The following is a 57671-nucleotide window of genomic DNA, read 5'->3' as shown; positions in this document are numbered from 1 at the left end:
CCAATTTTCAGTTTTAAGTGGTTGCACGACACGCATAAAGAACGGCCATTTTTCTTCAGACTCTGCCCAGAATGCTAACTCACTCATACTAGTGACGCTTTGTTCCGGTTGATTGAGGAGTTTTTTCACCCATTCGACAGACATGTTGTAGTAAAAAGCATTGCGGCCTGGGCTTTTAACGGTGATGATTCCCACTAGATTACCCGCTTCGTCAAACATGCCGCCGCCACTATCGCCTAGCCTGAAAGCGTTGCTGGCTCTGATAACCACACTGTCATCCATTGGATAGAGCCCTTTGACAAAGCCAAAAGTACCATTTGGACGTGGTGAAAAACTGGCAAAACCGACCGTATAAACGGGTTGCTCGTATTTAAGGTTTTCGCTAGACCCAATATTAGTTGCTGGTGCGATTAAACCTTCCGTTTTTAATATGCATAAATCGTGGTGCCAGTCTGACTTAAGTGCGCTGGCGCTATAGTTTTCATTATTGGTATTCACGCTGACAGACACTGCATTAGCGATAACATGGCAATTGGTGACTACTTGGTCTTTTGCCACCACCACGCCAGAACCCAATCCGTATGCACCATTGGCAAGAGCCACTTGCACTTTGACGACATGCGTACTAATCTTTTGTACTAATTCATCTGTTGGTTCAGCATAGATAGGCGTTGCTGTTAGTAAAGACAAGCCTAAAAGTAAGCCAGTGGAAAAAAATAATGCAGGAGCAAGCGTAGGAACAAACATGGTCATGATAATCCCCAATCGTTAGTCATCAAGCAAAAATGCGCGCTTAATAATACTTAGCAATAGTCGTACCAGTTTGATCAGACAAAATTACAGGGGATTTGGATGGATTTACATCCATTAAGCTGCAGAAGTAGCAGGTTAATGGATGATTTTTAAGAATTTCGCACTAAAACAGTGCGATTTTTTGCTGCAGTTGGACTAAAGTAATAAGCGACGTACGTCAGATAACATCATGCGCATATGACTAGTAAAGCGCGCGCCATCGGCACCATCAACCACGCGATGGTCGTAGGAAAGTGACATCGGCAAGATTAAGCGCGGTTCAAAAGCTTTGGTCTTCGCATCGTAAACTGGCTGCATTGATGAGCGTGAAACGCCTAAAATCGCTACTTCTGGGCAGTTAATGATTGGCGTAAACATTGTGCCGCCAATGCCGCCAAGGCTGGAAATGGTAAAGCAACCGCCTTGCATTTCTTCTACTTTTAACTTGCGCTCGCGCGCTTTGGTGGATAACTCACCCAAATCGCGCGCGATATCCAGCACATCTTTTTGCTGCACATCTTTCACTACTGGCACGACTAAACCGTCTGGCGTGTCGCAGGCAAAGCCGATATTGAAGTAATTCTTTAAGATCAAACTATCGCCATCAGGTGAAAGCGACGAATTGAAATTTGGATAAGCTTTTAATGCATTTACAGAAGCTTTAATTAAAAATGCCAACATGGTGAGCTTAACGCCACGTTTTTCAGCATCCGCTTGCATGGACTTTCTAAAGTCTTCTAAATCCGTGATATCTGCTTCGTCAAACTGCGTGACGTGTGGTGCAGTAACCCAGTTTCTATGTAAGTTTGCGCCAGATATTTTTTTAATACGTGACAGCGGTTTGTTTTCAATATTGCCAAACTGGCTGAAATCAATCACTGGCATTGGAAGCGTAGCCAAGCTGCCTAATCCTGCACCCATATTTTCAGTGCGCGGTTTGGCTAGTTCGCCTTTTACGAATGCTTGTATATCGGCTTGTGTGATGCGATCCTTTGCTGCGCTACCCTTAACAAACGCCAAGTTAACACCTAATTCACGTGCAAATTTACGCACAGAAGGGCTAGCGTGTGAAGTTTTGCCGCCATTAATCACAACGCTTTCACCTACTGGCAAAGGCTGGTGTGCCGGTTGTACTTGTTTTGCTGGTTCTGGGGCAGGGCGTGACGCTTCTGGAATAGCTGCTGCAATCTCTGCTTTTGGTGCGCTAGCTGGCGCTACTTTTGCCTCTGTAGGCGCAACCGCTGGTTTACTTTCGGCTGCAGCATCCGCTTCTATAGTTAATATCAAATGGCCTTGTGCGATTTTATCGCCCACTTTTAATTTGACCTCTTTCACCACACCAGCAAATGGCGCAGGAATATCCATTGACGCTTTGTCAGATTCCACTGTAAGGAGTGAATCGTCTTTGGCAATCGTGTCGCCTGCTTTTACCAGTACTTCAATCACATCAACGCTATCGAAGTTGCCAATATCAGGCACTAAAACATCTTGTAAACTCATTATTAACTCCAGCCAGCAGGCCTTAATTTAAGCATTAAACCGTTGTTGGATTTGGTTTATTTGCATCCAATTTATATTTTTTAACCGCTTCCGCTACTTTAGCGGCTGGCAATTTTCCTTCATCGCTCAGCGCTTTTAAAGCGGCGACTGTGATGTAACGGGAATCCACTTCAAAGAAATCACGCAATGCTTCGCGGCTGTCAGAACGGCCATAGCCATCAGTACCCAATGCGACGAATTTGTTCGGCACAAAGCGTTGAATCTGTTCAGCAAAACTTTTCATGTAATCAGTTGAAGCGATCACTGGGCCTTTTGCGTCTTTTAAGCTCTCTGCCACATAATTCAAGCGTTGTGGTTTTTCAGGGTTCAGCATATTCCAACGCTCGCAATCCAAGCCTTCGCGGCGTAACTCGGTGAAGCTGGTTGCACTCCATACATCGGCTGACACGCCCCAGTCTTTTTCTAGCAACTCGGCTGCCGCGATGACTTCGCGCAAGATAACGCCGCTACCCATCAATTGTACTTTCTCACCTTTAGCTTTTGATTTACTAAAGCTGTATAGGCCTTTCAAAATGCCTTGTTCCGCGCCTGCAGGTAGTGCAGGGTGGCTATAGTTTTCATTCATCAAGGTGATGTAGTAATACACATCTTCTTGATTCTGTACCATGCGACGCAAGCCTTCTTGAATAATCACGGCTAATTCATAAGCAAATGTCGGGTCGTAAGAAACACAATTTGGAATCGTGGCAGACATTAAATGGCTATGACCATCTTCATGCTGTAAGCCTTCACCATTTAGCGTGGTTCTACCAGCTGTTGCGCCTAGCAAGAAGCCGCGTGCACGGCTATCGCCGGCTGCCCAAGCCAAGTCACCAATACGTTGGAAACCGAACATGGAGTAGAAGATGTAGAACGGAATCATCTGCACACCTGTGACGCTGTACGATGTTGCTGCCGCGATCCAGCTTGAGAATGAACCAGCTTCGTTAATGCCTTCTTCTAAAATCTGACCGTCTTTAGACTCTTTGTAATACATCACTTGATCAGAATCCATTGGCTCATACAGCTGACCCAAATGCGAGTAAATGCCCAACTGACGGAACATGCCTTCCATGCCGAATGTACGGGCTTCATCTGGCACGATTGGCACTACAAATTTGCCCAGCGTTTTATCGCGTAGTAGTGTCGATAAAATACGCACAAAAGCCATCGTGGTCGATATTTCGCGTTCACCCGTGGCAGTTAACATGTTTTCGAAAGCAGAAAGTGCTGGCACAGTTAACTCGTTACCCTTGCGGCGACGTTGCGGCACAAAACCACCCATCGCAGCACGGCGTTCCGCCATGTATTTCACTTCTGGCGAATCTTCCGCTGGCTTGTAGAAACTTAAGTTTTCAACTTGCTCATCAGTAAGCGGTAAATCAAAACGATCACGGAATTTTTTCAGTGATTCAATATCCATACTCTTTTGTTGATGCGTGGTATTTTGGCCTTCGCCTGCATCGCCCATACCATAGCCTTTTACAGTTTTGGCTAAAATGACGGTTGGTTGACCTTTATGATTAACCGCTGAATGGTATGCGGCATACACTTTATGCGGATCGTGACCGCCACGGTTCAAGCGCCAAATGTCTTGGTCGCTCATTGCGGCAACCATTTCTTTTAATTCTGGATATTTACCAAAGAAATTTTCACGCGTATAAGCGCCACCTTTGGCTTTAAAGTTCTGGTATTCACCATCCACGCATTCTTCCATGCGTTTTTTTAGAATGCCGTCTTTGTCCATCGCTAGTAACGGATCCCAATACGAACCCCACACCACTTTTAATACATTCCAGCCAGAACCGCGGAAATCAGATTCTAATTCTTGAATGATCTTGCCGTTGCCGCGAACCGGGCCGTCTAAGCGCTGCAAGTTACAGTTAATCACAAAAATCAAATTATCTAATTTTTCGCGTGAAGCCAATGAAATAGCGCCCAATGATTCAGGCTCGTCCATTTCGCCATCGCCGCAGAATACCCACACTTTACGGTCGCTAGTGTCAGCGATGCCGCGGTCATGCATATATTTTAGAAAGCGTGCTTGGTAAATGCCTTGAATTGGACCTAAGCCCATTGAAACTGTTGGAAATTGCCAGAAATCAGGCATTAACCATGGATGTGGATAACTAGATAAACCATTGCCGCCAGTCTCTTGACGGAAGTTATCCATTTTATCTTCAGGAATTAGCCCCTCTATAAAGGCGCGTGCATAAACACCTGGCGATGAATGGCCTTGGAAGTAAACACAGTCACCACCGAAGTTTTCATTCGGCGCACGGAAGAAATAGTTAAAGCCCGTATCATATAAAGTCGCGGCTGATTGAAAGCTCGCAATATGACCACCAACCCCCGGCGATTTTTCATTGCCGCGTAGTACGGTCATAATCGCATTCCAGCGCACCAATGCACGAACACGACGTTCCATTTCTGGATCGCCTGGCAAACGTTGCTGTAAGTGGGTTGGGATTGTATTTACATAAGCGGTTGTGGCGTTGTAAGGCAAGTTGCTGCCTGAGCGGCGCGCCTTGTCAATCATGGCCTCTAGCAAAAAGTGCGCACGTTCCGTGCCTTCATTTTCTATAACGGCGGTAAGTGCATCTAACCATTCCTGTGTCTCTAATGGATCGGTTTCTACTAATTTGTTTTGCGTGTTCGAGGTCATGCAGGGATAGTCTCCGTTGAGAGTGCTTGAGTTGGTATAATACAAGCAACTAGTTAAATGCAAGCAGGCTTCTAGATTTATATAATTTAAGTTTATATAAACGGGATGAACTGGCTTGATTTAATGCAATCAATTAAAGACGCTAGTGTGGCTTTTTTAGGCTTTTTGGTCAAGTTAAACGCGTGTGTTAGCCAGTGTTTTTAAAAGATTTGCTAGGTTTGTCTTACATTATATATAAGAGTTAAGGAAGTTTAAATGTCGGTAAAATTAAGTCAATTTGCAGAAATAAGCGATGAAAAGACGTTATCTTCGCAGAAACACAGCCTTTTTGTATTGGATGAAGCGGCTGAAAACAAGCACGTTTTTAGCGATTTACTGCAAAGTAAGCTCAAACGCAGCCAGGCAGAATATAAAAGTTTAAACAAAACGCCGGTTACTTTAGATTTACCTAACGGCGGCGTGGCTAGTTTTGTAGTGTTAACTCAAAATTTAACTGTGTTCCAAAAACACACTTTATTGCGCAAAGCGGTTAAGCCTTTGTTGGATGAAAATCCTGAAAGTTTGGCTATTAATGTTTATGGCGATGAGGTTGCGCGCGAAACCAATGCCTGTGCCGCTTATTATGTGACGGCAGTGAATGCTGCAGAATTGCCTAGTCGCAAAAACGCTAAAAATAAGCAAGGTAATAAACATACGCCATTAAAAGAGATCAGTATTTATGGCTACAAAGCAGCGAATGATTATGCCGAAGTGAATGTGCGTGTTGCGGCTAATACATTGTGCCGCAGCTTAACAATATTGCCGCCAAATGAGTTAACACCTGCGATCTATCGTGAAAAAGTAAGCGTATTAGCAAAACAATATGGCTGGCAGCATGAAGAGTTTGATATGCCTGCGTTAAAGAAAATGGGCGCGGGCGCTTTTTATGCGGTTGGGCAAGGCAGTGAGCCAATGGATGCAGCGATTGTGCATCTCACTTACAGCCACGTAAATCCTAAAAAGCATATTGCGCTGGTGGGTAAAGGTATTTGTTTTGATACGGGCGGACATAACCTTAAACCTGCGAAATATATGCAAGGTATGCACGAAGATATGAACGGCAGTGCAGTTGCGCTGAGCGTTTTGCAAGCAGCAACTGAAATGAAGCTAGAAGTGAAAATCGACTGCTGGTTGGCAATTGCGCAAAACCATATTGGACCGTTGGCTTATAAACAAAATGACGTGGTGACTGCATTAAATGGTATGAGTATTGAGATTGTGCATACCGATGCGGAAGGTCGCATGGTGTTGGCGGATACATTAACGCTTGCTAGCAGACAAAAACCGGATGTGATTTTAGATTACGCCACTTTAACTGGCAGCATGGCGGCTGCGTTAAGCGATCGCATGAGTGGGATTCTGGCCAATCGTCCGGAATTATCTCAACTGGCAGTTGCAGCAGGTGCAGCGGCGGGTGAGCGCATTGTGGCTTTTCCAAATGAAGAAGATTTTGACAGTGACTTGGAAAGTGATATTGCAGATATTAAGCAATGCACTTTAGAAGGCGGCGGCGACCATATTCATGCCACACGTTTTATGGGTAATTTTATTGAAAATGATGTGGCGTGGTGTCATGCTGATTTGTCCAGTACCAATCGCAAAGGCGGTTTGGGCGCGGTGCAAAGTGATGTGAATGGTTTTGGTGTTGGGTTCGCGCTGGAGATGATTAAGGCATTAATTCGCCAATAAGGTTTGTGTTAACTAAGATAGCTTGAAAATTAAACAGCAAGAGCTTTAATATTTAAGTGTTTTTTAAAAGTTAGCGAGGAGATGTATGGAAAATTTGGATTGGCTGGCAAGCTTTCCAGCGTTGATGCAACTTGAAGCACCTGCACGGGATATTTTGACAAAGTCTGCCCGGATTGTAGAAGCGCCCATCGGCACGGTTGGTTATCGTGAAGGCGGTGTTTGTGGCGCTTATGTGATGCGCCTTGCTGGACAATCACGCGTATATAAAATGTCTACCAGTGGCCGTGAAATTTTGCTTTATCGCGTGGCAGCGGGTGAAACCTGCGTGATTACGACTACCTGTTTATTGGGCAATAGTAACTATCCCGCTTCTACTATTGTAGAAGAACCGATTCGTGATGTGATTATTCCAACGGCTGCTTTCAATCAGCTGATGATTGATTCGCCTGTATTTCGTCGATTTGTGATGACGAATTATGGTGCATTGATTAGCGATTTAATCGTGTTGCTGGATGAAGTGGCTTTTCACAGTTTAGATGCAAGGTTGGCAAAATTGCTGCTGGATGCGAATAACACGACGATTAGTCGCACGCATCAATTAATGGCAGATGAGCTGGGCACAGCGCGTGAAGTGGTCAGCCGCCAATTAAAACGTTTTGAGCAAAAATCTTGGGTTGCACTTGGGCGCGGGCACGTAGAAATCAGTAATCGCGCCGCATTGGAAAAATTAGCCAGCAGTTAAAAGACCTTTAAGCTTTCTATTAGGCAATATTCAAATTATATAAATATGAATGTTAAATTCAAAGGTTCAATCCAATGTTTAAGCAAATATTCGATGATGCATCATCGACTTATACCTATTTAATTGTTGATGATGCGACGCAAGAAGCGGTGATTATCGACCCAGTTGCTAGCCATATTGATGCCTATATTCAACTGATTAATGAGCTGAATTGCCATTTAAAATATGCATTAGAAACGCATGTGCATGCCGACCATATTACTGCCAGCGGTATGTTAAGAGAGTACTTTTCGCTGCAAACTGGTGCAAGCGCGCTATGCGGCGTTTACACCGCTGATATGCAATTGAACGATGGTGATGTTTTATTGATCGGTCAGCAGGAAGTCAAAGTGATCGCAACGCCAGGACATACAGCTGGCGCTATTTCATATTGGTGGAATGATAGAATTTTTACTGGCGATAGTTTGTTAATCAATGGTTGTGGGCGCACCGATTTTCAGGGTGGCGACGCCGGAACGCTGTACGACAGCATCACAAATCGCCTTTTTACTTTACCCGATGAAACGCTGGTTTATCCCGCGCATGATTACAACGGTAAGCAGGTGAGTTGCGTAGGACAAGAAAAAAATACCAATCCACGATTCGTTAACAAAAGTCGTGATGCGTTTATTCAATTAATGGATGCACTGGATTTGCCAAAACCTGACTTAATCGATGTTGCCGTGCCAGCTAATCGTATGGAAGGTATTTGGGAAGGAAGTATTCAACAAGGTTAACACTCAAAATAGCTTTAAAAATACAGTTAAAAATAGGGTTAAGTACAGACTTAACCCTATTTTTTGCGCAATATTAAATTAAGCCGTTTATTTAAGTTGTGCCGCCTGCATTTTGCAAACTGCTGCTTGTTTTGCAGCCACCAAATTAACTGGTTCATCTGCTTCTATTGCTGCTGTAACTTTGCAATCAAGACATTTGCCTTTAACGGTATCAAAACCTTTCACTGTATTTAAGCCTTTTACGTTTTTAAAAATAGCATCATCTACATCCGCATCAGTGAGATTCGCGCCAGTTAAATCGGCGCCAGTTAAGTCGGCTTTGGCTAAATCGGCACGATACAGATTCGCGCCACGCAAATTCGCATTTCTTAGATCGCCAAATCGAAATGCGGCGATATTCAAATCAGCATTCTCGAAATTCGCGCCTGAAAAATTTCCGCCAACTGAATCAAATTTCATTTGTCCCATTGGCTGGTTGCCCATATCCAAACCAAAGCGACCATTGTGAATATCTGCGCCGCTCATATCCACTTTGCCCAGCGTGCCGATCATGCGTGCATTGGTTAGGTTGGCGCCTTTGAAATTGGTTTTGTCAAAAATAGCCTGAAAGATAATCGCGTTGGTTAAATTGGCATTGGTGAAATCAGCATTTTCTAAACGCGCTAGATTTAAGTAAGCGCCTTTTAAATTTGCGCCAATCAATTTAGCACCTTTTAATTCTGCGCCAAAAAAACTCACGTTTTCAAGATTGCAATGACTGAGGTCTAAACCGTTAAAAATCAAATAGCCGGCATCTTTATTTTGCAGCGTACAAGTTTTGCTGTTTATTTGACTTAACGCATCTGCTTGGCTAATTTTTTCACGCTCTGGTTCTGCGTTATTGGCATAAAAAACTGTGGCCTTTGCAATCATATTATCTTGATCGAACAGAAAAGAGTCGCGCGCGCCATCATTACTGAAACAATAAGTTTTACCTTTATATAATTCGTTAATTGCGCAATCGGTTTGATGGAATGTGTTTCTGGATAAGCCGTTTGTGCAGTAATTGGCAAATTCTCCTGCCAATGCGCTGGTGGCAAAAAGCACACTAAATCCTATTAACCAGCAATTGATGAGCATGCGCATTACACTTTTCAATGTCAAATTTTGCAACCTTAAATTTATCATTTGGAACTCCGGTTAAGTAATGTGCGTGTGGCAATGTGAAGTGAGTATAGGCGCAATAAAGTTAGCGACAGTGACTTTGGTTACATTGCACTTTTATATCTATTACTGCAAATTCCATTTCTTTAATCTAATCACTGTTTGAATCAATTCACTAAGTAAATTCATTAGTTTTAAATTATTTATAAAGCGCAGTCGTCAAACCGCTTATGAGTCCGTTTAGTGAGTATCTGCGTAGATTTTATGATTTGATTTAACAGCGCAGAGACAAAAAAACAGGAGATTAAAATGCGTCAAACATTATTATTGGGTTTAGTTGTGGCAACGATCGCAATGCCAGCTTTGGCGGATGATGATTATCAAGATAGAGCGCGCGTGATTTCAGTGACGCCGCAAGTGGAGCGTGTGAATAGCCCACGCCAAGAATGCAGTACAGAATATGTGCGCGAAACATATTATGAAGCGCCACAGCGCTCATTAGGTGGTGCGATTCTAGGTGGCTTAACGGGTGGATTGGTCGGTAGCCGATTCGGCGGTGGTAACGGACGTATCGCCACTGCGGCGATTGGTGCCGGTGTTGGCGCAATCGTGGGTGACCGCATTGATAATAATGGCCAAGCGAATGGTCGCGAGCGTGTACAAACTCGCCCAGTAGATCGTTGCGTTACGGTTGATAATTGGCAGACTGTGAACGCTGGATATTTGGTGAATTATGAATATAACGGACGCCAATATTCAACGGTGATGGATAGAGATCCAGGTCCGTATGTACCTTTGCAGGTTGCGGTGAGAGCGTCTGGCGGGAATGTTTATAATGCCGATTGGGATGACGGAAACAGAGGTCGCGGAAATGGACATCGTAAAAACCAAGACCGTCGTTATTGGTAATTTGTAGCAAGCATTTAAATAGCTAGTTAAAGCCGCGCCAACTTAGTTGGTTGCGGCTTTTTTTATTGGAGTTGATCAACGATTTGTTAAAAATTATTTATTGATAAATTGCTTGTAAATAAGGTTAACTATTGAAAATCGGACAAGGTATTAATGAAGTGATTGAAATACTTCAGTGTTAAAATCACGCCATGCTCGATTTTATTAAAAAACTGTTTCAACCCACACTTCCCAATGCAGCCATTGCTTGGCAACAAGCAGGTAATAATGCTGGGAACACTTATTGGCTGTATGCCGCGCCTGTTCATCTAGTGTTACAGCGCGATAGTTTTAGTTTGGCAGAACCAGTGCCGCAGCCTCTGAAACAACATGAAATAGATGCACTGACAGCAGATTTGAATGCGCATTTTGCTAGTGATAATAAGCAGTTTTTTTGGCATGAGGATAGTTGGTTTCTACGCTTGCAGCACAATCCTCAAATCGATACCACGCATCCGCAATTGGCTATTAATAAAAATATCACGCCGTTTATGCCGACAGGCGAAGGCGCAATGGCGTGGGCGAGCTTTCAAAATGAAGTGCAAATGCTGCTTTTTGCGCATCCAATTAATGCCGCACGCGAGCTAAAGAAAATGACGATGATCAACAGCATTTGGTGTTACGGTGGCGGGCAAGTCCATGCAAATTAAAGCGCGTCAATTTAACGCTGTCGTCGTTGAGGCATTAGCGGCGATTGGCACAAATCCACTATTGGCAAGGCTTTTCTCCTCGCGTGGTGTGACCAATAAAAATGAACTAGAAACATCGTTAAGTTTGATTATTCCGCCAGATCAATTAACTAATAATACGCAAATGGCTAAATTATTAGCCGATGCGCTTATCGCCAATAAAAAAATTCTGGTGATTGGCGATTATGATGCAGATGGTGCAACGGCCACCGCTGTGGCGGTAAAAGGTCTACGCCAACTTTGTCAAATTTTAGAGTCAACGGCGCAAATAGATTTTTTAGTGCCAAACCGTTTTGAATACGGATATGGGTTAACACCTGAAATCGTTCAACTTTCTGCAACAAACGCACAATTTGGTTCAAGCACACAAAAGCCCGATATTTTAATCACCGTAGATAACGGTATCGCAAGTGTTGATGGCGTTTTAACGGCGAATCAATTAGGCATGCAAGTATTGATTACCGACCATCATTTACCTGGCGACATTACGCCGGCGGCAGCTTGCATTGTGAATCCGAATCAACGTGGCTGCGATTTCGCTAGTAAGAATCTAGCTGGTGTGGGCGTCATGTTTTATGTGTTGCTGGCTTTGCGTGCAGAATTAAGAACGCGCGGTGAATTCATAGGTAAAACCGAGCCTAACTTAACCGAATTGCTGGATTTAGTTGCCTTAGGCACAGTGGCGGATTTGGTTAAATTAGATGCGAATAATCGTATTTTGGTTGAGCAAGGTTTACGCAGAATCCGCGCGGGTGCTTGTAGTGCGGGCATTACCGCTTTATTGCAAATTGCAGGAAAATCCGCCGAAAAAGTCACCGCGCAAGATTTAGGTTTTTATGTTGGGCCAAGACTAAATGCCGCTGGCAGGTTAGATGATATGTGTTTAGGTATTGCCTGTTTATTGGCTGAAAGTGCCGATGATGCGATGCAAAAAGCAGAAACTTTGCAGGCGCTGAATATGGAACGGCGCAATATCGAAGCCGATATGCAAGATAGCGCATTGACGACTTTGGATGCGATTGATGTCAGCCAGCAATTTAGCATTAGTTTGTTTAATGCAGATTGGCATCAGGGCGTGATTGGTATTTTGGCTTCACGATTAAAAGAGCGATATCATCGCCCGGCGATTGTGTTTGCAGAAGCTGGCGATGGCTTGCTGAAAGGTTCTGGTCGGTCTATTTCCAGCCTGCATTTGCGCGATGCGCTGGATTTAATAACCAAACGCCAGCCTGACTTAATCATCAAGTTTGGCGGCCATGCGATGGCGGCTGGTTTAAGTATCAAACAAACAGATTTTGAAGTTTTTGAAAAAGCGTTCGAAACAGTGGTGCGTGAACTGTTGACGGAAGCCGATCTGCAAGCGGCGATTGAAACTGACGGTGGTTTGCAAGGCAACGAAATGAATCTGGCTACCGCACAGTTGTTGTCTAAACAAGTGTGGGGGCAGGGTTTTAATCAGCCATTATTTTTTGATGCTTTTAAAGTGGTTAACCAGCGCATTGTGGGTGAAAAACATTTAAAGTTATTGTTGGAAAAAGACCAAAAGCGCTTTGATGCGATTTATTTTAACCATCATGATGATTTACCAGAAAATATTTCGGCAGTTTATGCACTAGATGTAAATGAATATAAAGGCCTGCAAACCGTGCAGTTACAGTTAAAACATGTTGAGTTAAAGCCTATTGAATTAGCCAGTGGTTTGAACTGATTAGCAAAGACGCATCAAACAGAGCGGGTAAATGGTGGTTTTTACAGTATTTTTGCAGTAGTTAGATTAGGGAATTGTTTGCTGGCATCTTCTATAAAACGTGTTTTGGCTGTTCCGCCGTTTGTATTGAACGCGCTGTTAGCATTGTTGATTTTATGTTGCGGCTTCAATTTGCAAGCCGCTGAAGCTATTAATACGGGCACTAGTTCTAATGCCAATACTAAAAATACCAACCAATCAAGTTACAAAGTAGAAATCACAATAACGCCCGACAGCGTTTCAAAAACAGAAAAAGATGTGCTGACCGATTTAATGGATAAGCATCTTGAGATCATCAAATGGCGCGATAATCCGCTTATGTCGCCAATAGAATGGCAACGTATCTATCAGTTAACCCCTAAAGCTATCGCAGATTTATTGGCGACAGAAGGATATTTTTCGCCAGAGATTGAGCCAACGATTGAAAGAGTAGGCAACGCAGTGCAAGCGCGTTTTTTGATTAATCCGGGTAAGCCAATATTGGTGAGCACGGTTGATTTAGTATTTACCGGCGGCATTTTTCAGCAACCAACAGAAGCTTCAAGACAATCTGTGACCATTGAAAAATTAAAGCAAGATTGGTTATTACAGGCTGGCGCGCAATTTAAGCAAGAAGATTGGAAACAAGCGAAAAGACGGTTGCTGATTAGTTTATTAGTTCGGCAATATCCAAACGCAACCATTAAAACCAGCAAAGCAGAAGTGAACCCAGATGCCAACTCAGTAGCTTTGCGGGTGGAAGTGGATAGCGGGCAAAGTGTGCAATTTGGTGCACTGCAAATCGAAGGTTTGGAACGTTATCCAGCCAGCATCATTGAAAATTTGAATCCCATTAAATCAGACCGCACTTACAGTCAATCTAAGCTGCAGCTTTTTCAAGCGCGTTTGGAAGAAAGCGGTTTTTTTCGCGGCGTAGAAGTGACGGCAAATACCAGTTCTGCAGATTCGGATGTCGCGCCTGTTAAAGTCGTTGTGCAAGAGAATCAATCGGTAAAAGTGGGTATGGGAGCAGGTTTCAGTACCAACACGGGCGCACGGGCGCAATTAACTTATGATGATTTGAATTTATTTGATCGCGGTTGGCGTTTAACCAGCAGCTTAAAACCAGAACAACGCGCGCAATCATTAAGCGCTTTGATTCGTTTGCCAACCGACAGCAGCGGTTATCGCGATAGCATCAATGCGGGTTTGGATCGCAGAGTGATTGAGGGGCAAATCACTACTTCAGGGCAGGCGGGCATTAATCGCAGTTGGGGGCCACGCAGAACGGAACAAACGATCGGTACAGGCTATTTGATTGAGCGACAAGAGGTTGAAGGCTCTGAATCTGCCACCAAAAAAGTCGCGACTGTTTCTTATGGCATCACACTACGGCGCACGGACAATGACCGCAATCCTACGCGTGGCTATCTATTTAACGCGCAATTTGCCGTTGCGCCGCTTGAACAGCTTTCTGAAGGTACTTTTGTGCAAAGTCATTTGCGAGCACAGGGCTATTATCCAGTAACCGAATCAACGCAATTTATCGCGCGTGCAGAAATCGGCATGGTCAGCGGTAAAAATAGTGCGCCAGCGGCCTTTCTATTCCGCGCGGGTGGCGATCAATCGGTGCGCGGTTACGCTTATGAAAGTTTAGGTGTGACGGAAGGCGATGCGATTGTCGGTGGGCGTTATTTGGTGACAGGCAGTGTGGAAGTGATTCAATGGTTAACCAAACAATGGGGCGCGGCGCTTTTTGTGGATGCAGGTAACGCGGCAAATACGATTCAGGAATTAAAACCAGTGTATGGCTACGGTTTGGGCGCACGCTGGAAAAGCCCAATTGGCGCGATTGGTGCAGATATTGCCTACGGTGAAGCGACAAAAGACTTCCGCTTACACTTTAACCTAGGCGTTGCTTTTTGATCATGATGATAATCAATATATCTACGCGGTTGCGACATTACTTAACACTTATTTTGATGGCATTTAGCATGCTGTTGTATACGCCTGCGCAGGGCGAAATGACCATCAGCGGCACGTCTAATCTGGATACGCTTGATTACGATTTAGACAATATCCATATCAAACTAGAAAAACTGGAGTCGCGCTGGCAGCTTTTTCCCATCGATAACAAACTTTCTGTAGATAAACTGCGTGCGCGCCGCTTGATTATTACCATGCGTTCCGCGGCAAAAAAAGCGGGTGATTCTGCATTGCCAGAGCAGATTAAGTTGCCATTTCCGATTAAGGTTCAGCAAGCAGAAGTGGTGGAGTTGGTAGTTATTACGCCAACTGAACAGCATGTTTTAAACAATGTGCAGTTTGATATTGAGGCCGACGCTAAAACGATAAAGTTGACCAGATTGAGCGCCGGCACGCCATTTGGGCAAGTAGAAGCGACGCTTAACCTGGGCACGGCCAACCCATTCGTGCTGGCTGGTGCGGTGAGTATCAAACAGGATGCTAAAGAAATTGCTATTGAAAAAGTCAATCTTGAGAAGGCTGCTTTTAATACAAATACTGTTGAGAAATCAAGCACATCAATGCCTTACGATATCAACGTGAATTTATCGGGCGATTTAAAACAATTAAAGTTTGAATCTGCAGCCAAGTTAGCTTTGCATAATGGCCAATTGGCTGTGATGCAAGCGGATGTTGAAAGTGCTAATGCCGCGAAAATACAAGTGTTTGGTGAGCTTGGGTTAACGGGTGAATATCCGTTAAAACTGAATGCGCAGATAAACGATTTTCAGCCTGAAAATTTAGGTAGTTATCCAGTTGGTTTGTTAAATATTGATTTAGATGTGCAAGGCAATCTGTCGCCAGAGGCCAATTCAAACGGCTTGCAAATCTTGTTATCGGCTAAAGATAGTTATTTGCAGGTGAAAAATCAGCGACAACCATTCATTATGGATGGCAAAATGATTTTTATCAAAAACCAGCTAAAAGATGTCGATTTTAAAGCCAGCATTGCCAATAACACATTAACGGCTAGCGGAAATTTAGGTTCGCCAGATAATGGTTTGCAAGAAAGCGTATCGCCACAAAATCAGCTAGCAAATAATCAACTGCCAAAAAATCAGCTTATAGTTCGTGCAGATTTGCCCGACTTAACCACATTAGGCAATCAATTTTCGGGTGAGGCGCATGTGAATGGCGTGGTCGCAGGTGCGTTTGACAATTTGGCATTTAGTGTGGATTTGGCGGCGCAAAAATTAAAATTACCGAATAACATTAAACTCGAAAAACTAGATGGAAAAGCCACGCTATTGGCTGGTGCGCAAGGCAAAGTTGATGCCACATTGAATGCTGCTGGTTTAAAAATGGCACAAAATCCAACGTTAAATGCCAACTTGGTTTTGCAGGGCACGCGTGCGCAACATCAGCTGAAATTGCAAGCAGTAGAATCGCCATCATCCACATTGGATCCCAATAATCTATTGCAATTTGAGACCACGTTAGCAGGCGGTTTGGATGCTGGACAATGGCAAGGCCTTATTCAAACACTGAGTTTAAAAGGCGAAACGCCGATTACTTTGCAAGCACCCGCAAAATTGCGCTTAACCAGTCAAGATGTTGCTTTGGAAAATGCGACTTTGCAGTTATCAAAGGGTCGCGCGGTGATTGATGTGCTGAATACGGGCAGTAAAGGTTTTATCAGTAAAGGTAATCTAAGCAATTTTGCGCTGGATGATATTCCGTCCAGTTTATTTAAGCTGCCAGCGCATTTACAAGGCAATCCTGTTTTTTCTGCTAAATGGGATGTTAATGCGGTGGAGGCGGTGAACGGCAGCGCGATTTTCAATCTTGAGTCCGGCGATTTAACTGTTGATACCAATGGCGTCGCAAAACCATTAGGCCTGCAAACTGCACTTGCTGACCTTAAAATGCAGAATAATAAAATAGATTTTGTACTGCAGCTAAAAGGTCAACAGCTTGGCACTGTAGATGCGAAAGTGAGCACAGTGGCCACAAAAGTTGAAACGGGTTTTGCGTTGATGGCGAATGCGCCACTGACGATAGTTGGCAATGCACAACTCAATACGCTGGCTTGGTTGCCAGTATCGGCCTCATTGGCGGATGCTAGTTTAGACGGCGCATTGAATCTAACCGTCAATGCGGATGGCACCGTACAAAGGCCTAATTTACGTGGTAATGCAGTCGGTAAAAATCTGCAATTTCTGCTGCCGTCGCAAGGCGTTGCGCTGACAGACGGTACTTTAGATGCGGTGTTTGAAAATGATGAATTACACATCACCCAAGCCGCATTTAAAGGCGGCACTGGTTATTTACGTACCACAGGCGCGCTGCAAATGGAAAACAAACAACCTAAAATAACCTTGGATTGGGTCGCCGAGCAATTCACGGTTATTTCTGGCGCAGACAGATTGTTAATCTTGGATGGCACAGGTAAAACGACTTTGCTGGAAGGTCTTTTTTCAATCTCTGGTGATTTTAAAGTGGCAAAAGGTTTGCTTGCGCTACCAGATGATGACATCCCCACGCTGGCCGATGATGTGGTGGTGCTTGGGCAAGTCGATGCAACAGCAGAACCAACGTTAAAAGTACTACTAAGTGGTTTACATATTGATTTAGGGGATGATTTTAAACTGCATGGACGTGGCTTGGATGCGCAACTTTCAGGCGCATTAACACTGTTAGGTTTAACACAATATCATCCTTACGCGGAAGGAAGTATTCGAGTTAAAAAAGGTACTTATATGGCTTATGGCCAAATTCTGAATATCACGCGTGGCATCATCAGTTTTAGCGGTCCTGTAGATAATCCTGGTTTGAATATTCGCGCCATGCGTAATGCCGTGAGTGATAGTGAGAGAATAATTACCACTAATGCAGAAACAGTGAATAACACGGGTGAGATTACGGGTAGTAACTTTAGCCAAACTACTTCAACTAATGTGCAAAACGTGAATGCCGGCGTAGAAATTACGGGTAGCGGACTAGATCCTAGAATTAAATTGGTATCAGAGCCGAATGTACCAGATACGGAAAAACTATCTTGGCTAGTGTTGGGGCATGGCACCGATTCAGCGGGAAAAAATGATTTCGCCATGCTGTCGTTAGCGGCTGGTGCGGTTTTGTCGCAAGGTGATTCTATGCCGCTACAAACGAAATTGGCACGCGCTGCTGGCTTAGATGAATTTGGTTTTACTGGCTCAGATGCTGAAACAGCATCGCTGACTTTTGGTAAACGTCTGTCTTCTCAACTCTATTTAAGTTATGTGAAAAGCGTGAGCGGACTATTAGACGTAGCCAGATTGACTTTTAATATTACACCGCGATGGGCATTGCAAGCAGAAACTGGTACCGAAAGCGCCGTGGATGCGCTGTATACATTTAGATTTAAATAAGTCGCCCAAAAGTTGTACTAGTTAATAGGATAAATAAGCACAATTTTCTATTTAATATGTCCACTAAATATTTCTTTAAAAACGCAGTAATTCACTTATATTTTATAATTATTGCTTAAATATAAGCGTTAACTTAACGTTGACCATGAAAGCAGGCGCGCGTAGAATTCGCGCAATTCTTAAGGCAATTTAATGAGCCAATTCGCACCAAAAAATCTCGCCAAAAATCCAATAGTCCCTAAAAAAATTGTAGTTGCTAATTGGAAAATGCACGGCAATCTTGAGCAGAATCAAACGCTGCTAGCAGATTATGTCGCATCACTTTCTCATTTAAAGCAGTCAAAAGTAGTGGTTTGTGCACCTTATCCTTATCTCGCACAACTGCAAAGTTTGTTACAAGACACTAATATTGCTTGGGGCGCGCAAAATATTGCCAAAAATGAAGAGGGTGCATTTACCGGTGAAGTAAGTGCCGCGATGCTAAAAGACTTCGGTTGCGAATATGTGATAATTGGCCACTCAGAACGCGCAACCGCTTATTGCGAATCAGATGAAAACATTGCGCAAAAATTTTTACAAGCGAAACAATATGGGTTAACGCCGATTTTGTGCGTGGGGGAAACCTTAATTGAACGTGAAGCAGGCGTGATGGAGTTGGTTGTTGGTAAGCAGCTTGATACGATTATTCAATTGCACAGCGCCGCTATTTTTGCCGATAGTATTATTTCGTATGAGCCTATTTGGGCAATCGGTACTGGCTTAGCGGCTTCACCAGCACAAGCAAAAGCCATGCATAAGTTCATTCATCAAAAGATTGAAAATCTAGATAAAGATGCTGCAAACCGCTTAAAAATCCTATATGGAGGAAGCGTAAATCCGCAAAATGCGGTACAATTATTCGCTGTGCCGAATATTGATGGTGGGCTAATTGGTAAATGCTCACTTGAGTCGCAAGCGTTTGAAAAAATATGCATGGCGGCAGAATTGGCAACTTAAAGTGCCAAGAAAACCTTAATACACAGTTGGTTTGCAGGTGAATATACCTGATTTAATGCGAGCCACTTTTAAAAAATTTAGTTGGAACCTAGTTTGATGGAAAATTTAATTACAGTAATTCATGTATTAGCAGCAGCGGGTGTTATCGGCTTGGTGTTATTACAGCACGGTAAAGGTGCCGATATGGGTGCAGCATTTGGTAGTGGCGCATCTGGCAGTTTGTTTGGCGTAAGTGGATCATCGAATATCTTAAGTAAATTAACTGCGGTTTGCGTAGTAATTTTCTTCTGTACTAGTTTGACGCTTGCTTACTTGGCAAGTCATCGTGCAGCAGGCGGTAGCAGTGTGATTAAAGTGCCCGCACAATCATCTAGCACTAATACGAACACAGCAAAACCTGATGCAACAAAATCACCAGAATCAACCCCAAATGCTAGTGACTCAAGCACTGGTAATGCAGCCTCAGGCAACACTGCTAAGGATGTGCCAAATTAAATTTTAGGGTTTGATTTGATAATTTCAAAATATAAATCCTTGGTAATTGCCGTCGTGGTGGAATTGGTAGACACGCTATCTTGAGGGGGTAGTGGCGAAAGTCGTGAGAGTTCGAGTCTCTCCGTCGGCACCAGTAATTCATTTCAATTAGTATCAAAAGCCCTCAATCTCCAGTAAGCTCAATCTGAAATACCTAGTAACTTCAAAAAATCACTATTTAAAATCGCACAACGTCAATTTTCATTCGCATTTCGCTGAGCAATGCGCGTAAAGAAGCTAACTCATATCGCTCGCTTTATCTAGCAAAAATAAGGCTGATATTAAAGTTATTACTACGTAATCTCAACTATTCCAAAACCGCTTTTTCACAAAAGTGTCACACATTCAAAGTGCATAGCAATCTATACTCTTCACATTAAATTTTGCTAAGAGGGAAGATGATGAAAATTAGAGCGCCAAATGAAGAGTACATAAAAGCTGCCAGCAACTTGAACACCGATCAAAAGGAAAGGCTGTTATGTAGAATGCGCGGTAAGCTGACTAGGAAATTAGAAAACGAAAAGCTTGATACGATAGAAGCGCTGGCAATTCAACTGGAAATTGAAGATGCTGAATTGGCTGATTGGCGTGAAAAAATGAATGAAATTACACAGAAAGAAAAAGACAAAGAAAAAACCAAGAAGAAAGATTAGTTTTCTTACTCAGAATGTAATTTCAAAGTCGCGAAATATTTGCCTTTAGATTCAACCCTCCAAATAATCAATTAAACTATTTATCATTTGCCGATATATTCTTTACCCAATCAAGCAATGGGTTCCACTGAATTAGGTCTTGCTCAACCACTGAATTCCGCATATCAAACAAGCTTAATCCTTGTTCCGCAGCGGTGACATAGGCTTGGGCATTACGAAGATAGGTCAGTACTTCAAAGTCAGCTTTAGCCATAAATTCAGCCAGTGAAATAGCAGATAATGTCCGGCTATTCACGCGCACTCCAACCAATGCTACAAAAGTTTTATTCTTACGAATAGCTTTTTCCTCAATTAAAATATCTAAAAAATTACTGGTGGCGCCGATATCAAAAGCGGAGGGTTGGATTGGCACAATCACACAATCAGCTTGCTTAACGGCATCGGATAGTTTTTCTTCGCGCAAACCAGCAGGTGAATCGGTAATAATCCAGTCGGAATCAATTGGTTGAGATTTGCTTTTTAGATTTTTAGAGTGGATTAGAGGTAGTTCGCCAGGTCGGCGTTCTATCCATCTTGTTGCCGATTGCTGGCGGTCTAAATCACGCAGGGTGACGATTTCATTGCGTCTAGCAAAATATCCTGCAAGATTAGTCGATAGCGTCGTTTTACCACTACCGCCTTTAGGGTTTGCAATTAGGATATTAACCATCACTGAACTCCATTAAATGTATTTAGATTACCGCAGGTATAGTGTAAATAATATGACTAAGATTGTATTGATATTTTTTGTTCTGCTATCTTTTTATCTGAGCACTAACTTAACGGCTAGAGATAGCCATTATCACCTTAAAACAACCTTTTGCAGAAAGACGTTTCTAACTAATTACCATATGTAAATGCCTTAAATGTTTGCATTTGGCTTTGCAGGGTAAGCGCCTATTAGGTTACAATCTCACATCTAAACAAATTTAGAACGTTTTTAAAGTTGATTGTCAAAAAAATAATTAATCAGTGAAAACGTAATAAAACGACTAAAAATTGATCTAAAAATGTAGTTAATGTTTTGATTGTTAGCCAAAAGCAACACAATCAAAAGTCTGTTACAAACCTTGTTAGGAAGTTTCTGTGCTGGAAAACTACTTTCCAATCTTGTTGTTTATCTTAGTGGGCCTTGCTGTTGGTCTTGGGCCACTTATCATTGGTCAAATCGTTTCCCCTAGTAGGCCTGATAGCGAGAAAAACTCGCCTTATGAGTGCGGGTTTGAAGCATTTGAAGATGCGCGTATGAAGTTTGATGTGCGCTATTATCTTGTCGCCATTCTGTTTATCCTATTCGATTTAGAAATTGCGTTCTTATTCCCGTGGGCAGTTGTGCTGCAAGAAATTGGCTTGGCTGGTTTTCTTGCCATGATGCTATTTTTGTTTGTGCTAGTCGTTGGCTTTGTGTACGAATGGATGAAAGGTGCATTGGAATGGGATTGATGCGCTTAAATGAAATTTACCTCAATAAATGGGTTAACTTCGGGCTAGGTTTTGGGGCCGCAATATGAGCTTAGAAGGCGTTCTAGAAAAAGGTTTTGTCACCACCACGTTAGATACGGTGATTAACTACACGCGCACAGGTTCACTATGGCCAATGACATTTGGTTTGGCGTGTTGCGCAGTTGAGATGATGCACGCTGGCGCTTCTCGCTACGATTTGGACCGTTTTGGTATCGTCTTTCGCCCAAGTCCAAGGCAGTCGGATGTGATGATTGTTGCTGGCACTTTGGTGAATAAAATGGCGCCCGCGTTGCGCAAAGTGTATGACCAAATGGCAGAGCCGCGTTGGGTAATCTCAATGGGTTCGTGTGCAAATGGTGGTGGTTATTATCATTATTCTTATGCCGTTGTAAGAGGTTGTGATCGTATCGTGCCGGTTGATGTTTATGTGCCAGGGTGCCCACCAACTGCTGAAGCTTTGCTCTACGGCATTATTCAGTTACAGAAAAAAATCAGACGTACCAACACTATCGCTCGGTAATCTTAAGAACAAAACTCATGTCTGCCAAACTCGATCAATTATCTGCTCAACTCAAACTTGCTTTAAGCGGACAAATATCGCAATTAACTGTTGCTTTCGATGAAATTACCATCGAATGTAAAGTGGAAAACTATCTGACGATTTGCACTAGATTACGTGATCATGGCGAGCTTAAATTTGAGCAATTAATTGATTTGTGCGGTGTAGATTATAGCCAATATGCAATAGAAGAATATACCGATGTGCAATGGGCAGGCAGGCGCTATGCGGTTGTGTTGCATTTATTGTCAGTTAGTTTGAATCAACGTGTGCGTTTGCGCGTTTATGCGGAAGACGATGACTTTCCTGTTTTACCAACGCTGGTAGATGTATGGCCGGCGGCCAATTGGTTTGAGCGTGAAGCGTTTGATTTGTATGGGTTAATGTTCGAAAATCATCCAGATTTACGCAGACTTTTAACCGACTATGGTTTTGTGGGCCATCCATTCCGTAAAGATTTCCCCATGATTGGCAATGTAGAAATGCGTTACGATCCAGAGCAGCAGCGTGTTATTTATCAGCCCGTTTCAATTGAATTGCGCAATAACGTGCCGCGCATTATCCGTGATGAAGGGGTGCATAATTAATGGCTGAGATTAGAAACTACACCATGAATTTTGGCCCGCAACATCCTGCGGCACATGGCGTTTTGCGTTTGGTGTTAGAGTTGGATGGCGAAGTGATTCAACGCGCCGATCCGCACATTGGCTTATTGCATCGCGCGACTGAAAAGTTGGCGGAAAATCGTACTTATCTGCAGTCAATTCCTTACATGGATAGGCTAGATTATGTATCCATGATGTCGAATGAGCATGCCTATGTGATGACGATTGAAAAGATGCTTGGCTTAGCCGTGCCGATTCGTGCGCAATATATCCGTGTGATGTTCGATGAGATTACCCGCGTTTTAAATCACTTGTTGTGGTTAGGTGCGCACGCGCTAGACGTTGGCGCGATGACGGTATTTCTGTATGCGTTCAGAGAGCGTGAAGATTTATTTGATTGTTATGAAGCCGTTTCTGGCGCGCGTATGCATGCGGCTTATTACCGTCCGGGCGGTGTGTATCGTGATTTGCCGAATCAAATGCCACAGCATGAAACCACTAAATTCCGTAGTGCAAAAGAAATCAATAAGCTCAATGAAAACCGCCAAGGTTCATTTTTAGATTTTATTGAAGACTTTACTAATCGCTTTCCTAACTATATTGATGAATATGAAACCTTATTAACCGATAATCGCATTTGGAAACAACGTACGGTCGGCATCGGTGTGGTTTCGCCTGAACGTGCTTTAGCACTCGGCTTTACTGGTCCAATGTTACGCGGCTCTGGTATTGAATGGGATCTGCGTAAAAAGCAACCGTATGAAGTGTATGCAGATTTAGATTTCGATATCCCTGTGGGTGTTAATGGTGATTGTTATGATCGCTATTTGGTGCGCATGGAGGAGTTCAGGCAATCCAATAATATTATCAAGCAATGTATTAACTGGTTACGCGTAAATCCTGGCCCTGTGATTACCACTGATAATAAAGTGGCGCCGCCAGATCGTGAAGGCATGAAAACCAATATGGAAGACATGATTCACCATTTCAAATTGTTTACTGAGGGTTTCCATGTACCAGCGGGTGAAGCGTATGCGGCAGTGGAACATCCAAAAGGTGAATTTGGTATTTACATGATTTCTGATGGCGCGAATAAGCCTTATCGTTTGAAGATTCGCGCACCCGGTTATCCACATCTTGCGGCATTAGATGAAATGACTAAAGGACATATGATTGCTGACCTAGTCGCAATAATTGGAACGCAAGATATTGTATTTGGAGAGATCGACAGATAAAAATCTGGCAGATAGCTTATGTTAAGTAAAGAATCCATCGAAAAAATTGATTACGAACTCACTAAATATCCGGCTGATAGACGTCAGGCGGCGGTAATGAGTGCGTTGCGTATTGTGCAAACGGAACGTGGTTGGTTATCAAAAGAAAGCATCACTGAAATCTCAGAATACTTGCGTATTCCTGAAATCGCTGCGATGGAAGTCGCGACTTTTTATAATATGTACGATTTAGAGCCAGTTGGAAAATACAAAATCAGTATTTGCACCAATATCTCATGTATGTTGCGTGATTCTGATGCCATTGTGACGCACCTGCAAAATAAACTCGGTGTTGGTTTTAACGAAGTGACCTCAGATGGAAAATTCTGTTTAAAAGAAGGTGAGTGCATGGGCGCTTGCGGCGGTGCGCCGTTATTGATTGTGAATAATCATACGATGCATGAGTTTTTAACTGTGGATAAAGTAGACGCTATTTTAGAGGAGCTAAAATAGTGGCAACTGGCGCAAAAACTAACGTAATTACAGCAGCGAAAAAACCTGTAATGACAGATTTAAAAGGTCAGACTTTACTGACTTTGCGTACCCTCAATGAAGATAATCCAGCTTCATTAGAAACCTACATCAAGCTTGGTGGATATGCACAATTAAAAAGAATTGTGACTGACAAAGTAAAAGCCACCGACATTATTACGCAGATTAAAACATCCAATTTACGCGGTCGTGGCGGTGCAGGTTTTCCAACAGGTCTTAAATGGAGCTTTATGCCGCGTTATTACGACGGTACAAAATACTTGGTTTGTAATACAGATGAAGGTGAGCCTGGCACATTTAAAGATCGCGATATTATTCGCTACAACCCGCACCAGTTAATTGAAGGAATGGCGATTGCCGCGTATACATTGGGCGCGCGCGTTGGCTACAACTATATTCACGGCGAAATCTGGCAAGATTACGATATCTTCGAAGCGGCACTGCATGAAGCCAAAGCGGCAGGTTATTTAGGCGAAAATCTGTTCGATAGTACTTTCAGTTTTGATTTGTATGCAGTACATGGATACGGTGCTTATATTTGCGGCGAAGAAACTGCATTGATCGAATCCATCGAAGGCAAAAAAGGTCAGCCACGTTTTAAACCACCATTTCCTGCAAGTTATGGCGTGTTTGGCAAGCCGACCAATGTCAATAATACCGAAAGCTATACCAGTATTCCTTGGATTTTACAGCATGGTGGTCAAGCATTTGCTGATTTAGGTGTGCCTAATTCTGGCGGTAGCAAACTATTTTCAGTATCTGGCCACGTAGAAAAACCAGGTAATTACGAAGTGAAAATGGGTATACCTTTTGCTGAGTTGCTGGAATTAGCGGGCGGCATTTGGAAAGGTCGCAAATTAAAAGCGGTGATTCCTGGCGGTCCATCCACAGCTGTGATGACGGCAGAAATGATTCAAAATGCAACCATGGATTATGATGGATTAAGCAAAGCAGGTTCTAGCTTAGGTGCAGGCTCTATGATTGTGATGGACGACACGACTTGCATGGTTAAAACGCTTAAGCGTCTTAGTTATTTCTTTTATGAAGAAAGTTGCGGTCAATGCACACCTTGTCGCGAAGGTACTGGCTGGGTCTATCGCGTGATCAGTCGAATCGTGGATGGCAAAGGAAAAATGGACGATTTAGATTTGTTAACTGATGTAAGCAATAATATTTCAGGTCGCACAATTTGCGCATTAGGCGACGCTGCGGCAACGCCTGTGTTGAGTTTTATCAAGCATTTCAGGCACGAGTTTGAATATTATATTCAACATGGTAAAAGCATGGTTGAGCAAGATAGCCTACAAGCAAGCGGCATTGAAAACACAATGGCAAATGAGCATGTGAGCGGCGTTGAATTATTAACTGAGCGCGTGTATGCGAAAGACGGCAGCGATAAATTTGGAGCAGAACCAATTGCTAAATATTGAAATTGACGGCAAACCATTAGAAGTCGAACACGGCAGCACCATTATTGATGCGGCTGATAAAGTCGGCATCGAGATTCCACGTTTTTGCTATCACAAAAAACTATCGGTCGCGGCCAACTGCCGTATGTGCTTGGTACAAGTTGAGAAATTTAATAAGCCATTACCCGCTTGCGCGACACCTGTAGCGGATGGTATGAAGATTTTCACGCGCAGTAAATCAGCGGTTGAAGCGCAAAAAAGCGTTATGGAATTTTTACTGATTAATCACCCATTGGATTGCCCAATCTGCGATCAAGGCGGTGAGTGTGATTTACAAGATATTGCGGTAGCTTATGGCGCTAGCGGCTCACGTTATACAGAAGAAAAACGTGTCGTTCTAAATAAAAACATCGGTCCATTAATCAGCACGGATATGACACGTTGTATTCAATGCACGCGTTGTGTGCGCTTCTTAAAAGAAGTGGGCGGCATGCAGGAGCTTGGCCTTGTTGGCCGTGGCGAACATGCGGAAATCACCGCGTATGTGGATAAATCGGTTAACTCCGAGTTAAGCGGCAATATTATTGATTTGTGCCCTGTCGGCGCATTAACCAATAAGCCATTCCGCTATTCTGCCCGTAGCTGGGAGTTAACACGTCGCCCAAGCATAGCGCCGCATGATGGTTTGGGTTCACATATTGAAGTGCATGTAAAAGACAATAAAGTCATGCGTGTATTGCCGCGTGAAAAAGAAAGTATTAACGAATGCTGGTTATCTGACCGTGATCGTTATTCTTATGTGGGATTGAACAGCCCAGACCGTTTAAAAGTGCCAATGATCAAGCACAACGGCGCATGGGTGGAAACCGATTGGAAAACTGCTTTAGAGTTTGCTGCTGGTCAGATCAAAGATATTACCAATCAACATGGTGCTGATTCATTAGGTGTATTGGTTTCACCCAATAGCACAATGGAAGAGGGCTATTTAATCAAGCAGTTAGCCAGTGGCTTGGGTTGCGGCAATGTGGATTACCGTCTACGCCAAACCGATTTTAGATTGGATGGTAAGCGTGTTGGTACGCCTTGGATGGGCTGCAATATTCAGGAAATCGAAGAGCTAGATCGTATTTTGATTATCGGTTCTAACTTACGTAACGAGCACCCATTATTAGCGCAGCGTTTCCGCAAAGCGGTTGCTAATGGCGCGGAATTATCGATTGTTAGTCCGCTGGATAATGATCCATTAATGAAGATTGCGCATAAAGTGATTGTGCGTCCGAATGACATGGTGAATGTGTTGGGACAAATTTTAAAAGCCATGTCTGGCTTACAACGTTTGTCGCTTTGCTTACCGCCATCATTAAATGCTCTGCTAGAAACAATTACAGTGCGCCCGAATACACAAGCAATGGCCGAAAGCTTAGCGGGTTTGGCTGGTTTAAATGGCATAGTGGATTTGGTTGCGCCAAAAGTGGGTATTTTCTTAGGAAATATGGCGTTAAGTGATCCACGCTTTACCGAAATGTACAGTGTGATGGAAGCGATTGGCGGCATTTGCGGTGCGAAAGGTGGCATATTGCCTGCTGCTGCAAATAGCACGGGTATGCATTTAATGGGTGTGATGCCTAACAGTATGGGCATGCATGCGCGTGCCATGCTGGAAGTGCCACGTAAAGCCTATTTATTATTGAATATCGAGCCGGAATTAGATTGTCAGCATGCAGCCCTTGCTAAGGCGGCAATGGCGCAAGCTGAGTGCGTCGTTGCTTTAACTGCGTTCAAATCTGAAGCATTAGAAAATGCAGATGTGTTGTTACCCATTGCGCCGTTTACCGAAACATCTGGCACATTTATGAGCATGGAGGGGCGCGTACAGAGTTTTTCTGCAGTAGCTAAACCCTTAGGTGAATGCCGTCCAGCTTGGAAAGTATTACGTGTTTTAGCGAATACATTAGGCTTAGAAGGGTTTGATTTTGATAGCAGCGAAGCCGTTAAGTCCGCCATATTTAAAGGTGAAAAACCATCAGCAGTGGTTTGGCGCAGCCTGAATAACAATTTAAAAGAATTAGTCGAAATCGAAGTCAATATCAAATCCGACGGTTTGCAACGTATCGGTGAAGTGCCTCAGTATGAATCTGATCCAATCGTACGTCGTTCTGTACCCTTGCAAAAAACCAAATATAACATCCGGCCAATGGCGCGTATGCGTGCTGAACAAATCGCGCAATTAGGTTTGGTAGAAGGCGATATTGTTTTGGCAAGCCAAGATAAAGGTAGCGCGGTGTTGCAAGTAAAGCTGGATAATCATGTGGCAATGGGTTGTATACGCGTTGCGGCATCACATGAGTTAACCATTGGTTTGGGCGATTTAATGGGCGATATTGCCATTGAAAAAGCCAGTAAAGAGCTTTACAAACCTTATGAAACCACGATGATGAAAGTGGTTGCGTAATGGATTTTTTGGCAAATTTATTCGGTAGTTATTGGCCAGCGGTTCAGTTAACAAGCTGGACATTGATCAAAATCGTCGCCATCGTATTACCATTAATGATTGCTGTGGCTTATCTCACTTTGGCTGAGCGTAAAGTGATTGGTTACATGCAAGTGCGTGTTGGGCCGAATCGGGTCGGTTACTTTGGATTGCTACAGCCTTTTGCAGATGCGATTAAACTAATCTTTAAAGAAATCGTCGTTCCAACAGCTTCTAGCAAAGTGCTGTTTTTTGTAGGCCCAATATTGGCGATTGCGCCTGCTTTTGCGGCTTGGGCGGTTATCCCATTTGATGCGACATTAGTGTTGGCGAATCTTGATGCTGGACTGCTTTATATTTTAGCCATGACTTCAGTTGCCGTTTATGGTGTGATTATCGCTGGTTGGGCATCTAATTCTAAATACGCGTTTTTAGGTAGTTTGCGTTCTGCAGCACAAATCGTGTCATACGAAATTGCCATGGGTTTTGCGCTGGTTGGCGTATTAATGTGCGCAAATTCACTTAATCTAGGTAAGATTGTCATGGGCCAAGCTGGCGGCTTTTGGCACTGGTATTTCATCCCATTATTTCCCCTGTTTATTGTCTATTTTATTAGTGCAGTGGCAGAGACCAATCGGGCGCCATTCGACGTAGCAGAAGGCGAATCCGAAATTGTGGCGGGTTTCCATGTGGAATATTCCGGCCCAGGTTTTATGATATTTTTCTTGGCAGAATACGCGAATATTTGGCTGGTTTGTGCGCTTGCCGCGACCATGTTCTTAGGCGGTTGGCTGTCACCATTTCCATTTTTGCCAGATAGCATTTTATGGTTCTTCGGCAAAATGTGTTTCTTGGTGTTTTTCTTTTTATGGTTTAGGGCAACATTCCCACGCTATCGTTACGACCAAATTATGCGTCTAGGCTGGAAAATATTTATTCCGATCACATTGGTGTGGATTATATTCGTAGGCGCGATGATGCAGACTTCATTGGGGTATTTATTCCACTAATTATGTTGAGACAAATCAAAAATACGCTAGGTAGTTTAATGCTATGGGAGCTGCTAAAAGGCATGGCAGTTACAGGCCGTTACTTTTTTGCGCCAAAAATTACCATCCAATATCCTGAAGAGCGCACGCCGCAATCCAACCGTTTTCGTGGCTTGCATGCTTTGCGCCGTTATCCAAATGGTGAAGAGCGTTGTATCGCTTGCAAATTATGCGAAGCGGTTTGCCCGGCACTGGCAATTACGATCGAATCAGAACAGCGCGAAGATAATACGCGCCGTACTACGCGCTATGACATTGATTTAACTAAGTGTATTTTTTGCGGTTTGTGTGAAGAGTCTTGCCCTGTAGATAGTATTGTTGAAACGCGTGTATTTGATTATCACGGCGAACAACGCGGTGATTTGCTCTATACCAAAGAAATGTTGTTGGCCGTGGGTGATAAACATGAAAAACAGATTGCTTTAGATCGACTGCAAGATAAAAATTTTAGGTAACTTAAAAAGCATTCAAAACCGATGATATTTAACGATTTTATTTTTTACACTTTAGCCGCAATTTTGCTGTTTGCAGGTATTCGTGTCATAACAACGCGTAACCCTGTACATGCAGCTTTGCATTTAGTGTTGGCGTTTTTTACTGCGGCGGGTATTTGGTTATTGCTAGAAGCTGAATTTCTGGCGATTGCCCTAGTATTGGTTTATGTCGGCGCGGTGATGGTGCTATTTTTATTCGTGGTGATGATGTTAGATATTAATATCGATAAGCTACGTGAAGGATTTTGGGATTATCTACCGATGGCTGGCACAATTGGTTTATTGATGGCAGTCGAAATGGTGATGGTATTGAGTGGTAAATATTTCGTTTCAACGACTGTTGCGAGTAAACCGGCGGATTACAGCAATACAGCAGAGTTAGGGCGTGTGCTATATACCGATTATTTGTTACCGTTTGAGTTGGCATCGGTCGTCTTATTGGTGGCGATTATTGCAGCAATCGTTTTAACATTAAGAGATCGCCAAGATAATAAATCCATGAACCCAGCTGAACAAGTGCTGGTTAAAAAGCAAGATAGATTGCGTATTGTGAAAATGGATGCTGTGGTTGAAGAGCCTGCAGTTGAAGCTCCGCCAGCAGAAGCGCCAGAAGCCGAAAAGGGGAAATCTTAATGGCTAATTTATCAACAGTTGGCCTGTCGCATTATCTAGTGTTAGGTGCATTATTATTTGCAATCAGTGTCATCGGTATTTTCTTAAACCGTAAAAATGTGATTATTTTATTGATGGCAATCGAATTAATGTTGCTGGCAGTTAACCTGAATTTTATTGCATTTTCTCACTATTTAAATGATATCGCAGGTCAGGTTTTTGTGTTCTTTATACTCACTGTTGCAGCGGCAGAATCGGCAATTGGTTTAGCGATTCTGGTCGTATTATTCCGCAATTTACGGACGATTAATGTGGATGATTTAGACTCTTTAAAAGGTTAATTAGCACAAAAGTTAACACCAAAAAATAACGCAAAATAAAACACACTAAAAATGACACTGCCACAAATATCCCTGCTAATTGTTTTACTGCCACTCATTGCTGCGACTATTGTTGGCTTAGGCGGACGTTATTTGCCACGTGCAAGTGCGCACTGGTTAACCATCGCCGGTGTCGGTGGCGCGTTCATTTTGTCTGCGTTAGTATTTAAAGCCACATTAAACGGGTACACCGCTAACTACAATTTGTATACATGGTTAAGCTCTGGCGACATTCAATTTAACGTTGGATTCTTGATTGATAATTTAACCGCCATGATGATGGTCGTAGTGACATTCGTATCGCTGATGGTGCATGTTTACACCATCGGTTACATGAGTGAAGATCCAGGGTACAGCCGCTTTTTTAGCTACATTTCACTGTTTACTTTTGCCATGTTAATGCTGGTGATGAGTAATAATTTCATGCAACTTTTTTTCGGCTGGGAAGCTGTCGGCTTGGTTTCCTATTTGCTGATTGGTTTTTGGTACACACGACCAACTGCAATTTATGCCAATTTAAAGGCATTTTTAGTCAACCGTGTTGGTGACTTCGGCTTCTTGTTGGGCATCGGCATGGTGCTTTATTACACTGGTAGTTTGGATTACGCAGCTGTGTTTCAATTAGCGCCATCTTTGGCTGACGTACAGGTAACGCTTATTCCCAATGTGTCTTGGTCATTAATGACAGTTACGTGCATTTTGTTATTTATTGGCGCGATGGGTAAATCAGCTCAAGTGCCACTACATGTTTGGTTACCAGATTCAATGGAGGGCCCAACGCCAATTTCTGCATTGATTCACGCGGCAACCATGGTTACGGCAGGTATTTTTATGGTGGCGCGCATGTCACCGCTATTTGAGTTATCAACGACTGCGCTATCATTTGTGATGATTATCGGTGCAATCACAGCTTTGTTTATGGGCTTTTTGGGCATTATCCAAAATGATATTAAACGTGTGGTCGCTTATTCAACGCTGTCGCAACTTGGCTATATGACAGTCGCTTTGGGCGCATCAGCGTATTCAGTCGCCATTTTCCACTTGATGACACACGCATTTTTCAAAGCCTTGCTATTTTTGGCGGCAGGTTCAGTGATAATGGGTATGCATCATGATCAAGATATTCGCAATATGGGCAACTTGAAAAAGTATCTGCCAGTCACTTGGATTACTTCCCTGATTGGCTCATTAGCCTTAATCGGCACACCATTTTTTGCAGGTTTTTATTCAAAAGACAGCATTATTGAGGCGGTTGCTTTATCCAATATTACTGGAAGCGGTTTTGCCTACTTTGCAGTTTTAGCGGGCGTATTTGTTACGGCATTTTATTCATTCAGGCTATATTTCTTGGTATTTCACGGCAAGGAGAAATGGCGTGAAACCAGTCAGAGCCATAATCATGCACACGCGGCTGAAGCACATCATGATGAAGATGATCATGGCGTTGAAACTCACGATACGCATGAACATCATCACGGATTAAACCCACAAGACAATCCACATGAACCAGGGTGGGTTGTGAAATTGCCGCTTATTTTATTGGCAATTCCTTCAGTAATTATTGGTTTTATTGCAATTGAACCGATGCTGTTCGGTGAGTTTTTTAAAGGTGTTATTTTTGTTAATGCTGAAAATCATCCAGCGATGGAACACTTAACCCATCATTATCATGAAATATTGCATTCACCTGCTGGCATGGCTTTGCATGGCTTTATGACACTACCGTTCATTTTGGCCGCTTCTGGTGTATTGCTCGCTTGGTTCTTTTATATGAAGCGACCAGATATTCCTGCCGCTATTCAGAAAAAATTGTGGTTTATTAACCAAGTTTTAGAAAATAAATACGGTTTTGATGCATTTAATGAGCGTTTTTTCGCAGGTGGTGCACGTTTACTCGGTGAAAAATTATGGAAAATTGGTGATATACAGCTAATAGATGGTGCAATCGTTAATGGTACTGCACGCTTGATTGGTCGCATTTCGAGTAAAGTGCGACATTTGCAATCTGGCCTTATTTACCACTATGCTTTTGCCATGATTATTGGTGTATTTTTGTTCTTAACCTTTTTTATCAAAATCAATTAAATGTCATCAGCCAATATTTTCAGTCAGTATGTGCTCAGCTCGTCCATTTGGATGCCAATATTGGCGGGCGTTGTGGTGTTGCTTTTAGGCGGCGATAATAAGCCGAACTTCACACGTTGGCTTGCGTTGGCAGGTGCATTGATTGCATTTGTAGTCACTTTTCCGCTTTATACCCAGTTTGATTATGCGCAAGGTGCTTTTCAGTTCCAGGAATTAGCACGCTGGATTCCCGCATTTAATGTGAATTATCATTTGGGCGTAGATGGTATCGCCGCGCCATTAATATTGTTAACCAGTTTTACGACGGTGATTGTGGTGATTGCCGCTTGGGAAGTCATCACCAAAAATATTGCACAATATATGGCAGCGTTTTTGATCATGAGCGGCTTGATGATTGGCGTGTTCAGTGCTTTAGATGGCTTGCTTTATTATGTATTTTGGGAAGCTATGCTGATCCCGATGTTCTTAGTTATTGGAATTTGGGGTGGCGAAAATCGCGTTTACGCGACTATTAAGTTTTTCCTCTATACTTTGCTCGGCTCATTGCTGATGTTAGTGGCATTTATCTATCTCTATCATCAGACTGGCAGTTTTGAGATTGTCGATTACTACCAATTACCTTTGCCATTAAACGTACAAATACTGATTTTCATGGCGTTTTTCATGGCGTTCGCGGTCAAAATCCCGATGTGGCCAGTGCATACTTGGTTGCCTGATGCGCACGTGGAAGCGCCTACTGGCGGTTCGGTAATATTGGCAGCGATTATGCTAAAACTGGGTGGTTATAGCTTCTTACGTTTCGCTATGCCAATCGCGCCAGATGCTGCACATTATTTATCTGGCTTTATGATTACATTGTCGCTTATAGCGATTGTGTATATCGCTTTAGTCGCGTTAGTGCAAAAAGACATGAAAAAGCTCATTGCTTATTCGTCTATTTCGCACATGGGCTTTGTGACACTCGGTTTCTTCTTGTTTAGCCAGTTAGGTTTAGAAGGCGCAATCGTTCAAATGATCTCACATGGCTTTATTTCTGCCGCCATGTTCTTGTGTGTAGGCGTGTTGTACGACCGCATGCACAGTCGCCAAATCGCCGATTATGGTGGAGTGGTGAATACGATGCCTGTCTTTGCTTCATTTGCCGTGTTATTTGCGATGGCCAACAGCGGCTTACCTGGCACTTCAGGTTTTGTCGGTGAGTTTATGGTGATATTGGCTGCAGTCAAATACAATTTCTGGGTAGGATTCTTAGCCGCGACTACATTGATATTTGGCGCTGCCTATAGTTTGTGGATGGTTAAACGTGTTTTTTATGGTGACGTTGCCAACAAACATGTGGCCGAATTAAAAGATTTAACTAAACGTGAATTTTTAATATTAACGGTATTAGCATTAATGGTGATTGGGTTTGGCATCTATCCACAACCGATTACTGAATTTACACACGCAACTGCGGTACAATTTTTGAATCATATGGCAATCAGTAAATTGCCAATTGCTGGGCTTTAATTTAGGCTAAATTATGGAATATATTAAAACAGACCTTATTACAGCCTTGCCTGAATTAACCGTGTTATTTATGGCAATGTTTATTTTGTTGCTAGATTTATTTATTAAGCCGAAAAATCGTATTGTTATTTATGGTTTGGCACAATTTACGCTTTTAGCCGCGGCTTACTTTACAGTCAGCACTTATACTCCTGCGGTTGGTTACGCGTTTTCCAATATGTTTGTAGATGACCCACTGGCCGACATACTTAAACTCATGACATTCTTGGGTACATCAATGATGCTGGTGTATACCCGTCAATATATGCAACAGCGCGGCATGTTTAGAGGCGAATATTATGCGATGGTGCTGTTTGCGCTATTAGGCATGATGATTATGATCTCAGGGCAAAGTTTGCTGACTATCTATATGGGCTTAGAATTGCTTTCGCTTTGCTTGTATTCTTTGGTTGCGTTTGATCGCGACAATGCCCGCGCAACAGAAGCCGCGATGAAGTATTTTGTGCTAGGTGCATTGGCTTCGGGCATGTTGTTGTATGGTATGAGTATGATTTATGGCATGACAGGTAGTTTAAACGTCACTGAAATCAGCAGTGCCTTATTGGAAATGAATACTAAAAATCCTGTGCTGATTTTAGGTTTAGTGTTTATTGTGGCAGGCTTGGCATTTAAATTTGGTGCAGTGCCTTTTCAAATGTGGGTGCCAGATGTGTACCAAGGTGCACCAACTTCTATCACAATGTTAATCGGCTCTGTGCCCAAGTTTGCTGCTTTTGCAATTACTGTACGCTTGCTTGCACAAGGTCTACAACCACTCGCCATCGATTGGCAAGATATGCTGCTGATCATGGCAGTATTATCCATTGCGATTGGTAATCTCACCGCGATTGCACAAACCAACTTAAAACGCATGTTGGCTTATTCGACTATTTCTCATATTGGCTTTTTACTATTTGGCTTAATGAGTGCAAACTTAAATGGTTTTGCTTCTAGTATGTTTTATATCAGCGCTTATGTGTTGATGACACTTGCGGGTTTTGGCATGATTTTACTGTTAAGTCGTCAAGGCTTTGAGGCGGAAAATTTAGATGATTTAAAAGGCTTAAATCAACGTAGTCCGTGGGCTGCTTTTCTCATGCTAATCACTATGTTTAGCATGGCTGGCGTGCCACCAACATTGGGGTTTTATGCCAAATTTACGGTGTTACAAGCTGCGTTACAAGCAGGCTTTATCTGGGCAGTAGTATTTGCAGTGTTGATGGCAGCGATTGGTGCTTTTTACTATCTACGCATTGTAAAGCTTATGTATTTTGATGCACCAAAAGACAGTACACCGATTAACGCCCCAATCGATATGCAGTTGATATTAAGCATCAATGCGATTGCACTATTATTGCTAGGCATCATGCCACAAACGCTCATGCAAATTTGCGGTGTAGCGATTGCTACTAGTCTGCAATAGCCGTTTAAACGTTAATTACATCGATTAGTAGCACCTTTATCATTAAAACCAAGCACCTATGACGCAAATTATTATCTTATTATTAGCATTTGTTGCGGCTAATTTACCTTGGTTCTCCAATAAACTGTTCTATGTAATTCAATTAAAACCTAATGCTAAGAACCTAGCATGGTGTTTATTGGAGTTGGTTGTTCTGTACTTAATTGTAGGAGCGATTGGCTTTTACGCGGAGCATGTAACTTTTGGACAAGTTTCAGCGCAAGGCTGGGAATTTTATACTGTCACGTTTAGTTTGTTTTTAGTGTTTGCATTTCCAGGTTTTATTTATAAAGTATTGTGGAAAAAATAAAGGTCAGCAAAGCTGACCTATATTGATTGTAACTTTAAGGTAATTAATACATCATTCGACCATCACCTAACAAGTGCGCATGGCAATCTTTTTTAGTATTGATGCAATTCTTGATAATGCCTTCTATGAATGTTCTATCCCACCCTTCAACGTAATCACTATGACCAGAATACCCACCATTTTTACCGTTAAAAGCATAGTTATCACTTGATAATCGCCACTTATCTAACTTATCGCCTTCTTTAACAGTGTAATGAACATTGACAGTTATTTCTGGAATCGCTACTGGATGCGTTGCTGGGCAAGTACTTGAATTTGGATAAGCCATATGGTCTTTGTGATTTGGACTGTCTAAGTTTTTACCATCCCAACATTGGGGGAAAAAAATACTGAACATCAAATCATCACCTAGCTCACAATTTTGGCCACTCGGTATTTCGGATGTGCGTGGCCAATTAGTACGCTTAGAATTAGGTCCAGGGTGGCAAGTAAATCCAGTTCGATTATAAACTGAATTATCTTTAGCTTTCATATCGCCAGCAATCATGCGTAACGCCTTAGGCGGTGGTTTTATTAGAGAACCGTCGATAGAGCCGTGTTTGTAATAAACAAGTACGTCACCATTTGGCTGAATAGGCGCATTTGTTTCTGTATTGATCATAGATGGAACCCAATATGCGGAACGATTCATAATGCCGCCTGTGCATGTTGAGGTGCCAATAGAGCCGAAACTATTTAAATCACTTTTATAATTGACTGATGTATTACCAAAGAAAGTGTGGTGATGCGCCGCACCTTGTTGGTTAGGATAAACCAAAGGATCGTCATTGCTCATATGACTTACTTTGCAGCCAATTCTAAACTCGCCACCACTATTAGGCGCAATTTCGGTAGTAGGTTGAACTCTGATTGAATTAAATCCGATGACAGGAGTTATATTTTTACTGATATTTACTGCTGGCATTAATGCCGTTTGAATAATGTTAGCTACATCACTAATAGGCGTGCTAGGGTTTGTTGTAGGTGACGCAGTAGCAACTTGTGTTGCTACAAGAGGCTGTGTTGTAACGACGGGTGCGGGTGTTGTTACAACAGGTTGAGTAATGACAACTGGTTTTGCTGGAGTTGTTGCGGTAGGTATAGCAGCAGGTGCGGCCGCTACGTTAACTGGCGATGGTGTTTTAGAAAATCCCATTACAGTTACATTTTTTGTGCCAACTGTAATGGTCGATGTAATATTTTTAGCTAATGTTGCAGCTGGAGATGTTGCTGCTACGTTAACTGGCGATGGTGTTTTAGAAAGCCCCATTATAGTCACATTTCTTGAAGTTGCCGCAGCGACCGTTGCAATGCTTTTTACAGGTGTTGCAACTGTTTTAGTCTTTATAGTAAAGCCAGTAAAAAAACCACTGTAATCTTTAGTAGATGCTCCAGTCGATACAACATTTTTTTTGATTGGGCCGACAGTGCATAAATCTTTTGTTTGCAATGAGTTAACAAGTTCATTACGTGACAGTTTTGAAAAATCCTCAACTGGAGGGCGATCAGAATATTGAGTAACGCCTCTACTGTCTCGCCATTTGTAAATTTCCGCATTAGCTTGACTACTTGCTAATAACGTCAACAAAGGAATTGTTATTAATAGTATTTTTGGGCGAATAACTAAAGAAATCATAATGTTACCTTGCTGCTAGTTTAACTGAGCTTACATTCTAGTTAAGATTAAAGCGCTAAGTCAATGAATTGAAAATAAATAATCTAATGATGCATGTGTAAATAACGTTTGGGTATAAACAGAATTTATCGTAAGTACATCAAGTAAATCAAACGTATTTTTAACTGAATAATGTTAAGAAATTATTGCGCTAATGTAATAAAATCTGACTAAAGATTAATACATTTTATATTTTGAGGTTTGAGTATGCGCCTAGATGACGAACGAGAAAGTAGTAATGTAGAAGACAGGCGGAGTGGTGGAGGCTTGCCAATTGGCGGGAAGGGTATAGGAGTTGGTACGATTGTACTCGCACTGGTCGCCATGTATTTTGGTGTGGACCCTTCAGTTGTACTCAATATTGGTCAAGGCTTGAATCAGCAGGCGCCTATTGAGGCGCAGGCGATTTCTAAAGATGATCCCATGGCGATTTTTGTCGCAAAAGTACTCGGTAGTACGGAAGATACTTGGGATAAGATATTTGCGGATGCGGGTCAGCAATATCCTGCACCAAAATTAGTATTATATAGCGGTCAAACACCGACTGCCTGTGGCGCAGGACAGGCCGCGATGGGGCCATTTTATTGTCCTGGGGACAGTAAAGTCTATATTGATTTGCAGTTTTATCAGGAAATGAAAACGCGCTTTAATGCACCTGGCGATTTTGCACAGGCTTATGTGATTGCGCATGAGGTGGGACATCACATTCAACATTTGATGGGCACGTCCGATAAAGTACAGCAGGCACGTCAAAACGCACGCAGCGAAGCAGAAGCGAATCAATACTCAGTACGATTAGAGCTGCAAGCGGATTGTTATGCGGGCGTGTGGGCGCATCATGCGGATGGAAAAAATCGTATTTTAGAGGCGGGCGATGTGGAAGAGGCCATGACTGCAGCAGCGGCGATTGGCGATGATGCGCTACAAAAAAAAGCGCAAGGTTATGCGGTGCCGGATAGTTTTACACATGGTACTTCGCAACAACGTATGCGTTGGTTTAATCAAGGCTTAACTGTTGGTGATGTGAACAGATGTGATACTTTTAACACCGCTATTTAAACAACTATTTTCAATAATCACTTAACCTATTCTCTAGAAAATAATTGCTAGTTTTAAAGTGTTAACTTTTAAAATACAGTTTTATAAAGATAGAATAAATTAAAATAATGAGTCTTGATTTAACCGAACATTGTATTAGCTCCGAAACCATTGCATCTGGCGGCATGTTGACTGTAAAGCGCGATCAAGTGCGTTTGCCGAACGGACATTCCAGCCAGCGTGAATATGTGACACATCCTGGCGCGGTGGTGATTGTGCCTATTTTGCCAAATGGCAACGTTATATTAGAGCGTCAGTTTCGCTATCCTTTACATCAGGTTTTTATTGAATTACCTGCAGGAAAAATCGACGCGGGTGAAGAAATTTTAATCACAGGTCAGCGTGAGTTGCTAGAAGAAACGGGTTACAGCGCAAGTGATTGGATAAAACTCGGTTATCAACATCCGTGTATCGGTTATTCGAATGAAGTGATTTACATGTATTCAGCGCGCGGATTAACGGCTGGCGCACATCAACGCGATGCTGATGAGGCATTAGAAGTATTTGAAGCATCATTCGCAGATTGTATGCACATGATTCAAACGGGTGAAATTACCGACGGTAAAACAATCGTCGCGCTATTTTTTGCAGAAAAATATCTGTTTCAGCATGACTAAAAGCAACTGTAGTTAACGTCGTTTTTATAGCTAATATTATTTGATGAAAATTCCGCATGGCTAAAATATTAATAATTGGTTGCGGTGATTTAGGCACCGCGGTTGCCTTGCAACTGCATCAATCTCAACATACAGTCATTGGCTTAAGAATTAGCCAGCAAACTTTGCCTAACGGTATGCAAACTATTCAAGCGGATGTGACAAAGCCAAATACATTAATCCAATTAGCGCATCTTAACCCTGAAATCATTATCTATTGCGTTGCGGCCAGCGCGCAGACCGATGAAAATTACCATGCACATTATGTACAGGGGCTAAAAAACGTATTGGCGACACAAATAAAAAATATCCATTTACAGCATGTATTTTTTGTTTCTAGCACGCGCGTATATGGACAAACGCATACGCAAAATATTCTGGATGAAAATGTTGTAGCAATCGCTGCAGATTTTGGTGGTGAGCGTTTGTTAGAAGCTGAAAATGTATTAAGTAATTTTCCTTGTCAGTCAACGTCTTTGCGGCTATCAGGCATTTACGGCAAAGGACGATTATATCTAGTGAATACAGCAAAAGACCTAAGCCGTTGGCCCGAAAGTAATAGTTGGAGTAATCGCATCCATCGTGATGATGCCGCTGGTTTCATCGCATTTTTAGTGCAAAAAGTCTTAACTCAGCAGTCGGTTGAGAGTTGTTATATCGTGACTGACGATATGCCAACTTTGCAATATGACGTGCTGACATGGTTGGCGAACAAACAGTTTGTCGATACTAGTCATATTCAAACACCCGCAACGCAAGGCGGTAAGCGCTTAAGTAACCAGCGTTTGCGCGAGACAGGTTTTCAGTTGCAATATCCAAATTACCAAATTGGTTATAGTAAAGTACTTGAAACACTTTAATTTTTGATATTCAAATACATATGATGAATGTAATGCCAAAAAAACAATTCAAAATAAACCTTTTCAGCATAGTTAACACTTTTTTTTGCTTAATAATCAACTCAGCTGCGGTTGCTGATGAGAGCAGTCATTTTGATACTTGGTTGGCCGCATTTAAAACGCAAGCCCAAGCCCAGCACATTTCTGCACAAACTATCGATAACACGTTTAAAGGTGCTGAATATTTACCGCGCGTGATTAAGCTTGATCGCGCACAGCCGGAATTTATTTCACCTTTTTTGAGTTATGTCGAAAAGCGCGTGACGACTGATCGAGTCACACAGGGCAGAGAAATGCTCTATCAGCATGAAGGGCTTTTAAGCAAAATTGAAGCGCAATATGGCGTGCCCAAACAGATATTGGTCGCATTTTGGGGATTGGAAACCAATTACGGCAGCAATAAAGGTAATTTTGATTTGCCATCTAGTTTAATGACGTTGGCTTATGAAGGCCGCCGCGCCGAATTTTTCCGCAACCAATTATTGGATGCCATGCGCGTTGTGGATGCAGGTCACAATACCGTACAAGGTTTGCGCGGTTCTTGGGCGGGCGCGATGGGACATATGCAATTTATGCCATCTACTTTGCTTAAATATGGCGTGGATGCAGATGCAGATGGTCGCATCGATATTTGGACATCGCTGCCTGATGCGTTTGCATCTGCTGCTAATTATTTAAGCCAAGTCGGTTGGCGCAAAAATGAACTAGCAGCAATCGAGGTGAAATTACCCATCCATTTTGATTACAGTCAAGCACAGTTGAATAACCGACAAGCTACGCTTGATTGGAAAAGATTAGGCGTGCTGCAAATTGAAAGTAATGCTTTGCCTGTGCAAGAAAACGCGGCGATTTTGTTGCCGCAAGGGCAGTTTGGCCCTGCGTTTATGGTGTTTAGTAATTTCGATGTCATCATGGATTGGAATCGCTCAGTCAATTATGCGTTGTCTGTTGTGCATTTAGCGAATCAATTAGTGGGTGATAAACCCATTGTGGCAGGCGAATTTGCCGATAAAGAAGGGTTAACTTTTAGCCAAATGTGGGCATTGCAGAACCGTTTAAATGTCTTGGGTTTTGATTGTGGTACAGCAGATGGTTTTCCTGGGCTTAAAACGCAAGCGGCGATTCGGCAATTTCAAGCGACACAGAATATGACGCAAGATGGCTACGCCAGCCCAAGTTTGTATGAGCAATTATTTCAGCCTTAAAACCCACTACAACTTTAAATCAGCGATTGGCTACGCGTCCTAAACCAACCAGTTAGGCTTGCTCGTTCGCGCGTTGCTGGCCGCACTTCATGCCAGAATTTTTCCGATAAAAATAGTACTAGTTTGCCGGCAGTTGGCAATATGTCTAAATATTCAAGTGCATTCAAATGCAATCTTAATTCGCCGCCTTCGTCTGTTTGCCAGTCTGCATTTAAATACAAAATGCTGCTGAGTTGCCGTGCTTTCGTATCATTTTTTACGCCAATAGTTTGGTTAACATCAGCGCTTTGACTAAATTGGTCTAGATGTTTTTGATAGATGCTACCAATCGGATAAATCGCCAGATGCGTTTCAAGCGAGTGTAAATTCATGAATAATTGTTGGTTAAGTTGCATCTTTAGCGCCTGCATTTCTGCAAAATAAGCTTGGATGTTTATGTTCGCACTGTCTTCATCCAGCCAACAAATTTGGTCTCCACGAATTTTGGATGGGTTTAATTGGCTTAATAATCCTGTTTTAGCAGCCACCATCTCATTATTGATATGACGTTTATCAACTTCATCGCGCAAAGCAATAATGATATTGGCTGCTAAAAAATCATCAAAAATAACATAGCCTTGAATGCTGAGGGTGTTGATTAATGCGTTAAAATTCGTCGATGCTAGGTTTTGTGTAATCACACTGCATTATAGCGCGCAATCCAGCAGTACCCGTTTGCGTGCAAGGCTGTATTAAGCTAAAATTCGCACTTCGTAAAAATTGCGAAAAGTATAGGCGGTTAGCTCAGTTGGTTAGAGCGCTTGGTCGACATCCAAGAGGTCAGCAGTTCGAATCTGCTACTGCCTACCAAGAAACACAAGAGCTAGTTTAATCATTTGTAAAAAACGGATGGTTAAAACTGGTTAATCAATAATAAAAGCCGTTAAAACAGACGGCTTTTATTATTTAAGCTTGATAACATTTAAAACGCTCACATTGGATTTGATATGCCAGTAATTCGCTTACCAGATGGCTCGCAACGCAATTTTGATAGCCCTGTAACCGTCGCGCAAGTTGCGATGGATATTGGCGCAGGCCTTGCGAAAGCGGCTCTAGCTGGCAAAGTGACGCACAACAATCAAGAGTCTAAATTGGTTGATACGAGTTATCTGATTGAAACAGATAGTGATTTAGCGATTATTACCGACAAATCTGATGATGGCTTAGACATTATTCGTCATTCCACAGCGCATTTATTAGCGCATGCAGTTAAAGAACTTTTTCCTGATGCGCAAGTAACGATTGGCCCAGTGATTGACAACGGTTTTTATTATGACTTTTCGTATAAACGCCCATTTACGCCAGAGGATTTGATCGCCATTGAGAAGAAAATGGGCGAGCTTGCCAAAAAAGATGAGCAAGTGACACGCAAAGTGTTGCCGCGAGATGAAGCTGTGGCGTATTTCAAAAGCATTAATGAGCATTACAAAGCAGAAATTATCGAATCGATTCCTGCTAACGAAGATGTTTCTTTATATTCAGAAGGCAGTTTTACCGATTTGTGCCGTGGTCCACATGTGCCGAATATCGGCAAATTAAAAGCTTTTAAGTTAATGAAATTAGCAGGCGCATATTGGCGTGGCGATAGCAATAACGAGATGTTGCAACGCGTGTACGGCACAGCTTGGCGCAACAAAGAAGAATTGGAAGCTTATTTATTTCAGTTAGAAGAAGCTGAAAAACGCGATCATCGCAAACTTGGTAAGCAACTAGATTATTTCCATATGCAAGATGACGCACCAGGCATGGTGTTCTGGCATCCGCGTGGCTGGAGTATTTGGCAAGAAGTGGAGCAGTACATGCGCCAAATGTTCAAAGATTACAATTATCAAGAAGTGCGCACGCCGACCATTATGGATAAAACCTTATGGGAAAAGTCTGGCCACTGGCAAAACTATCGCGATAACATGTTTGTGACTAAGTCTGAAAATCGCGATTACGCGGTTAAGCCGATGAATTGCCCAGGTCATGTGCAAATTTTTAATAGTAGTTTACATAGCTATCGCGATTTGCCTTTGAGGTTGGCCGAGTTTGGCTCATGTCATCGTAATGAACCCTCTGGCTCATTGCACGGTTTAATGCGCGTGCGTGGTTTTACGCAAGATGATGCGCATATATTCTGTACAGAAGAACAAGTGGAAGCGGAAGTTGCCGATTTTATTAAGATGCTCTACAAAGCTTATGGTGACTTTGGTTTTAACGATGTATTAGTCAAGCTTTCAACGCGCCCAGAAAAGCGTATTGGTTCTGATGAGGATTGGGACAGGGCGGAAACTTCGCTTGCAAATGCACTTAAGTTGAACAATTTGGACTTTGAATATCAACCTGGTGAAGGTGCATTTTACGGCCCTAAAATTGAATTTACGCTGAAAGACTCATTAGGTAGATTGTGGCAATGCGGCACAATTCAGCTAGACCCTAATTTGCCAGAACGTTTAGGCGCCGAATATGTAGCAGAAGATAACTCGCGTAAACGCCCGATAATGTTGCACCGTGCCATTGTTGGTTCTATGGAGCGTTTCATTGGTATTTTAATTGAGAACTATGCAGGTGCAATGCCACTTTGGTTGGCACCTGTGCAGGCAATGGTGTTAAATATCTCTGAAAATCAATCCGATTATGTGATGCAAGTGGTTGAAAATTTGAAGAAAAATGGCATTAGATGCGATTTTGACTTGAGAAATGAGAAGATTACCTATAAAATACGCGAACATAGCATGCAAAAGATGCCTTATCTGCTAGTTGCAGGTGAGCGCGAAATGCAAGCAGGACAAGTAGCCGTGCGTACCAGAAAAGGTGAAGACCTAGGTTCCATGCCGATTGCCGACTTAATTGCTCGGCTAAAAGCAGAAGTTGAAGCTAAGGTTTAAGCTTAATTTTCAAGGTGGCGCGGTTGTTTTATTTTTAAAGATTAGGAGTCAGCAATAGCACAAGATAAAGATACGCGAATTAACGGGGATATTACCGCACCCGAAGTTCGTTTGGTGGGCATAGAAGGCGAACCGTTAGGCATAGTAAGTCTACGCGAGGCATTTTTTAAAGCTGAAGAAGCGGATATCGATTTGGTGGAAATTGCACCAAACGCTACACCACCAGTGTGCAGGTTGATGGATTACGGTAAGTTTAAGTATGCTGAAAGCAAGCGTCAGCATGAACAAAAACTGAAACAAAAACAAGTTGTTATTAAAGAAATTAAGTTTCGCCCAGGTACGGATGATGGCGATTACAATATTAAAGTACGTAATATCATCCGCTTTTTGGGTGAGGGCGATAAAGCGAAAATCACGTTGCGTTTCAGAGGTCGTGAGATTACGCATCAGGAATTTGGTTTGGCATTGTTAAGACGTGTAGAAGCGGATTTAACTGAGCATGCGGTAGTTGAGCAATTTCCAAAAATGGAAGGCCGCCAAATGGTGATGGTTTTAGCACCGAAAAAAGTAGAGAAACCAGTAGTGAAGCAATCAGCGCCTAAAGCAGACAGGCCGCCAAAAACAGCTGAACCAAAACTAGTTGAAAAAACAGAAGAAAAAACAGAAGAAAAAGCAGCAGAGAAATTAAGTACAACTGAGTAATAAATAATTTAAATATTTTCTGAGTGATACGGCGAAATGGCATGCCTAGGCACTCTTAACAACTCTCAAAGGAGAAAAAAATGCCAAAAATGAAGACAAAGAGCAGCGCCAAAAAACGCTTTAAGTTCTTAGGTAACGGTAAAGTGAAGCGTACGCATTCACATTTACGTCATATCCTAACCAAGAAAACCACTAAGCAAAAACGTAAGTTACGTGGCACTTCGATCATCTCACCAACTGACGTCAAGCGCGTTCGCGCAATGATGCCAACACAATAAGGAGACCGATATGCCTAGAGTAAAACGTGGTGTCATCGCTCGCGCAAGACATAAAAAAGTATTAAACGCCGCTAAAGGTTATCGCGGTCGTCGTAAAAACGTTTATCGCGTTGCCAAGCAAGCGGTAATGAAGGCTGGTCAATATGCTTACCGTGACCGTCGTCAGAAAAAGCGTCAATTCCGCACATTGTGGATTGCACGTATTAACGCAGGTGCGCGTGAGTTAGGTTTAACTTACAGCCGCTTTATGAATGGCTTGAAAAAAGCTTCTATTGAAGTGGATCGTAAAGTACTAGCTGATTTAGCGGTATTTGACAAAGCGGCATTTGCTAAATTTGTTGAATTAGCAAAAACTGGCCTGGCAGCTTAAGCCATGAATGCCTAAATCAGGCAAAGTAAAAAAAGAGGCTGCGGCCTCTTTTTTTATGGTTAAGACATAAATATTTATTCATAATCAATCAGTTAAACATCAACAAACTCATTACTTTAAGTTAAAATAGCGTATGGATAATTTACAAAATCTCATTTCAGAATCGCAAGCGGATTTTAGTGTTTGTGGCGATATGCCAGCATTGGAAAATGCTAAAGCTAAATATTTGGGTAAAACGGGTGCGTTAACCGAAGCGCTCAAAGGTTTGGGTAGACTGTCAAATGAAGAACGTCCCGCCGCTGGGGCAGCAATTAATGTCGTCAAGCAGGCAGTTGAAGCGGCATTGAATGCGCGTCGGGAGGCAATTTTAAGCGCGGAGCAAGCGAAGCAACTAGCCGCTGAGTCATTAGATGTAAGTTTGCCGGCACGTGCCCAGTCTCAAGGTGGTTTGCATCCTGTGACTTTAACGTTGCGACGTATTGAGCAATTATTTCACTCTATTGGTTTCGATGTGGCAACAGGGCCTGAGATTGAAACGGATTTTTATAACTTTACTGCACTGAATATTCCTGAAAATCATCCTGCGCGTGCCATGCACGATACGTTTTATGTAGATGCTAATCATTTGCAAAATGCAGATAAAAAAACTGATTTTGTACTGCGCACACATACTTCACCTGTGCAAGTGCATTACATGGAAGATGCTCTAAAAAACAATCAATCCCCACCTTTGAAAATTATCGCGCCCGGACGTGTGTATCGTGTAGATTCAGATGCAACGCACTCACCGATGTTTCATCAGGTAGAGGGTTTGTGGGTAGATGAAAATATCAGCTTCGCAAACCTTAAAGGCGTTGTTCAGGATTTCTTACAGAAATTCTTTGAGCGCGCCGATTTAACGGTCAGATTTAGACCATCATTTTTCCCATTCACAGAGCCATCTGCTGAAATGGATATGAGTTGGAATGGTGGCTGGCTAGAAATTGGTGGTTGTGGCATGGTACATCCAGAAGTATTCAAGCATGTGAATATCGATAGTGAAAAATATCGCGGATTTGCCTTCGGCTTAGGCGTTGAGCGCTTGGCTATGTTGCGCTATGGCGTGAATGATTTACGCCATTTCTTTAATAATGATTTGCGCTTTTTGTCGCAATTTAAATAATCAAGCTAATTAATTAAACTCTATGCAATTTTCAGAAAACTGGTTACGTGCCTTTGTCAATCCTGCAATGTCATCCACAGAGCTCAGTCATGCCTTAACAATGGCAGGGCTTGAGGTGGAAGAAATGACACCTGTTGCACCAGCGTTTGGCAATATTGTGATTGGCGAAATTATTGAAGCGATTAAACATCCTGATGCTGATCGTTTACAGGTGTGTAAAGTCAATGTTGGTAAGGAACCCTTGCAAATTGTATGTGGTGCAAGCAACGCGCGAGTGGGATTAAAAGTGCCTTGCGCGTTGGTTGGAGCCGAGTTGCCAAGTATATCCATCAAGCAAGCCAAAGTGCGCGGTGTTGAGTCTTTTGGCATGCTATGCTCGGCCAAAGAACTGGGATTAGCGGCAGAAGCAAATGGTTTGCTCGAGTTGCCAGATGATGCAACAGCAGGTCAAGATATTCGTGAGTATTTGAATTTAAATGACTATACGCTCACATTAAAACTCACGCCAAACCGCACCGATTGTTTAAGTATTTTAGGGATTGCACGTGATGTGACTGCTATTACTGGCGCGCCAATTACATTGCCTGTATTTAATACAGTTGCTGTTGAAAGTGCTAAATCACTGGCTGTGAAAGTTACTGCAAGTGAAGCGTGTCCTGCTTATTATGGCCGCGTGATTGAAGGTGTGAATGCCCAAGCCAACACGCCCGATTGGATGATTCGCAATCTTGAACGTAGCGGTGTTCGCAGCATCAGCGCGATTGTCGATATTACCAATTACGTATTATTGGAGCTTGGCCAACCGATGCATGCATTTGACTTGGCTACATTAAACGGTGGAGTTAACGTTCGATTTGCAGCAGAAAATGAACAAGTCAAGCTGCTTAATAATACCGAAGTTAAATTAGCCAGCGATGATTTAGTGATTGCCGACAACAACGGTGCGATTGCGCTGGCGGGCATTATGGGCGGTGAACCTACATCTGTGACGGATGCTACAACGGCAATATTTTTAGAAAGCGCTTTTTTTACGCCTGATGCAATCGCAGGTAAAGCGCGTCGTTTAGGATTAAGTACCGATTCATCCTACCGTTTTGAACGCGGTGTAGATTTTGGAAATACAAAACTAGCTTTGGAACGCGCAACGGGTTTAGTGCTGCAAATTTGTGGTGGTAAAGCTGGCGAATTAACCGAAGTAGTTAATCAGTTGCCAGAGCGCGTTTCTGTCACATTGCGCTATTCACGCTTATGTTCTGTGTTGGGCATTACCATTCCTAAACAAACGGTTGGTACTTTATTAACGCAATTGGGCTTTAAATTCACAGAAGAGAATAATCTTTTTGTCATCAAAGCGCCGACTTATCGCTTTGATATTGCACGTGAAGAAGATTTGATTGAAGAAATCGCCCGTTTACACGGCTACGATAAAATTCCAGCAATTATCCCAACAGCGCATTTAAATATGCTCAATGCAACAGAATCTGTATTCAATACAAATTGGTTGCATGATGCTTTGCAAGCGCAAGGTTATCAAGAGATTATTAGTTATAGCTTTGTAGATGAAAGCTGGGAGCGCGATTTATTAGGCAATACGCAACCGATCAAACTAAAAAATCCTATTGCCAGCAATTTAAGTGTGATGCGCAGTGGTTTGTGGGGCGGATTATTAGATACGTTGACTTATAATATCAATCGCAAACAAGAGCGTGCGATGTTATTTGAAATCGGGTCAAGCTATCACGCTGCGCCAGAAGGTTTTAACGAGCAAGCGCGCGTTGCAGGCTTATTCTACGGTGCATTTCAGCCAGAGCAGTGGGGTGCCGCCACAAAAGATGTCGATTTTTATGATATTAAAGCTACAGTAGAAAAGTTAACACATGGAAATGCCGAATATCGGGCAGAAACGCACAGCGCATTACATCCTGGCCAGTCAGCTCGTATTTATTTAGATGGTCAGCCAATTGGTTGGTTGGGAAAATTACATCCAAAATGGCAGCAACATTACAGCTTGGTAAAAAATTGCTTTTTGTTTGAGCTGGAAGTTTTGCCTTTGCTGAAAAAATCAGTTGCAAGCTATTTAGAAGTACCAAAAACATTAGCGATACGTCGCGATTTGGCAGTTATTGTCGACATTAATGAACCTGTTCAAGTAATATTGAACGCAGTGACAAATGCCAATATTCCACTTGTGACACAAGTGCAACTGTTTGATATATATCAAGGAAAAGGTATTCCTGAAAATAAAAAAAGCCTTGCATTATCGGTACTTATGCAAGATACTCATAAAACTTTGGTAGATATTGAAGCTGAAGCTGCAATGGCACAGTTGCTAAAATTATTAGAAAATCAATTTGGCGCCTCATTGCGAAATTAACTAGTTTTATTATTAAAAATGATGAATAAAACTAGCCAAGTAGTGAAAACAAGCAAACAAAAATTAGCGGGAAATTAATGAATAATAAGACGTTCAGGGGAAATGTATGACCTTAACAAAAGCGGATTTAGCCGATTTGTTGTTTGAGCAAGTGGGCTTGAATAAACGCGAGGCAAAAGATATGGTAGAGGCATTTTTTGAGGAAGTGCGTACCGCTTTAGAAACGGGTGATAGCGTTAAGTTATCGGGGTTTGGTAATTTTGAATTACGTAAAAAATCTGAGCGTCCTGGCCGCAACCCAAAAACTGGCGAAGAAATACCGATTACTGCGCGCCGTGTGGTGACTTTTCATGCGAGTCAGAAATTAAAAAGTAAAGTTGAAGAGCACTACGCTTAACCAGATTCAATATAGCATTAATATTAAAAGTCTTAGTGCTAAAAAATTTCTAAATTTGGGCTATTAGATTACATACAAATTATCAATGATAGATTCAGCACCTAAAATGCAGTTGCCACCAATACCCGCCAAGCGTTATTTTACGATTGGTGAGGTGAGTGACTTGTGCGGCGTAAAACCACACGTATTGCGTTATTGGGAGCAAGAGTTTACCCAGTTAAAACCAGTAAAACGTCGCGGTAATCGTCGTTATTATCAACATCATGAAGTGTTACTGATTCGTAAAATTCGTGAATTGTTATACGAGCAAGGTTTTACTATTAGTGGCGCTCGAAATCGTTTAGATGGTGCAGAAGTTAAAGCGGAAGCAACAGCAGCGAATACGCAAACTACTTCAGCAAAAGAATCAGAAACGAATGTAGGGATAGATCTGTTGCTATTTAAAAAAGAAATTCGCGCGGTTATTCAATTACTTCGTGCTTAATCCATTTAATTGCATTCTATTAAGGCCGCTTTCAAAGCGGCCTTAATTTTTTAACAATCCATTGTTAATACTGATCAATCGCGCTAAATATTTTTGGTGGCATACGTATTTGATTTATAATGCTAGCTCACTGCAAATCAATAGTAGTGCGGTTCGGGGCATAGCGCAGCCTGGTAGCGTACATGCCTGGGGGGCATGGGGTCGCAAGTTCGAATCTTGCTGTCCCGACCAATAAAATCATGACTTATAGACTAACCTCTATAGGTCTTTTTTGTTTTTGAGGCGTGCATCCTAAAATGCGTTAGCTATAACCTTGCATCATCTTAATTTAAGAATTTTTTATTTGCTAGTATTACAAACGTCTGCTTAAAATCTGTATGGTATGTCACTTGCTTGCTTTAATATTAACGACAGATTAGCAAATAATTTTTCACGCGCGATTGGTTAAAACGTAACTGCTCCAAATCGTTATAATGAATAAAATTAAAACTTTAACTAATTTGAAATTAGGAAAAATATCATGCAGAAAAACGTTAAAAATCACACATTAACAGTATTTGTATCGGCTGCAATGTTCTTAATTGTTGCGCAAGCTTATGCTGAAGCGCCCCCAACAGCAGAAGCAGATAAGCCAGTTGTTGAGCAAATTGTGAACACGTTAACTAAGTTATCTGGTGGCCCGCACGCAGGTTTTCGCGCTAATCACGCCAAAGGTATTGTTGCTTTGGGTGAGTTTACGCCTGCAAAATCAGCTGCTAGTATTACTAAAGCGGAGCATTTGCAAAAAACGTCTAGTCCAGTGACTGTGCGCTTTTCAGATGCAACTGGCGTGCCAAACATTCCCGACGCGGATGGCAATGCTTTTCCTAAAGGCATTGCGATACGTTTCAATCTGCCTGATGGTTCTTACACGGATATTGTGAGCATTTCCACCAATGGCTTTCCCGCTGCTAATCCTGAAGATTTTTTAGGGTTGCTCAATGCGATTGCTACTAGCGGCCCAGAGGCTGTAAAACCAACGCCAGTGGAGCAGTTTTTAGGCTCACATCCAGCGGCACTTAAGTTTGTGCAAATGCCAAAATTGCCACCAGTAAGCTTCGCGACACAATCGTTTTTTGGCGTGAATGCTTTTAAATTTATCAATGCAAAAGGTGAGACACAATATGGTCGCTACCGCATCACGCCTATTAAAGGCGCACAATTTTTAAGCAAAGCAGAAGCAGCAAAAGTTACGCCTAATTATTTGTTTGAAGAGCTACCAAAACGTTTGGCTAAAGCGCCGGCAAGTTACAAATTAAGCGTGCAATTAGCTAAAAAAGGCGATGTGTTGAATGATGCAACTGTGGTGTGGCCTGAGAGCAGAAAACAAGTTGAATTGGGCACGTTGGTGATTAAAACGATAGATGCAGACGGCGTAAAATATGAGAAATCGACTATGTTTAATCCGTTAAATTTGGTTGATGGTATTGAGGCGTCTGAAGACCCTATTTTGTTGGCGCGCCCAAGTGCTTATGCTGTGAGTTTCGGTAGACGTTTAGGCAAGTGAACCAACATTAAATATTGCTGTGTTTTATGTGTTAACTAAGCTTATTATTGTCAATAGTTAACACATAAAACGAATTGAAAAAAGCGCATTTATTGCGCTTTTTTTTCAACTATAATGGCTATAAATCATAGGAATTCACCATGCAAACTCGTACTATTCAAGCCCACACCATCCAAACACAGCCTTTTTTAGACCAAAAACCTGGCACATCTGGTTTACGTAAGAAAGTAAAAGTTTTTCAGCAGGCACATTATCTTGAAAATTTCGTACAAAGTATTTTTGACACATTAGAAATTGAATCTGGCGCTACCTTAACTTTGGGTGGAGATGGTCGTTTTTATAATAAAACGGCTATTCAAACCATCATTAAAATGGCCGCAGCAAATGGTTTTGCAAAAGTGATTGTTGGCCAAAATGGTATTTTATCGACGCCAGCCGCATCACACATCATTCGGCATTATCAAACTTTTGGCGGTATTATTTTATCCGCCAGCCATAATCCTGCAGGTCCAACGGAAGATTTTGGTATTAAGTACAACACGGCAAACGGCGGACCTGCGCCAGAAAAAATCACTGAAGCGATTTTTGCCAAAAGTAAAACGATTACTCATTACAAAATAGCCAATCTTGCGGATATAGATTTGGGCAAGATTACTGAAACCCGCTTTGATGATATTGACCACATTTTCAGTGTACAGGTGATTGATGCTGTCAGTGATTATGCAGATTTGATGCAGCAACTATTTGATTTTTCAGCAATTAAAGCGTTGATTCAATCAGGGTTTACGTTGAAGTTTGATGCCATGCATGCAGTAACTGGGCCTTATGCTAAAGAAATTTTAGTGCAGCGTTTAGGTGCGCCAGAAAGCAGCTTGATGAATTGTGAAGTAAGCGAAACCTTTGGTGGCGGTCATCCTGACCCCAACCTAACTTACGCGCATGAATTGGTCGACGTACTGTATTCGGATTCTGCACCTGATTTTGATTTTGGTGCCGCATCGGACGGTGACGGTGATCGCAATATGATTTTGGGCAAAAGTTTTTTCATCACGCCATCGGATAGCTTGGCGATTATTGCCGCTAATGCGACGTTAATACCAGCGTATCGCCAGGGTTTGGCGGGCGTAGCGCGCTCTATGCCGACCAGCGGTGCGGTTGATAGAGTGGCGGCCGCGCTTAATATTCCGTGCTATGAAACGCCGACAGGATGGAAATTTTTTGGCAACTTGATGGATGCTGGCAAAGTGACTTTGTGCGGTGAAGAAAGTTTTGGCACAGGTAGTAATCATGTGCGTGAAAAAGATGGTTTGTGGGCAGTGTTATGTTGGCTGAATATTATTGCCGCTAAAACCGCCAAGGGTGAAATTCCGAGTGTAGAAGCCATTGCAAAAGCGCATTGGGCAACTTACGGCCGCAATGTGTATTCGCGCCACGATTACGAAGTGATTCCAACTGGCGAAGCAAACGGCGTGATTGCGCATATTAAATCGCAATTTTTAACATTGCCTAATCAAACTTTTGAGCGATACACGGTTGATACTTGTGATGATTTTAGTTACACAGACCCGATCGATGGTTCGGTTAGCACTGGGCAGGGAATTCGCATTTTGTTTAAATGCGGTTCGCGTATTGTGTTTCGCTTATCTGGCACGGGGACTGAGGGCGCAACGTTACGCATTTATCTAGAGGCTTTTGATCCCGATGTGAACAATCATCATTTGAATGCGCAAGTGGCCTTGGGCGAAATGATTCAAATCGCATTGCAGATATCGCAACTTAAAGAACGTACTAATCGCGATGCACCAACGGTGATTACTTAGATTGAAATCAAGCAGTTTTAAATATAAAAGCCAGCAATAATGCTGACTTTTATATGGTTAATTTGTTGTTAATAATTTAGTGTTAAGTCTATTCAAATAATTAATCTTCTGAATCTTTAGTCGCTAAACGATTGTATTTTGGCCAGCTAATCACAGCCAACAATATCACCAACGCAAGCCAAGCATACGCCTGCACATTTAGCGGTTCTGATAATATAAATACGCCCATCGTGACTAGCGCGATTACATTGAGATAGCGATAAATACGCGACTCTGTGCGCGTTAATGTGCGTAATTGTGCCAGCCATAATCCAATACTAAGTTGCAGCACTGGCAACAAATAAATGGTTAACGGAAAGTCGCGATAGCGTCCGTCAAGATTATAGAAAAAACCTGACAGTGTCGGCATGGATTTGGAAATTGGCAGCAATATCCAAGCTTTAGGTATCAATAATAAACCAGCAATCGCGGCGCAAAGCGTGAAGATAAACAGACTGATGCGGATAATCTTTTTACTCTGCGCATCTGTTAAATCAACATTCTGTTTTCTAGCAATGATAAATGGCATGGCTAATATCGTTAATATGCCCAAACCGCTCAAACTGCCTAAACCAATCCACTCGACAATATCACGGCACGCAACCACCAAATAGCCAGTTTGCAATAAGCCCATCAAGCCAGCGGAAGCGCCTAAGGTCGCAGCGCCAACTAACGCACTGTTGCGACGTTCACCAAATGCGAATGCCACCGCTAGCCATATCAATAAGCCAGCTGCAGCCCAATATACTGGTTTTAAACCATCTTGACGCTCAGCCATCGGGCCTGAAAATGAAAATTTTGGATTCAGTTCAGTATCGTACAAACCCCAATAACCGCCAACTGCACCTTCTAAAAAGCGTTTCCATGGCTGGTCTACCGCTTCGATAATGTTGTAATTCCACTTAGCTTCTTCGGCACGTAGTAAAAATTCACGTATATAGCGTGCTTGATTCACCGCGCTTGGAACGGAAGCATTGCGATGACGACCGACTGAAGGCCAACCAGTTTCACCAATCATCACAGGTTTGGTAAAGGTATGCGTGACTTTATCCATCACCACATTGACGTGATGCATGGCATTGCTGACTGGTTGCGGATCATCTTCCCAATAAGGCAATACATGCACGGTCACGAAATCGACCGAATTTTCCAAAGCTGGATGCTTTAGCCAATACTCCCAAACATCCGCATAAGTTACCGGTACTTTGGTGGATTGTTTGGCCAGCTTGATATATTCCGCCATTGCCAGCTCAGTTTGTTCGCCACGCAATAAGACTTCATTGCCCACAATCAGCCCTACAACGGTACCTGGATATTGATTGGCTAATTTAGTAGCAAGATTGATTTCTTGTACGTTATCGCTATCTACCCAGCCTACCCAAGCACCTAACAATACTTTTAGACCAATTTTTGAAGCGGCGACGGGCACATAATCTAATCCTTGGTTAACGGAATAAATACGTACACATTGAGAGTGTTTGGCCAATAACTTCAAATCGCTTTCAATTTGCGTTTGGCTGATATGCGTGCCTTTGATGAACGGCGTTTGACCTTCGCCATAATAAGGCGCGTAAGACACGCATTGCAGCTTGCCGTCTACCGCTAATTGCGGTTCAGCGAGTTTAACTGGTTGGTTCTGTTGCCAGAACCATGCGCTGATTAAAGCCAGAACCACTAGATTAAATAATGCATATCGCCATAAGGTGTTTGGGCTTTTATTGGTCATGATTTCCTAATAGCTTTGAAATGTAATAAATGACAGATTTTGAATCGTCATTTTTTGAATGCAGCGTTTTGTAGATATACTACTTTGTAAACCTAGTACTTTGGATTAGTACAATAGTAAGCTGTTGGTTTAAAAAATCAAAATGGCGCGTTGTATTTTAAATGGAATGCTGGTTTTGCCAGAAGGCCAGCTTTAACAAAAATTAGTCAGTAACCTGCTTGATGGTCATCTCGCCTTTAAATAAACGCACATCCATGCGCCCCAAATAACTCATGCCGAGTAACACATCGCCGCCTAATCCCGGTGCAATCATCGCTGACACATTACGCGCCTGAACGCCACCAACTGTCACAGAATCAAGCCGCACCATATAGCCGACGCTATCGCCATTAGCCGTGCTGGTACGCACTGCGGTTAAGCTTTTCAGTTGCAATCTGTCAGCAACCGATTGCGAAATTGCAACACCTGTTGCGCCTGTATCGACTAATACATTCACTTTTTGGCCGTTAATCAATGCTTCTGCACGGTAATGACCATCTAAACCACGTTTTAATATCACTTGATGCGCGTCGTCACCCAAACGCCACATTTTATTGGGGTTTTGAATGTTATCGACCAAATAATAAATACCAAACACCAGACTTAGCCAAATAATGGCGTAGATAATTGAGCTGCGAGACAATTTTTAAGCTTTTTTTGAGTGTTAAGTCTGTTAAAAAGACAGCGCTAAAAAGGTATCGCAACGTGCGGTGCAGCGTTCCAGATTACTTCTCTAAATTGCCCTTGAATACGCAATAATGCGGCTTCAGAATCCGCCTCAAAACGCAACACAATCACTGGCGTTGTGTTGGATGGACGCATCAAACCAAAGCCATCTGCATATTCTACGCGCAGGCCATCAATGGTAATCAGCTCGACCGCGCCTTCGAAAGTGGCAGTTTTTTGTAATTGTGCAATCAACGCATGCGGTTCGCCTTCTTGCATGTGAATGTGCTGCTCAGGCGTGCTGACGCTATCTGGCAGGCTATTTAAAATATCAGATGGATTATCAAATCGGCTTAAAATCTCCAGCATGCGTGCACCTGAATACAAGCCGTCATCAAAGCCGTACCAACGTTTTTTACCATTTTCATCGGCATCATTAAAAAATACGTGTCCGCTCATTTCGCCAGCCAATGCCGCGTTGGTTTCTTTGATTTTCGCTTTAACTAAAGAATGTCCAGTTTTCCACATAATCGGGTCGCCGCCATATTTGCGGATCCATGGGCTTAAATTACGTGTCGATTTCACATCAAAAATAATATGCGCGCCTTTGTTGCGGCTTAACACGTCTTCTGCAAATAACAATAATTGTCGATCTGGATAAATGATGTTGCCATCTTTGGTGACGATGCCCAATCGATCGCCATCGCCATCAAGCGCTAAACCGATTTCGGCGTGATTCGTTTTTAAAAGATTGGTTAAATCGGCCAGATTTTCTGGCACAGAAGGGTCGGGATGGTGATTAGGGAAATGACCATCTACCTCGCAAAATAGCTCATCAACACTGCAACCAATTGTGTTATATAAAGTTTTTGCAAAAGCGCCTGCCACACCATTGCCACAATCTACTGCAATGTGCATCGGTCGCGCTAATTTAATATCCGCTTGAATGGTGGCAATGTAATCAGCAGCGATATCATAATGACGTGTTGTGCCTTCGCCATAACTAAAGTTCTTTTGCTCGATACGCTC

At 42.5% G+C, this 57671-nt stretch carries 50 protein-coding genes and 3 tRNA genes (2 of these 53 cut by a window edge); 43 read left to right on the top strand and 10 right to left on the bottom strand.

The features are described 5' to 3' along the window. From METVE_RS0112490 to aceE, 3 genes are all read right to left on the bottom strand, one after another. Window positions 1-753 carry the 5' portion of a S1 family peptidase gene (locus METVE_RS0112490; RefSeq protein WP_020168828.1) on the bottom strand. Its footprint begins 297 nt before the window's first position, so only the first 753 of its 1050 coding nucleotides appear in the window; its start codon is at window positions 751-753; its stop codon lies off the left edge, out of view. Window positions 754-948: 195 nt separating this feature from the next. Beyond that, the gene (aceF, locus tag METVE_RS0112485; protein ID WP_020168827.1) at window positions 949-2292 is read right to left on the bottom strand and encodes a dihydrolipoyllysine-residue acetyltransferase; all 1344 of its coding nucleotides are present in this window, start codon (window positions 2290-2292) and stop codon (window positions 949-951) included. 34 nt (window positions 2293-2326) lie between these two features. Next, window positions 2327-4996, bottom strand: a complete 2670-nt coding sequence (gene aceE, locus METVE_RS0112480) for a pyruvate dehydrogenase (acetyl-transferring), homodimeric type (RefSeq protein WP_020168826.1) — start codon at window positions 4994-4996, stop codon at window positions 2327-2329. A 255-nt stretch (window positions 4997-5251) separates the two neighbouring features. On the opposite strand from aceE, the gene METVE_RS0112470 reads away from it, so the two are divergent. From METVE_RS0112470 to METVE_RS0112460, 3 genes are all read left to right on the top strand, one after another. Continuing rightward, window positions 5252-6724, top strand: a complete 1473-nt coding sequence (locus tag METVE_RS0112470) for a M17 family metallopeptidase (protein WP_020168824.1) — start codon at window positions 5252-5254, stop codon at window positions 6722-6724. An 85-nt stretch (window positions 6725-6809) separates the two neighbouring features. Next, window positions 6810-7466 carry a Crp/Fnr family transcriptional regulator gene (locus METVE_RS0112465; RefSeq protein ID WP_020168823.1) on the top strand — a complete coding sequence of 219 codons (657 nt, stop codon included), beginning with the start codon at window positions 6810-6812 and terminating at the stop codon, window positions 7464-7466. Between the two features lie 74 nt (window positions 7467-7540). After that, on the top strand, window positions 7541-8242 hold the full coding sequence (locus METVE_RS0112460; RefSeq protein WP_020168822.1) for an MBL fold metallo-hydrolase: 702 nt from the start codon (window positions 7541-7543) through the stop codon (window positions 8240-8242). 87 nt (window positions 8243-8329) lie between these two features. Here METVE_RS0112460 and METVE_RS0112455 read toward each other — a convergent pair whose 3' ends face one another. Then, window positions 8330-9385, bottom strand: coding sequence for a pentapeptide repeat-containing protein (locus METVE_RS0112455; protein ID WP_232496454.1), 1056 nt, complete (start codon window positions 9383-9385; stop codon window positions 8330-8332). 309 nt (window positions 9386-9694) lie between these two features. Between METVE_RS0112455 and METVE_RS0112450 the strand changes: the two genes are divergently transcribed. The 9 genes from METVE_RS0112450 (at window position 9695) to METVE_RS0112410 (ending at window position 20306) form a co-directional block, all read left to right on the top strand. Beyond that, entirely contained in the window at window positions 9695-10294 is a 600-nt protein-coding gene (locus METVE_RS0112450) for a glycine zipper 2TM domain-containing protein (RefSeq protein WP_020168820.1), read from the top strand. A gap of 191 nt (window positions 10295-10485) precedes the next feature. Continuing rightward, window positions 10486-10983, top strand: a complete 498-nt coding sequence (locus tag METVE_RS0112445) for a hypothetical protein (RefSeq protein WP_020168819.1) — start codon at window positions 10486-10488, stop codon at window positions 10981-10983. After that, a complete protein-coding gene (gene recJ / locus METVE_RS0112440; RefSeq protein ID WP_020168818.1) occupies window positions 10973-12730 on the top strand; it encodes a single-stranded-DNA-specific exonuclease RecJ in 1758 nt (585 codons plus the stop codon). Before METVE_RS0112445 ends, recJ begins: the two co-directional genes overlap by 11 nt. Before the next feature lie 78 nt (window positions 12731-12808). Then, a complete protein-coding gene (locus METVE_RS0112435; RefSeq protein WP_020168817.1) occupies window positions 12809-14674 on the top strand; it encodes an autotransporter assembly complex protein TamA in 1866 nt (621 codons plus the stop codon). A 2-nt stretch (window positions 14675-14676) separates the two neighbouring features. Further along, on the top strand, window positions 14677-18123 hold the full coding sequence (locus tag METVE_RS0112430; RefSeq protein WP_020168816.1) for a translocation/assembly module TamB domain-containing protein: 3447 nt from the start codon (window positions 14677-14679) through the stop codon (window positions 18121-18123). Between the two features lie 192 nt (window positions 18124-18315). Continuing rightward, entirely contained in the window at window positions 18316-19119 is an 804-nt protein-coding gene (gene tpiA, locus METVE_RS0112425) for a triose-phosphate isomerase (protein ID WP_020168815.1), read from the top strand. Window positions 19120-19215: 96 nt separating this feature from the next. Beyond that, the gene (secG, locus tag METVE_RS0112420; RefSeq protein ID WP_020168814.1) at window positions 19216-19614 is read left to right on the top strand and encodes a preprotein translocase subunit SecG; all 399 of its coding nucleotides are present in this window, start codon (window positions 19216-19218) and stop codon (window positions 19612-19614) included. A gap of 48 nt (window positions 19615-19662) precedes the next feature. Then, window positions 19663-19747: transfer RNA gene (locus METVE_RS0112415), tRNA-Leu, on the top strand. 307 nt (window positions 19748-20054) lie between these two features. After that, window positions 20055-20306 carry a hypothetical protein gene (locus tag METVE_RS0112410; protein WP_020168813.1) on the top strand — a complete coding sequence of 84 codons (252 nt, stop codon included), beginning with the start codon at window positions 20055-20057 and terminating at the stop codon, window positions 20304-20306. A 76-nt stretch (window positions 20307-20382) separates the two neighbouring features. Here METVE_RS0112410 and METVE_RS0112405 read toward each other — a convergent pair whose 3' ends face one another. Next, entirely contained in the window at window positions 20383-21015 is a 633-nt protein-coding gene (locus tag METVE_RS0112405) for a ParA family protein (RefSeq protein WP_020168812.1), read from the bottom strand. A gap of 416 nt (window positions 21016-21431) precedes the next feature. Here METVE_RS0112405 and METVE_RS0112400 point away from each other — a divergent pair, with 416 nt between their 5' ends. The 15 genes from METVE_RS0112400 to METVE_RS0112330 all read left to right on the top strand — a co-directional run bounded on the left by METVE_RS0112400 (window position 21432) and on the right by METVE_RS0112330 (window position 36558). Then, complete coding sequence (locus METVE_RS0112400) at window positions 21432-21788, top strand: NADH-quinone oxidoreductase subunit A (protein WP_026362133.1); 357 nt, start codon at window positions 21432-21434, stop codon at window positions 21786-21788. 64 nt (window positions 21789-21852) lie between these two features. Next, window positions 21853-22329, top strand: a complete 477-nt coding sequence (locus tag METVE_RS0112395) for a NuoB/complex I 20 kDa subunit family protein (RefSeq protein ID WP_020168810.1) — start codon at window positions 21853-21855, stop codon at window positions 22327-22329. A gap of 17 nt (window positions 22330-22346) precedes the next feature. After that, complete coding sequence (locus METVE_RS0112390; RefSeq protein ID WP_020168809.1) at window positions 22347-22955, top strand: NADH-quinone oxidoreductase subunit C; 609 nt, start codon at window positions 22347-22349, stop codon at window positions 22953-22955. Continuing rightward, the gene (locus tag METVE_RS0112385) at window positions 22955-24208 is read left to right on the top strand and encodes an NADH-quinone oxidoreductase subunit D (RefSeq protein WP_020168808.1); all 1254 of its coding nucleotides are present in this window, start codon (window positions 22955-22957) and stop codon (window positions 24206-24208) included. The genes METVE_RS0112390 and METVE_RS0112385 overlap by 1 nt, the downstream gene beginning before the upstream one ends. 18 nt (window positions 24209-24226) lie before the next feature. Next, on the top strand, window positions 24227-24700 hold the full coding sequence (nuoE, locus tag METVE_RS0112380; protein ID WP_020168807.1) for an NADH-quinone oxidoreductase subunit NuoE: 474 nt from the start codon (window positions 24227-24229) through the stop codon (window positions 24698-24700). A 50-nt stretch (window positions 24701-24750) separates the two neighbouring features. Beyond that, window positions 24751-26169 (top strand): NADH-quinone oxidoreductase subunit NuoF, encoded by a 1419-nt coding sequence (nuoF, locus tag METVE_RS0112375; protein ID WP_232496474.1) that lies wholly within the window; start codon window positions 24751-24753, stop codon window positions 26167-26169. Further along, a complete protein-coding gene (gene nuoG / locus METVE_RS0112370; RefSeq protein ID WP_026362132.1) occupies window positions 26156-28600 on the top strand; it encodes an NADH-quinone oxidoreductase subunit NuoG in 2445 nt (814 codons plus the stop codon). The genes nuoF and nuoG overlap by 14 nt, the downstream gene beginning before the upstream one ends. Continuing rightward, window positions 28600-29628 carry an NADH-quinone oxidoreductase subunit NuoH gene (gene nuoH / locus METVE_RS0112365; protein ID WP_020168804.1) on the top strand — a complete coding sequence of 343 codons (1029 nt, stop codon included), beginning with the start codon at window positions 28600-28602 and terminating at the stop codon, window positions 29626-29628. Before nuoG ends, nuoH begins: the two co-directional genes overlap by 1 nt. A gap of 2 nt (window positions 29629-29630) precedes the next feature. Beyond that, window positions 29631-30122 (top strand): NADH-quinone oxidoreductase subunit NuoI, encoded by a 492-nt coding sequence (gene nuoI / locus METVE_RS0112360; RefSeq protein ID WP_020168803.1) that lies wholly within the window; start codon window positions 29631-29633, stop codon window positions 30120-30122. A 21-nt stretch (window positions 30123-30143) separates the two neighbouring features. Next, window positions 30144-30794: an NADH-quinone oxidoreductase subunit J gene (locus METVE_RS0112355; protein ID WP_020168802.1), complete on the top strand. Its 651-nt coding sequence runs from the start codon at window positions 30144-30146 to the stop codon at window positions 30792-30794. Next, window positions 30794-31114: an NADH-quinone oxidoreductase subunit NuoK gene (nuoK, locus tag METVE_RS0112350; protein ID WP_020168801.1), complete on the top strand. Its 321-nt coding sequence runs from the start codon at window positions 30794-30796 to the stop codon at window positions 31112-31114. The genes METVE_RS0112355 and nuoK overlap by 1 nt, the downstream gene beginning before the upstream one ends. A 51-nt stretch (window positions 31115-31165) precedes the next feature. After that, window positions 31166-33238, top strand: a complete 2073-nt coding sequence (gene nuoL, locus METVE_RS0112345; RefSeq protein WP_020168800.1) for an NADH-quinone oxidoreductase subunit L — start codon at window positions 31166-31168, stop codon at window positions 33236-33238. Next, window positions 33239-34747: an NADH-quinone oxidoreductase subunit M gene (locus tag METVE_RS0112340; RefSeq protein WP_020168799.1), complete on the top strand. Its 1509-nt coding sequence runs from the start codon at window positions 33239-33241 to the stop codon at window positions 34745-34747. A gap of 13 nt (window positions 34748-34760) precedes the next feature. Further along, window positions 34761-36209: an NADH-quinone oxidoreductase subunit NuoN gene (gene nuoN / locus METVE_RS0112335; RefSeq protein ID WP_020168798.1), complete on the top strand. Its 1449-nt coding sequence runs from the start codon at window positions 34761-34763 to the stop codon at window positions 36207-36209. A 58-nt stretch (window positions 36210-36267) separates the two neighbouring features. Further along, complete coding sequence (locus METVE_RS0112330) at window positions 36268-36558, top strand: DUF2818 family protein (RefSeq protein ID WP_020168797.1); 291 nt, start codon at window positions 36268-36270, stop codon at window positions 36556-36558. A 43-nt stretch (window positions 36559-36601) separates the two neighbouring features. Here METVE_RS0112330 and METVE_RS0112325 read toward each other — a convergent pair whose 3' ends face one another. Beyond that, window positions 36602-38233, bottom strand: coding sequence for a DUF1996 domain-containing protein (locus METVE_RS0112325; protein ID WP_020168796.1), 1632 nt, complete (start codon window positions 38231-38233; stop codon window positions 36602-36604). A 246-nt stretch (window positions 38234-38479) separates the two neighbouring features. Between METVE_RS0112325 and ypfJ the strand changes: the two genes are divergently transcribed. The 4 genes from ypfJ to METVE_RS0112305 all read left to right on the top strand — a co-directional run bounded on the left by ypfJ (window position 38480) and on the right by METVE_RS0112305 (window position 42130). Beyond that, on the top strand, window positions 38480-39331 hold the full coding sequence (gene ypfJ, locus METVE_RS0112320; protein ID WP_020168795.1) for a KPN_02809 family neutral zinc metallopeptidase: 852 nt from the start codon (window positions 38480-38482) through the stop codon (window positions 39329-39331). A gap of 107 nt (window positions 39332-39438) precedes the next feature. Beyond that, window positions 39439-39987, top strand: coding sequence for an NUDIX domain-containing protein (locus METVE_RS0112315; protein WP_020168794.1), 549 nt, complete (start codon window positions 39439-39441; stop codon window positions 39985-39987). Window positions 39988-40043: 56 nt separating this feature from the next. Beyond that, window positions 40044-40886, top strand: a complete 843-nt coding sequence (locus METVE_RS0112310; RefSeq protein ID WP_020168793.1) for an NAD-dependent epimerase/dehydratase family protein — start codon at window positions 40044-40046, stop codon at window positions 40884-40886. Window positions 40887-40909: 23 nt separating this feature from the next. Beyond that, complete coding sequence (locus METVE_RS0112305) at window positions 40910-42130, top strand: lytic murein transglycosylase (protein WP_020184132.1); 1221 nt, start codon at window positions 40910-40912, stop codon at window positions 42128-42130. A gap of 14 nt (window positions 42131-42144) precedes the next feature. Here the strand turns inward: METVE_RS0112305 and METVE_RS0112300 are convergent, their stop codons facing one another. Beyond that, window positions 42145-42810, bottom strand: a complete 666-nt coding sequence (locus tag METVE_RS0112300; protein WP_020168791.1) for a 2OG-Fe(II) oxygenase — start codon at window positions 42808-42810, stop codon at window positions 42145-42147. Window positions 42811-42902: 92 nt separating this feature from the next. Here METVE_RS0112300 and METVE_RS0112295 point away from each other — a divergent pair. From METVE_RS0112295 to METVE_RS0112240, 12 genes are all read left to right on the top strand, one after another. After that, window positions 42903-42979, top strand: a tRNA-Val gene (locus METVE_RS0112295). Window positions 42980-43116: 137 nt separating this feature from the next. After that, a complete protein-coding gene (gene thrS / locus METVE_RS0112290) occupies window positions 43117-45039 on the top strand; it encodes a threonine--tRNA ligase (protein ID WP_020168790.1) in 1923 nt (640 codons plus the stop codon). Window positions 45040-45093: 54 nt separating this feature from the next. Beyond that, the gene (gene infC, locus METVE_RS0112285) at window positions 45094-45741 is read left to right on the top strand and encodes a translation initiation factor IF-3 (RefSeq protein WP_081621891.1); all 648 of its coding nucleotides are present in this window, start codon (window positions 45094-45096) and stop codon (window positions 45739-45741) included. 80 nt (window positions 45742-45821) lie between these two features. Beyond that, window positions 45822-46019, top strand: coding sequence for a 50S ribosomal protein L35 (gene rpmI, locus METVE_RS0112280; protein ID WP_020168788.1), 198 nt, complete (start codon window positions 45822-45824; stop codon window positions 46017-46019). Window positions 46020-46029: 10 nt separating this feature from the next. Beyond that, window positions 46030-46389 carry a 50S ribosomal protein L20 gene (gene rplT / locus METVE_RS0112275; RefSeq protein ID WP_020168787.1) on the top strand — a complete coding sequence of 120 codons (360 nt, stop codon included), beginning with the start codon at window positions 46030-46032 and terminating at the stop codon, window positions 46387-46389. 133 nt (window positions 46390-46522) lie between these two features. Further along, window positions 46523-47551 (top strand): phenylalanine--tRNA ligase subunit alpha, encoded by a 1029-nt coding sequence (pheS, locus tag METVE_RS0112270; protein WP_020168786.1) that lies wholly within the window; start codon window positions 46523-46525, stop codon window positions 47549-47551. A 22-nt stretch (window positions 47552-47573) separates the two neighbouring features. Continuing rightward, window positions 47574-49925 carry a phenylalanine--tRNA ligase subunit beta gene (pheT, locus tag METVE_RS0112265; protein ID WP_020168785.1) on the top strand — a complete coding sequence of 784 codons (2352 nt, stop codon included), beginning with the start codon at window positions 47574-47576 and terminating at the stop codon, window positions 49923-49925. Between the two features lie 106 nt (window positions 49926-50031). Then, window positions 50032-50322 carry an integration host factor subunit alpha gene (locus METVE_RS0112260; RefSeq protein WP_020168784.1) on the top strand — a complete coding sequence of 97 codons (291 nt, stop codon included), beginning with the start codon at window positions 50032-50034 and terminating at the stop codon, window positions 50320-50322. A gap of 85 nt (window positions 50323-50407) precedes the next feature. Then, entirely contained in the window at window positions 50408-50806 is a 399-nt protein-coding gene (locus tag METVE_RS0112255) for a MerR family transcriptional regulator (RefSeq protein WP_020168783.1), read from the top strand. A gap of 154 nt (window positions 50807-50960) precedes the next feature. Continuing rightward, a tRNA-Pro gene (locus METVE_RS0112250) sits at window positions 50961-51037 on the top strand. 289 nt (window positions 51038-51326) lie between these two features. Next, window positions 51327-52352 (top strand): catalase family peroxidase, encoded by a 1026-nt coding sequence (locus tag METVE_RS0112245; protein WP_020168782.1) that lies wholly within the window; start codon window positions 51327-51329, stop codon window positions 52350-52352. A gap of 140 nt (window positions 52353-52492) precedes the next feature. Continuing rightward, window positions 52493-54172, top strand: a complete 1680-nt coding sequence (locus tag METVE_RS0112240) for an alpha-D-glucose phosphate-specific phosphoglucomutase (protein WP_020168781.1) — start codon at window positions 52493-52495, stop codon at window positions 54170-54172. 100 nt (window positions 54173-54272) lie between these two features. Here the strand turns inward: METVE_RS0112240 and METVE_RS0112235 are convergent, their stop codons facing one another. The 3 genes from METVE_RS0112235 to METVE_RS0112225 form a co-directional block, all read right to left on the bottom strand. Further along, window positions 54273-55937 (bottom strand): glycoside hydrolase family 17 protein, encoded by a 1665-nt coding sequence (locus METVE_RS0112235; RefSeq protein WP_020168780.1) that lies wholly within the window; start codon window positions 55935-55937, stop codon window positions 54273-54275. Between the two features lie 202 nt (window positions 55938-56139). Continuing rightward, window positions 56140-56619: a retropepsin-like aspartic protease family protein gene (locus METVE_RS0112230; RefSeq protein ID WP_020168779.1), complete on the bottom strand. Its 480-nt coding sequence runs from the start codon at window positions 56617-56619 to the stop codon at window positions 56140-56142. Window positions 56620-56663: 44 nt separating this feature from the next. After that, window positions 56664-57671, bottom strand: partial view of a phosphomannomutase/phosphoglucomutase gene (locus METVE_RS0112225; RefSeq protein ID WP_020168778.1) — the 3' portion only. Its footprint extends 405 nt past the window's final position; only the last 1008 of its 1413 coding nucleotides appear in the window; the start codon falls outside the window, past its right edge; it ends in the stop codon at window positions 56664-56666.

Source organism: Methylotenera versatilis 79 (assembly GCF_000384375.1).
Taxonomy (GTDB): Bacteria; Pseudomonadota; Gammaproteobacteria; order Burkholderiales; family Methylophilaceae; genus Methylotenera_A; species Methylotenera_A versatilis_B.
Note: the sequence above shows the minus strand (reverse complement) of the source record. Positions and strands in the feature narration are given on the sequence as shown.

What these genes read in the sequence shown, in the direction of transcription:
- aceF (WP_020168827.1), bottom strand. Translation starts at nt 2,292, where the DNA reads ATGAGTTTACAAGATGTTTTAGTGCCTGATATTGGCAACTTCGATAGC.
- aceE (WP_020168826.1), bottom strand. Translation starts at nt 4,996, where the DNA reads ATGACCTCGAACACGCAAAACAAATTAGTAGAAACCGATCCATTAGAG.
- METVE_RS0112470 (WP_020168824.1), top strand. Translation starts at nt 5,252, where the DNA reads ATGTCGGTAAAATTAAGTCAATTTGCAGAAATAAGCGATGAAAAGACG.
- METVE_RS0112465 (WP_020168823.1), top strand. Translation starts at nt 6,810, where the DNA reads ATGGAAAATTTGGATTGGCTGGCAAGCTTTCCAGCGTTGATGCAACTT.
- METVE_RS0112460 (WP_020168822.1), top strand. Translation starts at nt 7,541, where the DNA reads ATGTTTAAGCAAATATTCGATGATGCATCATCGACTTATACCTATTTA.
- METVE_RS0112450 (WP_020168820.1), top strand. Translation starts at nt 9,695, where the DNA reads ATGCGTCAAACATTATTATTGGGTTTAGTTGTGGCAACGATCGCAATG.
- METVE_RS0112445 (WP_020168819.1), top strand. Translation starts at nt 10,486, where the DNA reads ATGCTCGATTTTATTAAAAAACTGTTTCAACCCACACTTCCCAATGCA.
- recJ (WP_020168818.1), top strand. Translation starts at nt 10,973, where the DNA reads ATGCAAATTAAAGCGCGTCAATTTAACGCTGTCGTCGTTGAGGCATTA.
- METVE_RS0112430 (WP_020168816.1), top strand. Translation starts at nt 14,677, where the DNA reads ATGATGATAATCAATATATCTACGCGGTTGCGACATTACTTAACACTT.
- tpiA (WP_020168815.1), top strand. Translation starts at nt 18,316, where the DNA reads ATGAGCCAATTCGCACCAAAAAATCTCGCCAAAAATCCAATAGTCCCT.
- secG (WP_020168814.1), top strand. Translation starts at nt 19,216, where the DNA reads ATGGAAAATTTAATTACAGTAATTCATGTATTAGCAGCAGCGGGTGTT.
- METVE_RS0112410 (WP_020168813.1), top strand. Translation starts at nt 20,055, where the DNA reads ATGAAAATTAGAGCGCCAAATGAAGAGTACATAAAAGCTGCCAGCAAC.
- METVE_RS0112405 (WP_020168812.1), bottom strand. Translation starts at nt 21,015, where the DNA reads ATGGTTAATATCCTAATTGCAAACCCTAAAGGCGGTAGTGGTAAAACG.
- METVE_RS0112395 (WP_020168810.1), top strand. Translation starts at nt 21,853, where the DNA reads ATGAGCTTAGAAGGCGTTCTAGAAAAAGGTTTTGTCACCACCACGTTA.
- METVE_RS0112390 (WP_020168809.1), top strand. Translation starts at nt 22,347, where the DNA reads ATGTCTGCCAAACTCGATCAATTATCTGCTCAACTCAAACTTGCTTTA.
- METVE_RS0112385 (WP_020168808.1), top strand. Translation starts at nt 22,955, where the DNA reads ATGGCTGAGATTAGAAACTACACCATGAATTTTGGCCCGCAACATCCT.
- nuoE (WP_020168807.1), top strand. Translation starts at nt 24,227, where the DNA reads ATGTTAAGTAAAGAATCCATCGAAAAAATTGATTACGAACTCACTAAA.
- nuoF (WP_232496474.1), top strand. Translation starts at nt 24,751, where the DNA reads ATGACAGATTTAAAAGGTCAGACTTTACTGACTTTGCGTACCCTCAAT.
- nuoH (WP_020168804.1), top strand. Translation starts at nt 28,600, where the DNA reads ATGGATTTTTTGGCAAATTTATTCGGTAGTTATTGGCCAGCGGTTCAG.
- nuoI (WP_020168803.1), top strand. Translation starts at nt 29,631, where the DNA reads ATGTTGAGACAAATCAAAAATACGCTAGGTAGTTTAATGCTATGGGAG.
- METVE_RS0112355 (WP_020168802.1), top strand. Translation starts at nt 30,144, where the DNA reads ATGATATTTAACGATTTTATTTTTTACACTTTAGCCGCAATTTTGCTG.
- nuoK (WP_020168801.1), top strand. Translation starts at nt 30,794, where the DNA reads ATGGCTAATTTATCAACAGTTGGCCTGTCGCATTATCTAGTGTTAGGT.
- nuoL (WP_020168800.1), top strand. Translation starts at nt 31,166, where the DNA reads ATGACACTGCCACAAATATCCCTGCTAATTGTTTTACTGCCACTCATT.
- METVE_RS0112340 (WP_020168799.1), top strand. Translation starts at nt 33,239, where the DNA reads ATGTCATCAGCCAATATTTTCAGTCAGTATGTGCTCAGCTCGTCCATT.
- nuoN (WP_020168798.1), top strand. Translation starts at nt 34,761, where the DNA reads ATGGAATATATTAAAACAGACCTTATTACAGCCTTGCCTGAATTAACC.
- METVE_RS0112330 (WP_020168797.1), top strand. Translation starts at nt 36,268, where the DNA reads ATGACGCAAATTATTATCTTATTATTAGCATTTGTTGCGGCTAATTTA.
- METVE_RS0112325 (WP_020168796.1), bottom strand. Translation starts at nt 38,233, where the DNA reads ATGATTTCTTTAGTTATTCGCCCAAAAATACTATTAATAACAATTCCT.
- ypfJ (WP_020168795.1), top strand. Translation starts at nt 38,480, where the DNA reads ATGCGCCTAGATGACGAACGAGAAAGTAGTAATGTAGAAGACAGGCGG.
- METVE_RS0112315 (WP_020168794.1), top strand. Translation starts at nt 39,439, where the DNA reads ATGAGTCTTGATTTAACCGAACATTGTATTAGCTCCGAAACCATTGCA.
- METVE_RS0112310 (WP_020168793.1), top strand. Translation starts at nt 40,044, where the DNA reads ATGGCTAAAATATTAATAATTGGTTGCGGTGATTTAGGCACCGCGGTT.
- METVE_RS0112305 (WP_020184132.1), top strand. Translation starts at nt 40,910, where the DNA reads ATGAATGTAATGCCAAAAAAACAATTCAAAATAAACCTTTTCAGCATA.
- thrS (WP_020168790.1), top strand. Translation starts at nt 43,117, where the DNA reads ATGCCAGTAATTCGCTTACCAGATGGCTCGCAACGCAATTTTGATAGC.
- rpmI (WP_020168788.1), top strand. Translation starts at nt 45,822, where the DNA reads ATGCCAAAAATGAAGACAAAGAGCAGCGCCAAAAAACGCTTTAAGTTC.
- rplT (WP_020168787.1), top strand. Translation starts at nt 46,030, where the DNA reads ATGCCTAGAGTAAAACGTGGTGTCATCGCTCGCGCAAGACATAAAAAA.
- pheS (WP_020168786.1), top strand. Translation starts at nt 46,523, where the DNA reads ATGGATAATTTACAAAATCTCATTTCAGAATCGCAAGCGGATTTTAGT.
- pheT (WP_020168785.1), top strand. Translation starts at nt 47,574, where the DNA reads ATGCAATTTTCAGAAAACTGGTTACGTGCCTTTGTCAATCCTGCAATG.
- METVE_RS0112260 (WP_020168784.1), top strand. Translation starts at nt 50,032, where the DNA reads ATGACCTTAACAAAAGCGGATTTAGCCGATTTGTTGTTTGAGCAAGTG.
- METVE_RS0112255 (WP_020168783.1), top strand. Translation starts at nt 50,408, where the DNA reads ATGATAGATTCAGCACCTAAAATGCAGTTGCCACCAATACCCGCCAAG.
- METVE_RS0112245 (WP_020168782.1), top strand. Translation starts at nt 51,327, where the DNA reads ATGCAGAAAAACGTTAAAAATCACACATTAACAGTATTTGTATCGGCT.
- METVE_RS0112240 (WP_020168781.1), top strand. Translation starts at nt 52,493, where the DNA reads ATGCAAACTCGTACTATTCAAGCCCACACCATCCAAACACAGCCTTTT.
- METVE_RS0112235 (WP_020168780.1), bottom strand. Translation starts at nt 55,937, where the DNA reads ATGACCAATAAAAGCCCAAACACCTTATGGCGATATGCATTATTTAAT.